At 62.8% G+C, this 57,671-nt stretch carries 48 protein-coding genes and 1 pseudogene (1 of these 49 running past the window's edge); 27 read left to right on the forward strand and 22 right to left on the reverse strand.

Annotation, left to right across the window (positions count from 1 at the left end):
* Nucleotides 1-203 precede the first annotated feature (203 nt).
* Entirely contained in the window at nucleotides 204-1,142 is a 939-nt protein-coding gene (locus E1B25_RS17115) for a p-hydroxyphenylacetate 3-hydroxylase reductase component (protein ID WP_206338575.1), read from the forward strand.
* A gap of 130 nt (nucleotides 1,143-1,272) precedes the next feature.
* On the opposite strand, the gene E1B25_RS17120 is transcribed toward E1B25_RS17115, so the two are convergent.
* Nucleotides 1,273-2,049, reverse strand: a complete 777-nt coding sequence (locus E1B25_RS17120; protein WP_206338576.1) for a beta-keto acid cleavage family enzyme — start codon at nucleotides 2,047-2,049, stop codon at nucleotides 1,273-1,275.
* Nucleotides 2,050-2,308: 259 nt separating this feature from the next.
* Here E1B25_RS17120 and E1B25_RS22590 point away from each other — a divergent pair.
* Nucleotides 2,309-2,431 (forward strand): annotated as a pseudogene (locus tag E1B25_RS22590) (thioredoxin-disulfide reductase); the annotation flags it as partial.
* 114 nt (nucleotides 2,432-2,545) lie between these two features.
* Here the strand turns inward: E1B25_RS22590 and E1B25_RS17130 are convergent.
* Nucleotides 2,546-3,259 carry a histidine utilization transcriptional repressor HutC gene (locus tag E1B25_RS17130; RefSeq protein WP_132830790.1) on the reverse strand — a complete coding sequence of 238 codons (714 nt, stop codon included), beginning with the start codon at nucleotides 3,257-3,259 and terminating at the stop codon, nucleotides 2,546-2,548.
* Nucleotides 3,256-4,620 carry a formimidoylglutamate deiminase gene (locus tag E1B25_RS17135; protein ID WP_132830792.1) on the reverse strand — a complete coding sequence of 455 codons (1,365 nt, stop codon included), beginning with the start codon at nucleotides 4,618-4,620 and terminating at the stop codon, nucleotides 3,256-3,258. The genes E1B25_RS17130 and E1B25_RS17135 overlap by 4 nt, the downstream gene beginning before the upstream one ends.
* 122 nt (nucleotides 4,621-4,742) lie before the next feature.
* On the opposite strand from E1B25_RS17135, the gene hutI reads away from it, so the two are divergent.
* The 11 genes from hutI to hisC all read left to right on the forward strand — a co-directional run bounded on the left by hutI (nucleotide 4,743) and on the right by hisC (nucleotide 16,417).
* Complete coding sequence (gene hutI / locus E1B25_RS17140) at nucleotides 4,743-5,945, forward strand: imidazolonepropionase (protein ID WP_132830794.1); 1,203 nt, start codon at nucleotides 4,743-4,745, stop codon at nucleotides 5,943-5,945.
* Complete coding sequence (gene hutH, locus E1B25_RS17145) at nucleotides 5,938-7,479, forward strand: histidine ammonia-lyase (protein WP_165937655.1); 1,542 nt, start codon at nucleotides 5,938-5,940, stop codon at nucleotides 7,477-7,479. The genes hutI and hutH overlap by 8 nt, the downstream gene beginning before the upstream one ends.
* On the forward strand, nucleotides 7,476-8,273 hold the full coding sequence (hutG, locus tag E1B25_RS17150) for an N-formylglutamate deformylase (protein WP_132830797.1): 798 nt from the start codon (nucleotides 7,476-7,478) through the stop codon (nucleotides 8,271-8,273). Before hutH ends, hutG begins: the two co-directional genes overlap by 4 nt.
* Nucleotides 8,270-9,421 (forward strand): CaiB/BaiF CoA transferase family protein, encoded by a 1,152-nt coding sequence (locus tag E1B25_RS17155; protein ID WP_132830798.1) that lies wholly within the window; start codon nucleotides 8,270-8,272, stop codon nucleotides 9,419-9,421. Before hutG ends, E1B25_RS17155 begins: the two co-directional genes overlap by 4 nt.
* Nucleotides 9,418-10,587: an acyl-CoA dehydrogenase family protein gene (locus E1B25_RS17160; protein ID WP_132830800.1), complete on the forward strand. Its 1,170-nt coding sequence runs from the start codon at nucleotides 9,418-9,420 to the stop codon at nucleotides 10,585-10,587. Before E1B25_RS17155 ends, E1B25_RS17160 begins: the two co-directional genes overlap by 4 nt.
* A 10-nt stretch (nucleotides 10,588-10,597) precedes the next feature.
* Entirely contained in the window at nucleotides 10,598-12,262 is a 1,665-nt protein-coding gene (gene hutU, locus E1B25_RS17165; RefSeq protein WP_132830801.1) for a urocanate hydratase, read from the forward strand.
* A 68-nt stretch (nucleotides 12,263-12,330) separates the two neighbouring features.
* Nucleotides 12,331-13,149: a transporter substrate-binding domain-containing protein gene (locus tag E1B25_RS17170; RefSeq protein WP_132830803.1), complete on the forward strand. Its 819-nt coding sequence runs from the start codon at nucleotides 12,331-12,333 to the stop codon at nucleotides 13,147-13,149.
* 56 nt (nucleotides 13,150-13,205) lie between these two features.
* Nucleotides 13,206-13,853, forward strand: a complete 648-nt coding sequence (locus tag E1B25_RS17175; protein ID WP_132830805.1) for an amino acid ABC transporter permease — start codon at nucleotides 13,206-13,208, stop codon at nucleotides 13,851-13,853.
* A complete protein-coding gene (locus E1B25_RS17180) occupies nucleotides 13,853-14,512 on the forward strand; it encodes an amino acid ABC transporter permease (RefSeq protein ID WP_245510749.1) in 660 nt (219 codons plus the stop codon). The genes E1B25_RS17175 and E1B25_RS17180 overlap by 1 nt, the downstream gene beginning before the upstream one ends.
* A 1-nt stretch (nucleotide 14,513) precedes the next feature.
* Entirely contained in the window at nucleotides 14,514-15,290 is a 777-nt protein-coding gene (locus E1B25_RS17185) for an amino acid ABC transporter ATP-binding protein (protein ID WP_132830808.1), read from the forward strand.
* Between the two features lie 17 nt (nucleotides 15,291-15,307).
* The gene (gene hisC / locus E1B25_RS17190; protein WP_132830809.1) at nucleotides 15,308-16,417 is read left to right on the forward strand and encodes a histidinol-phosphate transaminase; all 1,110 of its coding nucleotides are present in this window, start codon (nucleotides 15,308-15,310) and stop codon (nucleotides 16,415-16,417) included.
* On the opposite strand, the gene E1B25_RS17195 is transcribed toward hisC, so the two are convergent.
* From E1B25_RS17195 to E1B25_RS17220, 6 genes are read right to left on the reverse strand one after another with little or no spacing between them, the layout of a single operon-like run.
* The gene (locus tag E1B25_RS17195; RefSeq protein ID WP_206338577.1) at nucleotides 16,414-18,213 is read right to left on the reverse strand and encodes an AMP-dependent synthetase/ligase; all 1,800 of its coding nucleotides are present in this window, start codon (nucleotides 18,211-18,213) and stop codon (nucleotides 16,414-16,416) included. The genes hisC and E1B25_RS17195 overlap by 4 nt on opposite strands.
* 10 nt (nucleotides 18,214-18,223) lie before the next feature.
* Nucleotides 18,224-19,033: an ABC transporter ATP-binding protein gene (locus E1B25_RS17200; RefSeq protein WP_132830812.1), complete on the reverse strand. Its 810-nt coding sequence runs from the start codon at nucleotides 19,031-19,033 to the stop codon at nucleotides 18,224-18,226.
* 7 nt (nucleotides 19,034-19,040) lie between these two features.
* Nucleotides 19,041-20,210: an ABC transporter substrate-binding protein gene (locus E1B25_RS17205; protein WP_132830814.1), complete on the reverse strand. Its 1,170-nt coding sequence runs from the start codon at nucleotides 20,208-20,210 to the stop codon at nucleotides 19,041-19,043.
* Nucleotides 20,211-20,245: 35 nt separating this feature from the next.
* The gene (locus E1B25_RS17210; protein WP_132830815.1) at nucleotides 20,246-21,289 is read right to left on the reverse strand and encodes a branched-chain amino acid ABC transporter permease; all 1,044 of its coding nucleotides are present in this window, start codon (nucleotides 21,287-21,289) and stop codon (nucleotides 20,246-20,248) included.
* Complete coding sequence (locus E1B25_RS17215; RefSeq protein WP_132830817.1) at nucleotides 21,290-22,174, reverse strand: branched-chain amino acid ABC transporter permease; 885 nt, start codon at nucleotides 22,172-22,174, stop codon at nucleotides 21,290-21,292.
* Nucleotides 22,171-23,007 carry an ABC transporter ATP-binding protein gene (locus E1B25_RS17220; protein ID WP_132830896.1) on the reverse strand — a complete coding sequence of 279 codons (837 nt, stop codon included), beginning with the start codon at nucleotides 23,005-23,007 and terminating at the stop codon, nucleotides 22,171-22,173. Before E1B25_RS17220 ends, E1B25_RS17215 begins: the two co-directional genes overlap by 4 nt.
* Before the next feature lie 270 nt (nucleotides 23,008-23,277).
* On the opposite strand from E1B25_RS17220, the gene E1B25_RS17225 reads away from it, so the two are divergent.
* Nucleotides 23,278-23,916, forward strand: a complete 639-nt coding sequence (locus tag E1B25_RS17225; protein ID WP_132830819.1) for a TetR/AcrR family transcriptional regulator — start codon at nucleotides 23,278-23,280, stop codon at nucleotides 23,914-23,916.
* On the opposite strand, the gene rpoN is transcribed toward E1B25_RS17225, so the two are convergent.
* Complete coding sequence (gene rpoN / locus E1B25_RS17230; protein WP_132830820.1) at nucleotides 23,879-25,207, reverse strand: RNA polymerase factor sigma-54; 1,329 nt, start codon at nucleotides 25,205-25,207, stop codon at nucleotides 23,879-23,881. The two genes, E1B25_RS17225 and rpoN, sit on opposite strands and share 38 nt — an antisense overlap.
* Nucleotides 25,208-25,249: 42 nt before the next feature.
* On the reverse strand, nucleotides 25,250-26,530 hold the full coding sequence (locus tag E1B25_RS17235) for a CobW family GTP-binding protein (protein ID WP_206338578.1): 1,281 nt from the start codon (nucleotides 26,528-26,530) through the stop codon (nucleotides 25,250-25,252).
* 522 nt (nucleotides 26,531-27,052) lie between these two features.
* Between E1B25_RS17235 and E1B25_RS17240 the strand changes: the two genes are divergently transcribed.
* Nucleotides 27,053-28,975: a sigma-54-dependent Fis family transcriptional regulator gene (locus tag E1B25_RS17240; protein WP_245510750.1), complete on the forward strand. Its 1,923-nt coding sequence runs from the start codon at nucleotides 27,053-27,055 to the stop codon at nucleotides 28,973-28,975.
* A gap of 85 nt (nucleotides 28,976-29,060) precedes the next feature.
* Here the strand turns inward: E1B25_RS17240 and E1B25_RS17245 are convergent, their stop codons facing one another.
* The 5 genes from E1B25_RS17245 to E1B25_RS17265 all read right to left on the reverse strand — a co-directional run bounded on the left by E1B25_RS17245 (nucleotide 29,061) and on the right by E1B25_RS17265 (nucleotide 36,823).
* Nucleotides 29,061-29,891, reverse strand: coding sequence for a hypothetical protein (locus E1B25_RS17245; protein WP_132830823.1), 831 nt, complete (start codon nucleotides 29,889-29,891; stop codon nucleotides 29,061-29,063).
* Nucleotides 29,888-32,152 carry a hydantoinase B/oxoprolinase family protein gene (locus E1B25_RS17250; RefSeq protein WP_132830825.1) on the reverse strand — a complete coding sequence of 755 codons (2,265 nt, stop codon included), beginning with the start codon at nucleotides 32,150-32,152 and terminating at the stop codon, nucleotides 29,888-29,890. Before E1B25_RS17250 ends, E1B25_RS17245 begins: the two co-directional genes overlap by 4 nt.
* A 66-nt stretch (nucleotides 32,153-32,218) precedes the next feature.
* Nucleotides 32,219-34,375: a hydantoinase/oxoprolinase family protein gene (locus E1B25_RS17255; RefSeq protein ID WP_132830827.1), complete on the reverse strand. Its 2,157-nt coding sequence runs from the start codon at nucleotides 34,373-34,375 to the stop codon at nucleotides 32,219-32,221.
* Nucleotides 34,376-34,484: 109 nt separating this feature from the next.
* A complete protein-coding gene (locus tag E1B25_RS17260; RefSeq protein WP_206338579.1) occupies nucleotides 34,485-34,883 on the reverse strand; it encodes an acetone carboxylase subunit gamma in 399 nt (132 codons plus the stop codon).
* 5 nt (nucleotides 34,884-34,888) lie between these two features.
* A complete protein-coding gene (locus tag E1B25_RS17265) occupies nucleotides 34,889-36,823 on the reverse strand; it encodes a hydantoinase/oxoprolinase family protein (RefSeq protein WP_132830828.1) in 1,935 nt (644 codons plus the stop codon).
* A 384-nt stretch (nucleotides 36,824-37,207) separates the two neighbouring features.
* On the opposite strand from E1B25_RS17265, the gene E1B25_RS17270 reads away from it, so the two are divergent.
* Complete coding sequence (locus tag E1B25_RS17270; protein ID WP_165937656.1) at nucleotides 37,208-37,993, forward strand: IclR family transcriptional regulator; 786 nt, start codon at nucleotides 37,208-37,210, stop codon at nucleotides 37,991-37,993.
* Nucleotides 37,994-38,056: 63 nt separating this feature from the next.
* On the opposite strand, the gene E1B25_RS17275 is transcribed toward E1B25_RS17270, so the two are convergent.
* Complete coding sequence (locus tag E1B25_RS17275; RefSeq protein ID WP_132830830.1) at nucleotides 38,057-38,812, reverse strand: SDR family NAD(P)-dependent oxidoreductase; 756 nt, start codon at nucleotides 38,810-38,812, stop codon at nucleotides 38,057-38,059.
* A gap of 4 nt (nucleotides 38,813-38,816) precedes the next feature.
* The gene (locus E1B25_RS17280) at nucleotides 38,817-39,692 is read right to left on the reverse strand and encodes a beta-keto acid cleavage family enzyme (RefSeq protein ID WP_132830832.1); all 876 of its coding nucleotides are present in this window, start codon (nucleotides 39,690-39,692) and stop codon (nucleotides 38,817-38,819) included.
* Nucleotides 39,693-39,917: 225 nt separating this feature from the next.
* Between E1B25_RS17280 and E1B25_RS17285 the strand changes: the two genes are divergently transcribed.
* Genes E1B25_RS17285 through E1B25_RS17295 form a run of 3 tightly spaced genes read left to right on the forward strand, consistent with a single transcriptional unit; the run spans nucleotide 39,918 to nucleotide 43,992 of the window.
* A complete protein-coding gene (locus E1B25_RS17285; RefSeq protein WP_245510751.1) occupies nucleotides 39,918-41,078 on the forward strand; it encodes a TAXI family TRAP transporter solute-binding subunit in 1,161 nt (386 codons plus the stop codon).
* On the forward strand, nucleotides 41,075-43,072 hold the full coding sequence (locus E1B25_RS17290) for a TRAP transporter permease (RefSeq protein WP_132830834.1): 1,998 nt from the start codon (nucleotides 41,075-41,077) through the stop codon (nucleotides 43,070-43,072). Before E1B25_RS17285 ends, E1B25_RS17290 begins: the two co-directional genes overlap by 4 nt.
* Nucleotides 43,072-43,992 (forward strand): 3-hydroxyacyl-CoA dehydrogenase NAD-binding domain-containing protein, encoded by a 921-nt coding sequence (locus tag E1B25_RS17295; RefSeq protein ID WP_132830836.1) that lies wholly within the window; start codon nucleotides 43,072-43,074, stop codon nucleotides 43,990-43,992. Before E1B25_RS17290 ends, E1B25_RS17295 begins: the two co-directional genes overlap by 1 nt.
* Nucleotides 43,993-44,012: 20 nt before the next feature.
* On the opposite strand, the gene E1B25_RS17300 is transcribed toward E1B25_RS17295, so the two are convergent.
* The gene (locus E1B25_RS17300) at nucleotides 44,013-44,990 is read right to left on the reverse strand and encodes a GlxA family transcriptional regulator (protein WP_132830838.1); all 978 of its coding nucleotides are present in this window, start codon (nucleotides 44,988-44,990) and stop codon (nucleotides 44,013-44,015) included.
* Nucleotides 44,991-45,108: 118 nt separating this feature from the next.
* On the opposite strand from E1B25_RS17300, the gene E1B25_RS17305 reads away from it, so the two are divergent.
* From E1B25_RS17305 to E1B25_RS17320, 4 genes are read left to right on the forward strand one after another with little or no spacing between them, the layout of a single operon-like run.
* Entirely contained in the window at nucleotides 45,109-46,359 is a 1,251-nt protein-coding gene (locus tag E1B25_RS17305; protein WP_132830900.1) for a sarcosine oxidase subunit beta family protein, read from the forward strand.
* 9 nt (nucleotides 46,360-46,368) lie between these two features.
* Nucleotides 46,369-46,659, forward strand: a complete 291-nt coding sequence (locus tag E1B25_RS17310) for a sarcosine oxidase subunit delta (RefSeq protein ID WP_132830840.1) — start codon at nucleotides 46,369-46,371, stop codon at nucleotides 46,657-46,659.
* Nucleotides 46,656-49,589: a sarcosine oxidase subunit alpha family protein gene (locus E1B25_RS17315; RefSeq protein WP_132830842.1), complete on the forward strand. Its 2,934-nt coding sequence runs from the start codon at nucleotides 46,656-46,658 to the stop codon at nucleotides 49,587-49,589. Before E1B25_RS17310 ends, E1B25_RS17315 begins: the two co-directional genes overlap by 4 nt.
* Nucleotides 49,582-50,151 (forward strand): sarcosine oxidase subunit gamma, encoded by a 570-nt coding sequence (locus E1B25_RS17320; protein WP_132830844.1) that lies wholly within the window; start codon nucleotides 49,582-49,584, stop codon nucleotides 50,149-50,151. Before E1B25_RS17315 ends, E1B25_RS17320 begins: the two co-directional genes overlap by 8 nt.
* A gap of 57 nt (nucleotides 50,152-50,208) precedes the next feature.
* Here the strand turns inward: E1B25_RS17320 and E1B25_RS17325 are convergent, their stop codons facing one another.
* Nucleotides 50,209-50,562 (reverse strand): RidA family protein, encoded by a 354-nt coding sequence (locus E1B25_RS17325; RefSeq protein WP_132830845.1) that lies wholly within the window; start codon nucleotides 50,560-50,562, stop codon nucleotides 50,209-50,211.
* Nucleotides 50,563-50,684: 122 nt separating this feature from the next.
* Nucleotides 50,685-51,434 carry an IclR family transcriptional regulator gene (locus tag E1B25_RS17330; protein WP_165937657.1) on the reverse strand — a complete coding sequence of 250 codons (750 nt, stop codon included), beginning with the start codon at nucleotides 51,432-51,434 and terminating at the stop codon, nucleotides 50,685-50,687.
* Between the two features lie 250 nt (nucleotides 51,435-51,684).
* On the opposite strand from E1B25_RS17330, the gene E1B25_RS17335 reads away from it, so the two are divergent.
* The 3 genes from E1B25_RS17335 to E1B25_RS17345 are packed head-to-tail and all read left to right on the forward strand — an operon-like array spanning nucleotide 51,685 to nucleotide 55,372.
* Nucleotides 51,685-52,665, forward strand: a complete 981-nt coding sequence (locus E1B25_RS17335; protein ID WP_132830849.1) for a TAXI family TRAP transporter solute-binding subunit — start codon at nucleotides 51,685-51,687, stop codon at nucleotides 52,663-52,665.
* A gap of 32 nt (nucleotides 52,666-52,697) precedes the next feature.
* Nucleotides 52,698-53,156: a DUF1850 domain-containing protein gene (locus E1B25_RS17340; RefSeq protein ID WP_165937658.1), complete on the forward strand. Its 459-nt coding sequence runs from the start codon at nucleotides 52,698-52,700 to the stop codon at nucleotides 53,154-53,156.
* Nucleotides 53,153-55,372 carry a TRAP transporter permease gene (locus E1B25_RS17345; protein ID WP_132830853.1) on the forward strand — a complete coding sequence of 740 codons (2,220 nt, stop codon included), beginning with the start codon at nucleotides 53,153-53,155 and terminating at the stop codon, nucleotides 55,370-55,372. The genes E1B25_RS17340 and E1B25_RS17345 overlap by 4 nt, the downstream gene beginning before the upstream one ends.
* Nucleotides 55,373-55,488: 116 nt before the next feature.
* Here the strand turns inward: E1B25_RS17345 and E1B25_RS17350 are convergent, their stop codons facing one another.
* Nucleotides 55,489-56,367: an NAD(P)-dependent oxidoreductase gene (locus tag E1B25_RS17350; RefSeq protein ID WP_165937659.1), complete on the reverse strand. Its 879-nt coding sequence runs from the start codon at nucleotides 56,365-56,367 to the stop codon at nucleotides 55,489-55,491.
* Nucleotides 56,368-56,840: 473 nt separating this feature from the next.
* Here E1B25_RS17350 and E1B25_RS17355 point away from each other — a divergent pair, with 473 nt between their 5' ends.
* Nucleotides 56,841-57,671, forward strand: partial view of an ABC transporter permease gene (locus E1B25_RS17355; protein WP_132830856.1) — the 5' portion only. 177 nt of this gene lie beyond the right edge of the window; 831 of the gene's 1,008 nt are visible here — the first part of the coding sequence; the start codon lies at nucleotides 56,841-56,843; the stop codon falls past the right edge of the window.

The raw sequence follows: 57,671 nt of genomic DNA on the forward strand, positions 1-57,671 counted from the left end.
CGTTCAAACACCTAGTCTATGCCGGCCATGACTGGACCGACTATGACCTTGGTCGCAAGGGGATGATCCTGATGGCCGAAAAGGTGATGCCGATCCTGACCGAAGCGACCAAGGCGGAACCCGCCGCCACCGCCGTCGCCGCCTGAGGGCAACACGGGCGCGGCGCAAACCGCCGGCCCGTTCCAACCGGGAGGAGATGAGACATGACCGAAGTGATGAGCAAACCCGCGATCGACCCCAAGGCCTTTCGCCGGGCGCTTGGCAACTTTGCCACGGGGGTGACGATCATCACCGCCTGCGCGCCAGACGGTACCAAGGTGGGGGTGACCGCCAGCAGCTTCAATTCGCTCTCGATGGACCCGCCACTGATCCTGTGGAGCAGCATGAAGACCGCGAGAAGCTGTGCGGTGTTCGAGGCCGCAACGCATTTCGCGGTCAATATTCTGGCGTCGGATCAGATGGAGATGTCGAACCATTTCGCCCGCCAGCAAGAGGACAAGTTCGCCGGTGTCGCCCATGAGGACGGGCTTGGTGGCGCGCCGATCTTCCCCAATTGCGCCGGGCGGTTCCAGTGCGAAGCCTATGACCGGCTCGACGGCGGCGATCACTGGATCTTTGTCGGGCGCGTCATCGCCTTCGACGATTTCGGCAGATCCCCGCTGTGTTTCCATCGGGGATCCTATGCGATGGTCTTCAATCATCCCGACACCTATCCGAAGGCCGGACAAGACATATCGCAAGACGCGGATCAGGGTCGGATGGACAATCACTCGTTCTTTCTGATGCTGCGGGCTGTGCGCGCCTATCAAGACTGCTATCAACCCAAACTGGAGACGCTGGGCTTAAGCCTTATCGAAGCGCGTACCCTGCTGGTGCTGAATGATCTCCCGGGCGTGGACGCTGAAGATCTGGTCGTTCACCTGCATGCCCCGATCACCGAAGCCCGCGTTGCCCTAGACAACCTGAGTGACCGCGATCTGGTGACAGCAAAGGGCTCGGGATATGGATTGACCGTTGCGGGCCGGGCGAAAGCCGACCAGTGCTGGGATCTTGCAGAGGCCCATGCCAAGGAAACCTTTGAAGGCTTCAGCGCGGCAGAGGTCGATACGTTTAACACGGTTTTGCGTCATCTCATTGGTTAATCGTTTCCGGTTCCCTGAGCCGGGCTTTTCTCCCCGCTCCGCTCATACCCCCCAAAACCGGAAGCGTCCCGGCCCGAGTTTTTCTCGGGTCGGGTTTTTTGTCGTTTCGCCCGGGGAGCGGGCCAGCCGCTCAGTTTGGCGTCTGGTCTGCGGGGGCAAGCGCGCGGAGGGCGGCGTCAACTTCGCGCACACGTTCGGCGTTGTCCGCCGCCATGGTGCCATCCTTGTTCCAGAGCGAGTTCTCGAACCCGACCCGGGCGTTGCCGCCCAATTGTGCCGCACGCACCAGGCTGTCGGTCTCTGCCGCACCAAAGGCGCATGCCATCCAGTCGATGTCGATGCCGTCGGCCTGTGTCAGCGGCTGCAGGTAATCTTCAAGATCGATGCTGTCGCGGGAGCCGTTTGCATAGCTGCCCTGAACAAAAAGGATCAACTGGGACCGGCCGGGGATGAAGCCCTTGTCGCAGGCGTCGACAAAGCCGCGGACGTCATCCGGAGAGTAGAGAATGTGCTGGATTTCAACCCCGTTGTCGCAGGCCCAATGATAAAAATCACGCGCCAGTGGCCAGTCGTCGGGGTGGCGCACCATCTCGCGCAGACCGACAGAAACCTGAGCTGGCCGCAGGCTGCGCATCATCGCGCGCTGTTCCTCGGCGTCATAGCGTCCTGCGGTCTCGGACGTGACCTGCAGATACATGTCAGGCACCTGGTCGATCAATCGGTCAAGCAACGCCTGATATCGACCCGCATCCAGTAGATGTCGGCCGGCGGCGTCGCGGATATGCAGGTGGATGCCATCGGCACCGGCCTGCTGGCAAGCGCGCGCAGTATCGACAAGTTCGTCGTCGGTGATTGGCAGTGCCGGGTGTTCGGCCTTACCGCGGCGCGCGCCGTTGGGCGCTACCATCAGGCGGGGCAGGGGCCTCAATGGATTGGCCGTGTCAGGGTGCCGCAGGGGGGCGTGCAAGGCCCGTTCAAATCCTTCCGGGGGACGCCCCGATGCCAGGTTGCGGTCATCACATGCTCCTTCTTTCCTCGTAGTCCGAGTAGAAATATCGGATACTGACCCTTCATAACTACTAATAAGATCAGATATCAGCTACAAGAAAAACAGATGGCAAGATGAAGCGGCAACACCTGCGATACTTCACTGCTGTCTATGAACAGGTGTCTTTGCCGCAGGTGACCTGACAGACCATGTCCAACGTCGGGCCGTCGCATCCGCTGGCATGGGCTTCATGGCCGTGCTCGAGGCCGAGAAGTGTCCTGCCGACCGCGGCGGGGCTGAAGATGCAGCGGTGGATTCAAAGGTTTTTGCCCACATGAGACCAGATCAATCTGATCTTCTGCCTCTTCTCCATAATCCGGTCGCAAAACGTATCGTCTTACCAGCGCCGCCGCGCTTAGGTCGTTGCCGCCATCGTATAGCCGGGATGAAAGGCTAGCCGCACGGTGGTGATCGGGCCGACATCGTTCCATGTCGTGCGGTTGAGGATCAGCAGCGCCTGTTCCGGTTTGGTGTCCAGAAGCGGCGCATCATGCTCTCCGGCGTTGCAGGCTGAAAAATTCAGGTCGGCGCGTAGATAGGGGGCGTTGCGGACCAGCCATTCGTTGGCGTTGAGGTGGTGAAAATCCACGTCTTCGATGCCGGGCACGGCGCGCGGGTTGATCCAGCGATCCTCCAGCTGAAAGGGCTGGCGGTCACCGTAATGAACCGCGCGCAGATGGATCAGAATGTCGCCCGTCGACAAGCCAAGCCGCTCGGCGTGCTGGGCGGGTAGCGGGCTGCGGCTTTGTGAAATCAGCCGATGGCTATAGCTCAGGCCTGCCGCTTCGATCTGTTCGCGCACGATCGGGATCGAGAAGGTCGCTTTGCGCACCGGGTTGATCGCCACGCGGGTGCCGGCGCGGCGGCGGCGGTCAAGCAGCCCCTCTTCGGCCAGAAGCTGCAACGCCTTGTTCACTGTGGCCCGCGCGACGCCGAATTCAGTGGCCAGTTCCGTCTCGTCGGGGATGCGGTCGCCCTGACGCCATTCCTTTTCGATGATTCGGCGGCGCACCTCTTCGGCGATATAGGTGGCTTTGCCGCCGGCCGGAATGGCGTCGCGCTCTGTCACAACCGCTCCTGCAATTTGCCGATACAGGTCAGATAATCGGACACGATACGGTCGCGGTCCATGTGGCGCCCCTCCTGCACGACATGACGGCCAGCGGCCCAGACATCGTTGATCTGCCCGTCGCCGCCTGCGAATATCAAGCTGTCGAGCAGCGTGTCCCCGTCGCGTCCGCACAGCACCGGCGTGGCGCAGGACACCGCGCAGAGATCGGCCCAATTGCCTTCGGCGATTGCCCCGGTGTCGCGCCCGGCGGCGGTTGCGCCCCCGTCCAGCGCGGCCTCATACAGCACCCGTCCGGTCGAGCGTTCTGGCGTGGCATAGATCGCGCGGGCGTGTTCGCGCAGGCGTTGGCTGTATTCCAGCGTGCGCAGCTCTTCGAACAACGCGATGCGGACATTGCTGTCCGAGCCACAGCCGATCCGCCCGCCGGCCTGTTGCCATGTGACGCCGTTGAAGATGCCGTCGCCAAGGCTCGATTCCGTGATCGGGCAAAGCCCGGCCAGCGCCCCGGTTGCTGCCAGATTGCGGGTCTCGTCCTCGGTCATGTGGGTCAGGTGGATCAGCGTCCAGCGTTGATCCGGCGAGAAGTTTTCCAACAGCCATTCGACCGGGCGATGCCCATAGGCGGCCTGCACCTCTTCGATTTCGGGGATCTGTTCGGCCAGATGCAGATGCAATGGGCGATCCGGGCGCAATTCTGTACAAAGTTTCAGCGCCTCGGGCGAGACGGCGCGCAGCGAATGCGGCGCGACGCCGATCCCGGCATCAGCGGGCAGCCCGGCAAGCGCGGCCTCCGCCCCGTCGAGCAGCCGCGCAAAATCCTCGGGGGTGGTGCCGAAACGTTGTTGGCCGGGCCCGAGCGGTCGGTGATCGCAACCACCGTACTGATAGTGCACTGGCAACAGCGTCAGGCCAATTCCGCTGCGCGCGGCGGCGGCGGCGATACGCTGCGACATCTCGGCGGGGTTGGCATAGGGGGTGCCGTCCGGTTGGTGATGCAGATAGTGGAACTCGACATTGGTGGCATAGCCGGCCTCCAGCATCTCCATCTGCACCAGCGCGGCGATCACCTCGATATCGTCCGGTGTCAGATGATCGAGGAAACGATACATCAGCTGACGCCATGTCCAGAAGGTGTCACGCGGATGCGGCCCACGCGCCTCGGACAGACCGGCCATCGCACGTTGGAAAATATGTGAATGCACGTTCGCCACCGCCGGCAAAACCAGGTCGAGTCGCTGCCCTTCTGGCGCCGCGTCCGGGGTGACGTCAGCGATGCGTCCGGCGGAATCCAGCCCGATCCGGACATTTTTTGCCCAACCCGTGGGCAACAGCGCCCGTTCTGCCCAAAGCACCGTCATTTTTTCGTTCTCCTGGTTCCCGGCCCGCCGATTTTACCTTCGAGGGCAAAAATAAGTTTAGACATGGGTTATCTATAAGACTAGACATATTAGCGAAAAAAGCAATCCGGAGATGACGCCCCATGCAGATTTTCAGCAATGTCACCGTTGCAAGGATGGACGACAAATCCGAGGGTTACGGCCTTGTCGAGGCGGCAGCTCTGGTGATCGACAAGGATCGAATCGCTTGGGTCGGGCCTGAAGCGGATGTTCCCGAGCTTTACGCAGCGGTCCCGCGTCAGGACCTTGGCGGGCGGCTAGTGACGCCTGGGCTGATCGACTGTCATACACATGTGGTCTTTGGCGGCGATCGGGCGCGCGAGTTCGAAATGCGGCTCGAAGGGGCCGGTTATGAGGAGATCGCGCGCGCCGGGGGTGGCATCCTGTCGACCGTGCGCGCCACCCGCGCGGCAAGCGAGGATGAACTGGTCGCGACTGCGCTGCCCCGGGTCGATGCGCTGCTGGCCGAAGGGGTCACCACGCTTGAAATCAAGTCCGGCTATGGGCTGGAACTGGAAACCGAACTGAGGATGCTGCGCGCGGCGCGCCGGATCGGGCGCGAGCGCAAGGTGAGTGTCGTGACCTCATGGCTCGCCGCCCATGCGCTGCCGCCGGAATACGCCGAGGATCGCGCTGGCTATCTGCATGATGTGGTGATCGCGGGAATGGAGCGCGCCCATGACGAAGGGCTGATTGATGCGGTCGACGGGTTCTGTGAGGGCATCGCCTTCAGCCCGGAGGAGATGGCGCAGATCTTTGATCGTGCCGCCGCGCTTGGCCTGCCGGTGAAGCTCCATGCCGAACAGCTCTCCGATCTGGGCGGCGCGGCGATGGCGGCGCGCCACCACGCGCTGTCGGTGGACCATCTGGAATATCTGGGCGCGGGCGGGATCGCGGCGATGGCGGCCTCGGGGACGGTGGCGGTGGTGCTGCCGGGGGCCTTTTATACCCTGCGCGAAACCCAATCGCCGCCCATTGCGGCGTTGCGCGCGGCCGGGGTGCCGATTGCGCTGGCGACCGACTGCAATCCCGGAACCTCGCCGCTAACCTCACTGCTGCTGACGCTGAACATGGGTGCAACCCTGTTTCGGATGACGCCGTCGGACTGTCTGAGCGGCATAACTCGCAACGCCGCCCGCGCGCTGGGTCTGGCGGATCGCGGTGTGATCGCACCGGGCTTGCGCGCCGATCTGGCCATCTGGGATGTCGCCCACCCGGCCGAGCTGTCCTATCGCATTGGCTTCAACCCCCTTCACGCCCGCATCTATGGAGGCGAAATTGTCTGAACTCGTACTGATCCCCGGCCAGTGTACTCTGGCTGACCTCGAACAGATCTGGCGCGAGGGGCTCGCCGTGCGTCTCGACGACAGCGCTCGTCCCGCCATCATCGAGGCCGCCGCGCGCATTGCCGCCGCGGCCCAGGGCGAGGCGCCGGTCTATGGCGTCAATACCGGCTTTGGCAAACTGGCCTCGATCAAGATCCGCCCCGAGGACACCGCCACGCTGCAACGCAACCTGATCCTGTCGCATTGCTGCGGCGTTGGTGAACCGATCGAGCCCGAGACCGTGCGCCTGATCATGGCGCTGAAACTTCTGTCGCTGGGGCGCGGGGCGTCGGGTGTGCGCCCAGAGGTCGTCGCGCTGCTGGAAGGCATGCTGGCCAAAGGCGTGATGCCGGTGATCCCCGCGCAGGGGTCTGTCGGAGCCTCGGGCGATCTTGCGCCGCTTGCCCATATGGCGGCGGTGATGCTGGGGGAAAGCCGGGCGCTGTTTCAGGGTCAAGAGATGGCCGGAGCCGCCGCGTTGGCGGCAGCTGGGCTGGCGCCGATCAGCCTCACCGCGAAAGAGGGGCTGGCGCTGATCAACGGTACGCAGGTGTCCACCGCCTTTGCGCTAACAGGGTTGTTCGATGCCTTCCGTCTGGCGCGCAATGCGCTGGTGACCTCGGCACTGGCCACTGATGCGATCATGGGTTCTACTGCGCCCTTCCTCGACGAGGTGCATCAGTTGCGCGGCCATCGCGGCCAGATCGTCGCGGCGCGCGCGATCCGCAGGTTGATGGAGGGCTCTGCGATCCGCGAAAGCCACCTTGAGGGTGACCTGCGGGTACAGGACCCTTATTGCATCCGCTGCCAGCCGCAGGTGACCGGTGCCTGTATCGACCTGTTGACGCAGGCGGCGCACACGTTGGAGATCGAAGCCAACGCTGCGACCGACAACCCGCTGGTTCTGATCGACGCGAACCTGATCGTCTCGGGTGGGAATTTCCATGCCGAACCGGTCGCCTTTGCCGCTGATCAGATCGCCTTGGCCATTGCCGAGATCGGCGCAATCGGGCAACGGCGCATCGCGCTGATGGTCGATCCGACCATGAACTATGATTTGCCGGCCTTCCTCACGCCGGCGCCGGGGCTCAACAGCGGGTTGATGATTGCCGAGGTCACCTCGGCTGCGCTGATGAGCGAGAACAAGCATCTCGCCAACCCCTGTTCCACCGATTCCACGCCGACCTCGGCCAATCAGGAAGATCACGTCTCGATGGCGGCGCATGGGGCGCGGCGGCTCAAACGGATGAATGCGAACCTGACCCATATTCTTGGGATCGAGGCGCTTTGCGCCAGTGCCGGGGTCGAGTTTCGCGCGCCGCTGAAAACCTCCGCGCCGCTGGCGGCGGTGATTGAACGGCTGCGCCAATCGGTGCCTCCGTTGGATCAGGACCGCTTCCTTGCCCCGGATCTGGAGCAGGCGGCAGAGCTGGTCCGCTCCGGTGCCTTGCTTGACGCGTTGCCCGAGGCGCTGCTTGAAGAGGTGCGGTCATGACCCCGGTTACCGTCAGTCAGGGCGACAGCCCGGTTATCCTTGGCCTGCCCCATACCGGCACCTTTGTCCCCGACGAGATCTTTGCCCGGCTGACCCCACGCGGGCAGACCCTTGCTGATACCGACTGGCATGTGGAGCGGCTGTATGACGGGTTGCTGCCGGGAGCGACCACGGTGCGTGCGATGTTTCATCGCTATGTGATCGACGCCAACCGGGGGCCGGAGAACAAAAGCCTGTACCCCGGTCAGAACACCACCGGGCTTGTCCCGATGACCGATTTCGACGGCGAGCCGCTTTGGGCCACGGCGCCCGATGACGTCGAGATCGCGCAGCGTCTGGCCGATTGGCACACGCCCTATCACGCGGCGCTGGCCGCCGAGATCGCCCGGGTCAAGGCGATCCACGGGGTTGCGATCCTGTATGATTGCCATTCGATCCGCAGCCATATTCCTTTTCTGTTCGAAGGAACGCTGCCCGATTTCAACATCGGCACCAATATGGGCGTCACCTGTGATCCGCGCCTCGAGGCTGCCGCGCAGAAGGTTTGCGCAGGCACCGGGCGGACGATGGCGGTAAACGGGCGGTTCAAAGGCGGCTGGACCACGCGCCATTATGGTCAGCCGGGCGACGGCGTGCATGCGATCCAGATGGAGCTTGCGCAATCAACCCATCTGGGGGCCGAGGCGCTGCCGTTCGCCTATGACCCGGCCAAGGCCGAGACGTTGCGCCCCCCGCTTGCCGCGATCCTGCACGCGCTGGCCGATCTGGCGCCGGAGTTGAGGGCGGCGGCATGAGCAAACCTCTTGACGGGATCCGGGTGCTTGACCTGACACGGGTGCTTTCCGGTCCCTATTGTACAGCCCTTTTGGCCGATCTCGGTGCGGACGTTATCAAGTTGGAATCGCCAGCCGGGGACGAATACCGCCATATCGGCCCGTTCAAACAGGGCGAGAGCGCGCTGTTCACGCTGAACAACCGCGGCAAGCGGTCGATGACGCTGGATCTAAAGGTGCCCGCCGATCTGGCACTGGCGCAGACCATCGCAGGCCGCGTTGATGTTGTGGTGGAGAATTTCCGCCCCGGCGTGGCTGAGCGGCTGGGACTGGGGGCTGCGGCACTGCGCGCGAAAAATCCGCGGCTGATCTATTGCTCGATTTCGGGCTTTGGTCAGGAGGGACCGTTCCGCGATCTGCCCGCCTATGATGTCGTGGTTCAGGCGATGTCCGGGCTGATGGCAGCCACCGGGGAAGAGGGCGGCGCACCGCTCCAGACCGGGGAAGCCTTGGGCGATCTGATCGCCGGGCTGTTCGCGAGTTGGTCGATCATGGCCGCGCTGGTGCAGCGCGATCGGACCGGGCAGGGCGCGGCGCTGGATGTAGCGATGTATGACGCGCTGTTCTCGATGCTGACCACCAGCCACGCGCTGAATCTCTATGCCGGGGTCTTGCCCGAACGGGTCGGCAATCGGCATCCGCTGTCGACCCCGTTCGGCTGTTTCGCAACCCGCGACGGGCAGGTGGTGATCGCGGTGCTCAACAACAAGCAATTCGCCCGACTCGCTGACCTGATCGGACATCCCGAGGCGGTCAATGACCCACGCTTCGCCAGCGACGAGATCCGCACCGAACATGAACCCGCCGTGCGCGCCTTGGTCGAGGGCTGGTCGAGCCAGTTGAGCACGCAAGAGGCGGTCGCGGCGCTGAGTGCGGTGAACCTGCCGACCGCCCCGATCTGGGACATCGCACAGGCCCGAACCAGTGAACACGCCATTGCGCGCGGTCTGGTCAGCGAATTGCCGCATCCGGTTCTTGGCCGCGCGCCGGTGGTGGGCCAACCGGTGCGCTTCGATGGCGAAAAACCCCTCGCCGCGACCTCTGCCCCGCGTCTGGGCGGCGATCTGGAAGCGATCCTTGAAGACTTCGGACTGGAGAAGACAGAATGAGCGCGCTCGATAATCCTTGGCACATGCTTTCAGAAGAGGAATCCCTGTTCTGCGACGTGTTGGAGCGGCTGTGCGCCGACAAGATCGCGCCGCTGGCCGCGCGCACCGATGCCGAGGGAACATTTGCCCATGCCCAGCTTGCTACGCTGGCCGAGGCGGGGATGATGGGGGCCAACCTGCCCGAGGAATACGACGGCAGCGGCGTGTCCGCGCCGGGGTTGTTGCGGGCGGTGTCGATCGTGGCGGGGGCCTGCGGCTCGACCGCCTCGGCGTTGACGGCGCATTATCTCGCCACCGACTCGATCCTGTTGGGCGGCACCGAGACACAGAAACGCGCGTGGCTGCCCAAGGCCGCAAGTGGCGCCGCCCTTGGCGCCTTTGCCCTGACCGAACCGACTGCAGGCTCTGACCCGGCCGATATGAAAACCCGCGCCCGGCGCACCGATACGGGTTGGCATATCAAGGGCACGAAATGTTTCATCTCGAACGGTGGTGTGGCTGATTTCGTCGTTCTTTATGCCGTCACCGACCCTGACAAGGGCCATCGTGGGATCTCGGCGTTTCTGCTGCCGAAAGGTACCGCCGGGTTTGAGGCTGGCCCGCCAGAACGCACGATGGGATTGCGGGGCGGCCATGTCTTTACCCTCAATATCGACGTCGATCTGCCCGAAGATGCCCTGTTGGGCACTGAAGGGACCGGTTTCAAAACGGCGATGCAGGTGCTCGACAATGGCCGTATCGAGGTGGCCGCGCAATGCCTCGGGCTGGCCGACGCGGCGATGAAGGCCGCGATCGCCTATGCCAAGGACCGCGTCATTGGGGGCGAGGCCCTGACCGAACGGCAGGGCATCCGCTGGATGATTGCCGATATGGGGGTGGCGTGGCGCTCTGCACTGTTGCTGTCGCTTGATGCCGCCCGCCAGCGCGACATTGCCCATGCCACTGGCGGGCGGTTCTCGCTTGCTGCGGCGACGGCCAAGCTTGTCGCCTCTGAAGCCGCCGGCAAGATCGCCGATACCGCCCTGCAACTGCACGGCGGCTATGGCTATACCGCCGACTTCCCCGTCGAGCGGATCACCCGCGATCTGCGCATCATGCGCATTTACGAGGGCTCCAGCGAAGTTCAACGCATCATCATTTCCGGCCAGATGCTGGCCAGTGCATAGGGAGAAACACATGACCAATCCCCGTCATAACACCCGCGACATTTTTCCGCCGACCGGCACCGAGCTGAACGCCAAGAGCTGGCTGACCGAGGCGCCGCTGCGGATGTTGATGAACAACCTGCACCCGGACGTGGCCGAAAACCCGCATGAGCTGGTCGTCTATGGCGGCATCGGGCGCGCGGCGCGGACCTGGAAGGATTTCGACCTGATCGTCGAGACCCTGAAAAATCTTGAAGACACCGAAACCCTGCTGGTTCAGTCGGGCAAACCCGTGGGGGTGTTCCGCACCCACAAGGATGCCCCGCGCGTGCTGATCGCGAACTCGAACCTTGTGCCGCACTGGGCCAACTGGGATCATTTCAACGAGCTCGATAAAAAGGGTCTGATGATGTACGGCCAGATGACCGCTGGCTCGTGGATCTATATCGGCGCGCAGGGCATCGTGCAGGGCACCTATGAAACCTTCGTCGAGGCCGCGCGCCAGCATTACGGCGGTAGCCTCAAGGGAAAGTGGATCCTGACCGGCGGTCTGGGCGGGATGGGCGGCGCGCAGCCGCTGGCCGCCGTGATGGCCGGGGCCTGCTGCCTGGCGGTTGAGTGCGACGAGACCCGCGTCGATTTCCGCATTCGCACCCGCTATTGCGACGAGAAGACCCACGATCTCGACGAGGCGCTGGCGATGATCGAGCGGTGGACTGCTGCTGGCGAGGCGAAATCGGTGGCGCTGATCGCCAACGCCGCCGACGTGTTCCCCGAGCTGCTCAAACGTGGGGCAAAGCCCGATATCGTGACCGACCAGACCTCGGCGCATGATCCGGTGCATGGCTATCTTCCGCAGGGCTGGAGCGTGGCCGAGTGGCGCGCCCGGCAAGAGACCGAGCCCAAGGTCGTCGAAGCGGCGGCGCGCAAATCCATGCGCACGCATGTCGAGGCGATGGTCGGGTTCCACGATGCCGGTATCCCGACGCTCGATTACGGCAACAACATTCGCCAGATGGCGCTGGAAGAGGGGCTGGAGCGCGCCTTTTCCTTCCCCGGCTTTGTGCCCGCCTGTATCCGGCCGCTGTTCTGCCGCGGGGTCGGGCCGTTCCGCTGGGTCGCGCTTTCGGGCGATCCCGAGGATATCTACAAGACCGACCAGAAGGTGAAAGAGCTGATCGACGATCCGCATCTGCACAACTGGCTCGACATGGCGCGCGAGCGGATCGCGTTTCAGGGCTTGCCGTCGCGGATCTGCTGGGTGGGGCTGGGACAGCGCGACAAGCTGGGCCTCGCCTTTAACGAGATGGTGCGCAATGGTGAGTTGAAAGCGCCGGTCGTGATCGGCCGCGATCACCTTGATTCCGGCTCTGTTGCCTCGCCCAACCGCGAAACGGAATCCATGCGCGACGGATCTGACGCCGTATCTGACTGGCCACTGCTGAACGCGCTGCTTAATACGGCATCGGGCGCGACCTGGGTGTCGCTTCATCACGGTGGTGGCGTCGGTATGGGCTTTTCGCAGCATGCGGGGATGGTAATTTGCTGCGATGGCACCGAAGAGGCTGATGCGCGCATTGCTCGGGTGCTGTGGAACGACCCCGCCACCGGTGTGATGCGTCATGCCGATGCGGGTTACGATATCGCGATCGACTGTGCGAAGGAGCACAATCTGAACCTGCCCGCGATCCTGTAAGTGAAATCCGCGCGCTGCTCCGGGGACGGCGCGCGGTCTGCAACCCCGGACCCAACAAGGAGAACCGCATGACTATTAAAAACACGCTGAAAGCCGCCCTGTTCGGCCTTACCGCCCTCGGGATTTCGGCACCGGCCTTTGCTGACCAGCTTGCCGACATCAAGGCCGCGGGCAAGATCGTGACCGCGACCGATATGCACTATTCCCCGTTCGACATGATCATCGACGGCACCTATCAGGGGATCACCAAGGACATCTTTGACGAGGTCTCGAAAGAACTGGGCGTCGAGCCGCTGTATCAGGACATTCCGTGGACGGCAGAGCTGCCCGGACTCGAAGTCAAGAAATTCGACATCATCATCGCGCCGGTGACGATCACGCCCGAGCGGCTGGAACGCTATGCCTTCAGCCTGCCGATCGCCGACGCGACCGTTGGCCTGATCCGCAGCGCCAATGACACCGAGACCAAAGCGCCCGAAGACATCAAGGGCAAAGCCGTCGGTGTTCAGCAAGGCACCGCCCAGGCGGCCCAGCTTCAGATGTTCGGCGACAAGATCGGCGGCATTACGATGAAGGAATACGGCACCACCGACGAAGCCTATGCCGATCTGGCAACCGGGCGTCTTCAGGCTGTGGCCGGCTCGCTGCCCAACCTTGCTTATCTGGTCAAGGCGCGGAGCGAAACCTTTGCCCTGCTTGAGCCCACCACCTTTGGCGAGCCGAAGTACTTTGCTTGGGCGATGCGCAAGGATGCCGACAGCGCGTCTTTCGTTGAAGCCATCAACACGGCCTTGCTGAAAATGACCGATGACGGCCGCATGAAGGCGATCCAGGAAAAATGGCTGGGCGTCAATCCCGTCCTGCCGCGCGAAGTTCCGCAAGATTGATCCTGACTGCGGGCCGAGAGTGATCTTGGCCCGCACCACCAAAAACGGGGGCTGCCGTGTTTTCCTGGACCACCTTTTGGGAGAGTTTCATTCCGCTGCTCTGGGCCGCGCGCTTTACGGTGCTGGTCTCGGGCCTAGGGATCGTATTGGGGCTGGGGATCGGTGCGCTGATCTGCGCCGGCGCCCTTTCGCCGTGGAAACCCATGCGCATCTTTGCCGCGCTTTGGGTCAGTTTCCTGCGCGGTGTGCCGTTGCTGGTGCAATTGCTGCTGGTTTATTTCCTGCTGCCGGTGATCGGCATCAACGTGCCCGCGCTGGTGGCCGCCGTGGGCACTGTCGCGATCTGCGCAAGCGCCTATATCTCGGAAATCTGGCGCGGCGCGATCAATGCGCTGCCGAGGGGTCAGACCGAGGCGGCGAAGGCCATTGGCATGGCGCCGCTGTCACAATGGACGCGCATCATCCTGCCGCAGGCGATCACGATGTCGCTTCCGGCGCTGATCAACGAGCTGATCCTGCTGGTCAAGGCGTCATCGCTGGTTTCGGTGGTGGGCATTTTGGAAATCACCCGCGCCTCGCAGGCGCAGGCGGCGACCACGTTTCGCCCGCTTGAGGTCTATCTGGCGGCGGCCTGCATCTATCTGGCGATCAACCTCTGCCTCGCCGGGGTGGGACGCTGGCTTGAACACAGGATGGCAGTCTGATGAACGATTTGCTTGCTCACTACGGCCCGTTCCTGCTGCGTGGCTTTGGCATGACGGTGCTGTGCTGGCTGCTCGGCACAGTGGGGGGAATGGCGCTTGGCCTCGCGATCGCGCTGATCCAGCGCTATAGTATCGCGCCGGTCCGCTGGGTTCTGCGCATCTATATCGAGGCAATCCGGGGCACGCCCTTTCTCGCCCAGCTGTTCCTGCTGTATTATGGCGGGCCAATGTTCGGGCTGCGGCTTGATCCGATCCCGGCAGGACTTTTGGGGCTGTCGGTCTATAGCAGCCCCTATTTTGCTGAAATCTTTCGCTCGGCCTTTGGGGCGGTTCCGATTGGCCAGATCGAGGCCGCGCGCGCCATCGGCATGAGCGAACCGTCCATCGTGCGCCGGATCCTGCTACCGCTCGGGTTGGTATCGGCGCTGCCGGCCATGGTCAATTTTTCGATCGTGCTGACCAAGGAAACGGTGATCCTGTCTATCATTACCGTGCCGGAACTGATGTATCAGGTTCAGCGCATGTCGGCGGAAACCTTCCGTTATGTCGAGGCCAATCTGGCCCTCGCCCTGTTCTTCTGGGGGCTCGTCGAGCTCATCTCGCGCCTCGGACGCCGGTTCGAGACCCGCATCACCAAACATCTGATCGAAAGGACGTGACATGGTCCGGGCTTCTTCCGTCGAGATCCGCAAGGTCAACAAATTCTACGGGCCATTTCACGCGCTCAAGGACATCGACATGTCCATCGCGCCGGGCAAGGTCACCTGCCTGATCGGCCCCTCGGGGTCGGGCAAATCCACCCTGTTGCGCTGTGTCAATTTCCTTGAGGAATACAACTCGGGCGAGGTTCTGATCGACGGCGAGTTGATTGGCTACGAAACCGCTGGCGGTAAAAAGATGTCGTCGCGCCGGTTGCGCGAGATGCGCCGCACCATCGGGATGGTGTTTCAGCAGTTCAATCTTTGGCCGCATATGACAGCGTTGCAGAACGTGGCCGAAGGGTTGATCCGCGTGCGCGGCATGGCCAAATCCGAGGCCGAGGCGCGCGCCGCGGACGCCTTGGAAAAGGTCGGGTTGGGCGACCGGATGAGCAATCACCCGTCCCGTCTGTCCGGTGGGCAGCAACAGCGGGTAGCGATCGCCCGCGCCATCGCGATGGAGCCCCGACTGATGCTGTTTGACGAGCCGACCTCGGCGCTTGATCCGGAGCTGGTGGGCGAGGTGCTGAGCGTGATGAAAGCGCTGGCCGCCGAGGGGATGACGATGGTCGTGGTCACGCATGAAATGGGCTTTGCCGCCCATGTCGCGGATAAGGTCGCCTTTATGGAACAGGGCGAACTGGTGGCGATGGACGAGCCGGCTAACATTCTTCACCATCCTGAAGACCCGCGCATCCAGTCCTTCCTGCGCACCTATCACGAGCGCAACAGCTTCTGAGCGAAAAGAGAGTTTCGATGTCCGACCATGCCCCCCTTGCCCTGCGCCCGGAGCTGTCCGCGCTTGCCCCTTATAATTCCGGTCTGACGCTGGCAGAGGTTGCCGCGCGCCCCGGTGTGACGCGGATCGCCAAGCTGGGGTCGAATGAAAACCCCTATGGCGCGGCCCCCGGCGTGACAGCTGCCGTGGCCGCGGCGGCCAGCCAGTTGCATCTGTATCCCGATCCGTCGGGGCATGATCTGTGTGCGGCGGTGGCGGCACTGGCAAGCGTGACGCCGGATCAAGTGGTGCTGGGCGACGGGTCAGAGGATTTGCTTAACGTGTTGGCGCGGGCGCTGCTGCGGCCGGGCGACCGGGTGATCACGCTGTATCCTTCGTTTCCGCTGCATGAGGATTATGCCCTGATGATGGGGGCCGAGGTTGAGCGGATCGACCTGACGCCCGAAGGCGAAATCGACCTGTCGGCGCTGTTGGCGGCGGTGGCACGCCCGGCGCGGCTGATCTTGCTGTCGAACCCGATGAACCCGGCCGGGCTTTGGCTTGATCCGGCGGCGCTGGACCATCTGATGGAGGCGCAACATCCTGAAACGCTGCTGTGCATCGACGAGGCCTATGTCGAATACAGCGATCCCGCCCGCTATGTTTCGGCGCTGGAGCGGATGGCCGGACACGACAAACCGCTCCTGGTGCTGCGCACCTTTTCCAAGGCATGGGGGCTTGCGGCCCTGCGGATCGGCTATGGCGTGACCAACGATACCGAGCTGCGGCGCGGGCTTGATCTGGTGCGGACACCGTTCAACGCCAACCATCTGGCACAGGTGGCCGCATTGGCCGCGTTGGAAGATCCCGGGACTATGGCGGCGGCGGCGGCGCGTATCGTGGCCGAGCGCGACCGTGTGGCCGAAGCGCTGCGCGACGCGGGGTTGCGGGTGCTGCCCTCGATGGGGAATTTCCTGTTCTTTGACGCGGGCCAGCCCTCGGTCGATCTGGCCGAGGCCCTGCTGGATCACGGGGTGATCGTGAAGCCGTGGAAACAGCCCGGCTATGAAAGCTGGGTGCGCGTCTCGATCGGGCTGCCCGCCGAGAACGATCAGTTCCTGCAGGCGCTCGCCGCCGCGCGAGGTTAGGCGTAAAGCGCCTCGATCTCCCCGGCGTATTTCTCTGATATGGCGGAGCGGCGCACCTTCATGGTGGCAGTGACCTCTCCGTCGTCATGGTCCAGCTCTTTGGTCAAAAGGTGGATTTTTCGGATTCGCGCGACATTGGCAAGCGTTGCATTGGCGCGGGCGACCTCGGCCTCGACCAGCTCGCGCACGGCGGCGTTTTCGGTCAGGTTGCGGAAATTGGTATAGGCGATGCCCTGTTCCTCGGCCCATTTGGCCGTGGTGTCGAACTCCACCTGAATCAGAGCCGAGACAAACTTGCGTCGCTCGCCGATGACGATGCATTCCTTGATATAGGGGCTGGATTTCATCGTGTTCTCGATCTCGGACGGCGACAGGTTCTTGCCGCCCGCCGTGATCATGATGTCCTTCAGTCGGTCAACGATGCGGTATTGTCCATCCGTGACCTCGGCCACGTCGCCGGTATGCAGCCAGCCGTCAAGGATCGTGCTGCGGGTTGCCTCGTCATTCTTATAATAGCCGGCAAACACGCTGTCGCTGCGGATCAGCAATTCACCGGCCTCACCAAGGCGCATTTCGGCGTTCACAATCGGCTCGCCGACCATGCCGGGATCAAGCCGCGACAACCGTTGACCCAGCACCACGCCGCTGGTTTCGGTCGCGCCATAGACCTCGAGCAGGGGCACGCCAAGGGTGCGGAAATATTGCACGATTGCGGGTGAAATCGGCGCCGCCCCGGTCATCGCCATGCGCGCATGGCGCAGCCCAATAAAGTTCTGCAAGGCGCGGAACACCAGCCAGTACCAGAATTGAAACCTCAGCTTCTGTGCGAGGCCGCGCTGGTTCGGCGGGGTGCTTGCAAACCCGTCGCAGGCGGCAAGCGCGCGCTCGTACAGCACCTTGCGATAGCCCCCCGCTTCGAGCATGCCGATATGGATCGCGGCGTGCAGCTTTTCCCAGATCCGGGGCACCCCGAGGAAATAGGTCGGGGCAACCTCGCGCAGGTCTTCCTGCACGGTTCTGAGGCTTTCGCCGAAATTGATCTGTGCGCCGTGATAGAGCGGGCCGAAGACGGTCATCGTCTGTTCGGCCACATGGCACAGCGGCAGATAGCTGAGGTAGCGATCGGCCGAGGTCAGGCCCAACAGATCCCCCAGCCCGAGGGCCTGAGCGCGGATATTGCGATAGCTGAGCATCGCGCCCTTGGGTTTGCCGGTGGAGCCCGAGGTATAGATCATCAGCCCGATGTCATCGGGTCCAAGCTGGTCGAGTATGGCGTCGGTCATCCCGGGGTTGGCCAGACGGTCGGCGCGCCCCTCGGCCTCCATCTGGGCAAAGCTGATGACCTGACCTTCGGGATAGGCGCGCATGCCCTTGGTTTCCATCACTACGATCCGGGCGAGTTTGGGCAGCATGTCGCGGATCTCGAACACCTTGTCGACCTGTTCCTGATCTTCGCAGATCACGACCGTGCTGTCGGAATGCTCCAGCACATATCCGACTTCGGGGGCCGGGCTGGTGGAATAGACGCCAACGGTGATCGCCCCGGCGCATCCTGCGCCCAGCTGGGCCAACACCCATTCGATCCGGTTTTCGGACAGGATCGCCAGATGTCCGCGCGCATCCAAGCCCAGAAGCTGCAGCCCATGGGCGACGTCGCGGGCGCGGTCGAAATACTGCGCCCAAGTGGTCGGCTGCCAGATGCCGAAATCCTTTTGACGGATGGCAATCGCGGCTCCGCGGCTGCGGGCCTGTTCGCGCAACATGGCGGGCAGGATGAGATCGGGAAAGTCGGTCATCAATAGGCCCTCAGGACAGCCACCGTTTGCGGCGTTTGTAATGTTTGATATCACGGAAGGATCGGTTTTCGGCACCGCCGGACTGGCCCAGATAAAACTCGCGCACATCATCGTCGGCCATCAGCCGTTCGGTCGGCCCGTCGAGCTGGATCCGGCCGTTTTCCATGATGTAGCCGAATTGCGAAATCGCCAGCGCCACAGCGGCGTTCTGTTCCACCAGTAGCATGGAAACCCCGGTTTCACGGTTGATATGGGCGATGATGGTAAAGATCTCCTCGACCAGCAACGGTGACAGGCCCAGCGATGGTTCGTCCAACAGGATCAGCGACGGGCGGGCCACCAGCGCGCGGCCAATCGCCAACATTTGCTGCTCGCCCCCTGACAGGTATCCGGCGCGGTTGTGGCGGCGCTCCTTCAGACGGGGAAAATAATCATAGACCTGTTCAAAGTCAGCGGGGGCGCCGCCACGGCCCGTGAGGGCATATGTGGCGGCGACGAGGTTTTCCTCGACCGTGAGATCTTCAAAGATGCGGCGTCCTTCCATGACGTGGAACAGCCCGCTGCGCACCAGCGCATGTGGGGACAGGCCCGCCGTGTCTTTGCCGTTGAACCGGATCCGGCCTGCGGTCAGTTCGCCGTTTTCCAGCGACAACAGATTTGAAACCGCCTTCAAGGTCGAGGATTTTCCAGCGCCGTTCGATCCCAAAAGGGCCACGATCTGGCCTTTTGGCACCTTGAGCGACAGACCGCGAAGCGCCTGAATCGACCCTTTATAGGTCAGCTCGATATTCTCGATCTCCAGGATCGTTTCCGCGGTCATGTTCTGTTTACTCCACGTTGATCCAGTCCGACACGGGTAGCATTTTGCCCTCTGCCGCCGAGAACTGGTAAACACGTCCGACCGGAATGGAGTTGCCCGGCATCGAGATCGGCAGACCCATGATGCCGCCGGTGTCGAAATCCTTGATCGTGTTCATTGCCGCCTTCAGGTTGGCGCCGTTCATCTCCTTACCTTCGGCCAGTACGCGTTTGGCGCTTTCGACCATCAGCATGGCGGACAGGAACCCCTGCATATAGCCGGTGGATTGGTACTCGGGCCGCATTTCGCGGATCTTGTCGAGCATCGGGGCATTGTCGGCGTCATCATAGTAATAGCGGTAGGGCATGACGCCCATGTAGCCGTCCGCCGTCTCGCCAACCGTTTTCCAGAGCGAGGAGTCCATCGACCAGAACGTGCCCATGAACTTGGTTTCCAGCCCCAGCGCCTTGGCCTGGCTCATGAATTCCGGTTGCGGCGCCAGAATGTAGCCGTGCGAGATCGCATAGTCGGGCCGCGCGCGGCGCAGTTTCAGCACTTCAGTCGAGACATCGACCGAGCCGGGAGGTGTGATGATTTCGAGCACCACATCTAGGCCCAGCTCAGCGGCGCGGGCCTTCGCTGCGGCGATCGGATCGCGCCCGAATTCGGTGTCGGAGTTGATCAGCGCGATCGAGGCGCCCGGCTTTTCCTTGGCGATGTATTCCAGCAGGATGTTCACCATCTCGGTGTAATCCGGGCCGGGAATAAAGGCATAGGGGTAGGCTTCGGGATTGTTCAGTTCAGAGGCAAAAGACGCCCCGCCCATGATCATGGACCCCTTGCGCACAAGCTCTGGCGCGATGGTCTTGGCGAACCCGGTGCTGTCGCCGTAATAGAGGTGAATTTCTTCCTGGCTGGTCAGCTTGTTGAAGACGGCGACCGATTGGTCGACCTTGTAGCCGGTGTCTTCATAGGCGAGGCGCACCATCTTGCCGTCGATCCCGCCCGCGTCGTTCACCAGTTTGATATAGTCGGACATGCCGGCCTCGATCGAGATACCGGCAAAGGCAAAGACCCCGGTCATTGGCAGTGACCCGCCAATGACGATGTCCTCCTGCGCCTGTGCGGCGCCCATGCTCAGGCCAAGACTGGCGGCCCCGGCAAGCAGGCCCATGGCCATACGTCGTGTTGTTTTCATGTCTCTTCTCCCTGTTGATCTTGTTTTGGGGTCTGCTACGTCCTGAACGGCCAGAGCCGGAAATACCGGCGTATCCTCTGGATGATCTCGGCCAGACCCTGTGGTTCAAAAATAAGAAACCCGACAATCAGCGCCCCGAACACCACGGTGCGGACCGGCGACAACAGCGCCCCCGCATTGGGCACCAAGGGGCTGATCCATTCCATGCCAAAGCGCAACAATTCCGGCGCCAGCGTCATGAAGATCGCCCCGGCGATGCCGCCGATGATCGCCCCCATGCCACCGACGATGATCGCCGCCAGCAAGAAGATCGAGGTCAGCAACGGGAAGCTTTCTGGCGTCACGACCCGAAAGAAATAGGCCCAGAGCCCGCCCGCCATGCCGGCGTAGAACGAGGCGATAGAAAAGCTCATCAGTTTGTAGCGCAACAGCGGGATGCCAAGCACTTCGGCGGAAATATCCCGGTCGCGGATCGCGATAAAGGCGCGCCCGATCCGGGTTCGGAACAGGTTGGCCGCGCCAAGCACCATCACGGCGGTGATCGGCATGATGACCCAGTACAGCCGGAAGTAGGTCGCCAGTTCGATCCCGAAGATGCTGAGCGGGGGCACATTGATGCCCGTCGCCCCGCCGGTGATCCCGTCAAAATGGATAAAGCAGAAATGCAGGATGAACGAGGCCGCGATGGTCGCAATCGCGAGGTACAGCCCCTTGACCCGCAGGCTGGGCAACCCGACGAGTATGCCAAAGGCGGCCGCCACCAGCCCGCCCGCGATCAGGTTGATAAAGAACGGCGTGCCAAGCCGTGTTTCCGCCCAGGCCACGGTATAGGCCCCCACCGCCATAAAGGCGGCATGCCCAAGCGAGACCAGCCCGGTGAACCCGGTTAGGATGTTCAGTCCGGTCGCGGCAGTCACGTTGATCGCAACGAGACAGGCGAGGTAAAGCCAGTAATCGTTCAACGCGAAGGGCAGCGCCACCAGAGCGGCCAGAAAGATCGCCATCCAGACGCGTTGCGGCTGCGTCGTCAGCAGGGCCTCGTCAGCGCGATAGGATTCTTTTGCGGTGCCAATGATCATTCAGAGTCTCTCGATCTCATGGGTGCCGAACAGGCCGTAGGGGCGGATCATCATGGCGACGATCAACAGGCCAAAGGTCACGACGCTGGTATATTCACCGCCAAGATAAGTGCTTGCCCAGGACTGGATTAGACCAAGCGCTAGCCCACCGATCAGCGCCCCAAGGATACTGTCCAGCCCGCCGACGATCACCACCACCAGCGCGGACAGGCCAAAGACCCCCATGGTGGTGGAAATGCCGCCGATCGCCCCCAGCAATACGCCCGCGCCCGCCGCCGTGGCGCAGCCGACGATCCAGGCCACCGAAAACACGCCGGGTACGTTAATACCGCAGGAATAGGCCGCCGCCTGATCGGTCGCGGTGGCGCGCAGGGCAACGCCTCCGCGCCAGAACCGGAACAGGGCCAGAAATACGCTTATGGTCACCCCCGCCACGACAAAGGCTACGGCGATCTTGCGCGATACGTAGGCTTCGCCCAGAAACAGCGGCGTGGTCGAAATAAAGGCCGGAAGGGACTTGGGTTCCGCGCCCCAGATCAGTTCCGCCATCCCGACCAAGATCGAGCCCAACCCGACCGTCACCATGAAGACCGAGATCGGGTTCTCCCCCAGCATCGGGCGGATCACCCCCCGCTCGACAATGCCGCCAAGGAGACCGCCGCCAAGGATCGACAGCGGCAGCGCCACCCAGGCTGATAGGCCCAAACCCGCCGCAAAGGCAAAGAACAGATAGCCGCCGAGCATCAGCACTTCGCTGACCGCCAGATTCACCACCCGCGTCGCCTTGTAGATCAGCACAAAGGCCAGCGCCGTCAGCGCCAGCAAGGCGCCCGATCCCAGACCGGCAAGCGAGATTTCGATAAAAAACAGAAGGTCACCGCTCATGTCGCGCCCTCTGCCGCCAAGCGTTTCATCAAGGCCGCGGGATCGCCGCTGCCCAGATAGGCCGCCGCCACCTGTGGATCGGCCTGCACCTCGGCCGGTTTGCCCGAGGCAATGACCTGACCAAAGTTCAGCACGGTCACATGGTCGGAAATATCCATCACCAACCCCATGTCATGTTCGACCATCAAAATTGTCACGCCCCATTCCTCTTTCACATCAAGGATAAAACGGGCCATGTCCTCGGTCTCTTCCCGGTTCATGCCGGCGACGGGTTCATCCAGCAGCAGGATCCGGGGCCGCATCGCCAGCGCACGGGCCAGTTCCACGCGCTTTTGCAGTCCGTAGGACAGCACCGAGACCGGCATGTTCCGGATATGGTCGATTTCGAGAAAGTCGATGATCCGCTCTTCGACTTCGCGGCGCAGCGCCTCTTCTTCGCGGGCGGCCGGTCCGGCATAAAAGAACGCCTGAAGCAGGTTGGTCTTCATGTGCCCGTGACGGCCCAGCTTGATATTGTCGAGCACGGTCATGCCGCGAAACAGCGCGATGTTCTGGAACGAGCGCGCCATGCCAAGGGTGGCGCGGCGCGGCGGGCGCAATCTTGTGACGTCCTGCCCATCCAGCATGATCCGTCCCGAACTGGGGCGATAAAATCCGGAAATACAGTTGAAGACCGATGTTTTGCCGGCGCCATTGGGCCCGATTACCGCCGTGATCGACCCCGGCTGCGCCGAGAACGTCACACCGCTCAATGCCTTGATGCCGCCGAACCGAAGCGTGACATCTTCGACGCTCAGCCCCGCAGGCGCATCCCAAGTGTCCTGCGCCGACACGAGGTGCGGCGAAGGCGTGGTGCTTTTTGGCACAGATCTCCTCCCTTCAACGAGGTCTATATCGCTCGTCTTCCGGTGACGTTACTGCACAGTAAGCAAAATACGCAACGGTAATTTTTGCTATCTTCTGCCGTAGCGTGCAGGCCCTGCCGGATCGGATCAGCGGGCGAGTTTATCTTCGCTAAGGTCACTGCCCGGCAAGTGTTTGACCTTAGGTTACTTGCGAGTATACAAATCACTCAAGTCAGTGCAGTCGAACGGAGCGAGATCATGAGGCAAGCCGGCAGCACATCCTCGCCTTGGGTTTCACGGCGCGACCGTGCAGCAGAGCGGCAAAGCAAGCGGGACGCGGTGCTGTGCACGGCTGTCCGGTTTTTCAATGCACAGGGGTTTCACGCTACATCGTTGGATGATGTCGCCAAAGCGTTGAGCGTCACCAAGCCGACGATCTATCACTATTTTTCCAACAAGGACGAAATCCTGTTCGAATGTGTCCGGCTGGGGCTGGAAACGATCCGGGATGCAACCGAGGCTGCGCATTCAGATGGTGGACCGGCGCGGGACCGGCTTGAAACCTTCATGCGGGAATATGCGCTGGTGATGACGCGGGATTTCGGGATCTGCGTGACCCGGACCTCGGACGATCAACTGGGAGAGGAAAGCCGCGCCAAGTTCCGGGCGCTGAAGCGTGAGATCAACGAGGGCCTGCAATCGCTGGTCGAAGAGGGCATGCGCGACGGATCGCTAGCGCATGGCAATGCGCAGGTGGTGGCCTTTACCGTGGCGGGCGCGCTGAACTGGATCGCGCGCTGGTATCGCCCCGACGGGGGGATGAGCGCGCAACAGGTGGCAGACCATACCGTGGCCACACTTATTCATGGTTTGATTCCGCGCGCCCCGGCATCGTGACCGTGTCGTCCGGGTGTTGCCGCGCACGGCGCTTGGCCGCCGCAGGATGGCCGGCATCCCGTCGTCGGTTTGCCACCGTGCGTCTGGACACCGCGAGTCCGCGCCCGGCCAGCTGCTGCGAAATCTCGCTGTCGGTCAGCGGCGCGGTCTTGTTCTCGCCCTGAATCAGCGCGGCGATCATCGCGGAGAGCGCCGCGGCGGGCACCTGCGATCCGTCGCCCTGTTTGGTGCCGCCCCGCGCAAAGAACGCCCGCAACGGCACTGTCTTACTCGGGGTTTGAACCAACAGGCCGCTGCGCACCCGGCCAATGGTGGTTTCATGCAGCCCAAGGTCTTCGGCGACATCGGCGCAGCTCAGCGGGCGCAGATGCGTGGCACCGTGGTCCAGAAAATCCCGCTGCGCCGACAGAACATGGGCGGCAACCCGCAGAACCAGCGCGTTGCGCCGCGACAGCGTCCGGTCGATCCAGCGCGCCTCGGCCCGGGCCGCGCGATAGTCCGCCCCTGACAGCGGGTCTACCGTGATCTTTGCGGTGGTCTCGGCGTTCAGCGTCACCTGCCACTTTCCCTGTGTATCACGCTCGGCGATCAGATCGGGGGGGCGGCGCAGCTCGGGGGCCGCGTCGAACCGGATTCCCGGCTTGGGATCAAGCTGGCGCAGGCGGGTGACCAGTGCCGCAAGAGTCTCTGCGTCGACCTCACAATGCGCCATCAGCGCCGCCGTGTCGCCCTGCGCCAGCAACGGCAGCGCCTGCAACAACCGCGCCATCGCCGGGCTGAGCGCGTCCTGATCGAGAAGTTGCAGCCGCAAGCATTCGGCCAAAGACCGGGCAAAAAGACCAGCCGGCTCCATCTGGTGCAGCCGTTCAAGGATCTCTTCCGCCTTGCGGGGGGAACAGGCGGCCTGCTGCGCAATCTCATCGACCGGGCTGCCCAGCCAGCCACTTGGCTCTAGCGCCTCGGCGAAAATCGTGGCGATGTGGGTATCCTCGGCGCTTCGGAACAGCAGCCCGATCTGGCGCTGCACATGCGCATAAAGCCCGTCCGCCTGCGCCGCCAACCGGTCAACTTCTTCGCCGCTGCCCAGAAGCGCCAAGCGCCACGGGCGTGGCACGCTGCGAGGGGGTGGGGCAGGGACCGGAAGCGTGACCTGCAAACAGGGGTTCTCCGCCGCCTGTGCGATCAGGTAGCCGGCCAGATCCGCGTGATCCATTTGCAGCAGTCCCATGGCCTGCTGCATCATCTGAGTCATGCGCTGCGACGTGCTTTGTTGCAGGCGAAGCCCGATCATTCCCGGCCCCTTCTGCGTGGCAGGGGCGATCGCCCGTCCGGTTCAGCCATGGGTGCGCGCCTCGCCCAGAAAACGCGGCTGGATCACGAACGCTTCTGATGCCAACCCGGCGCTGGGGCTTAACGGCAACCGCTCCGCCAGCCAGCCACGGGTTGCAAGATCACGCCGCGCCGCCGCTTGGCGCAGCGCCGCACGGTCGCCGGGTATATTGGCCAGCCGGGTTCGGATGCCTGCCTCGTCCCCGGCGGTGAGATCCTCGCCGATAAATACCAGCAGCCCGCGCCGATCTGCCAGCGGCCCGGACTTGGGCCAGCCCTCCAGCCGGACCGGGGCATAGGCGGTCTCCTCGACGCATTGCACTGCCATCGGCACCTCGAGACCGGGCAACGCCACCAGCCCTTTGACGCGCAAAAGTTTGCCGGCCCAGTCCGACAGGATCTCTCCCAGAGCGACGGAAAAGCCGCGCCATCCGGGGGCCGCATCAAAGGTGACGACGAAACTGCGGACCCGGCCGCTGTGCGGCGTTGCAGGGGTGCCGGTCCCGCCTGCGGACATTGCCGGAAGCGCTGCAGTTCCATGGCCGTCTTTCGCGGAAGTGACCCCGCCTTTCCACAATGTTCCACCCAGCCAACTGTTCAGATCGCGCGGGCTGTCTTCAGTCGCGTAAAGCCCGCTTGCGAACAGATCCTGTGGATCCGCGGCCCCATGATCCAACACGACCCGCGGCGCGGTCGGGTTCAGCACAGCAAGCGCCCGGTCCACCGCGTCGCGCTCCACCTGTCCGGCCAGATCGCACTTCGACAACAACAACCGATCTGCCATGCTGATCTGCACAACGGCCTCGCGGTGGCGGTCGATCTGATCGCGCACGCGGGTTGTATCGACCACGGTGAGGATCCCGTCGCAGCGATAGCGCGCCGAGACCAGACGATCCTCCATCAGCGCCCGCAGCACGGGCCCCGGATCGGCCAGCCCGGTGGTCTCGATCAGCACCCGGCTTACCGGGGGGATTTCACGGCGCGCCATACGGTCGTGCAGACGCATCAATGCCGCCATCAGATCCCCCTGCACGGTGCAACACAGGCAGCCCGAATCAAGAATCACCAGCGCATCATCGATTCGTTCGACAAGGTGATGATCGATGCCGATATCGCCCAGTTCGTTGATGAAAACGGCGACACCGGCCATATCTGGCCGGCTGACGAGGCCGTTTAAAAGCGTGGTTTTTCCGGCCCCCAGAAACCCCGTCAGGACCGTGACCGGCACCCGACCGCTGCCCTGCGGGCGGATCATTTCGCCCAGGGTAAAGTTGTTCCCACCCATGTTTTTTCTCCTTCTCCTCCTCTAGGGGAAGCAGGTTTCTTACCGTTGCGCTGCGGCGTCCGCAGTTCAAGCGGTTTGTCGCGCCTGCGACACTAACATCCTCCGCGCAGCGACCGAGTATCGGACGGTGGCGTCCGGAAATCGAACGCGGTGGCGCGGGCCGCGTCTTTGTCTTGGGGCACCTGAAAATGGGGTGCGGCACTTTGCGGGATCCACCCGATCTTGACCTTACGGCAAGTTCTGCGCAGCGTTCCTGTGCACGCCGCGACACCACGGATGGCACGCGGCGTCAGGCTTTGGTGACCAGTATGTTTTGTCCAATTCTGAATTGGTGTTAGGGTAGCCCGAGCAAACGATACGCGTTTAGGAAACGGGGTGGCGGATGCATCGTGCAATGTTCCGGAGGGGGGGCACCTTGCGCAGCAGGACCAGCATTCGCCACGCTGATAAGGGAGGAAATACCGGATGCCCGGCACGGCTTTGCGCCAAAGACTTTCACGTCCTGAAAACGACCATCAGATTATGTCGTCCTGGGAAAGGTTCATGGACGGGCAGGATGCCGGTTCGGACGCATTGCGTCGATTGATCGACGATTCCTGGCGCCGCTGCCATGGAGCGGTGGATCCGGGTCGGGACGGCGCCCCACCGCCGGCGGCGGGGGACGCGCTGTATGATTTGCTGACAGACAATGAGGAACTGGTACAGGCCAGCAGCGCGATTACTGCCTCGGCCCGTGATTTTCTGTTTGAAAGCGGCACGGTGATGGTTCTGACCGACGCGACCGGTTCGGTGCTGAACGTCGAGGGAGACGACTCCCTGCGCGACCCGACCGAGGCCATCCACCTAATGCCCGGCGCGAACTGGAGCGAGCAGACCACTGGCACCAATGCCATCGGCACCGCGCTGGAAATTGGCCAGCCGATCCAGATCCATTCGGCCGAGCACTATTGCTCGGGTATCCAACGCTGGTCCTGTGCCGCCAGTGTGATCCGCGAACCCTCCAGCGGCGCGATTATCGGCGCCCTCGACCTGTCTGGTCTGAACGAAAGCTACAGTCGTCATACCCTGTCGCTGGCGATCACCGCCGCCGGGCGGATCGAAAACCGTCTGGCGCAGCGCGATCTCAAACTCCGCTACCGTCTGCTCGACCTGTGTTTTGACCGGTTGCGGATGCCGGGGCGTGACGGCGTCATCGTATTTGACCGCACCGGCACGCCGATCAAGACCAACGAGCGCGCCGCCGCCTTGATGACGGAACTGGCAAAAGACCACGACGGTCGGGACATGGCGATCCGGGATCTGACGATGCCTTGGCGCAAGGGGCGGGTCGCCCCGGAGAATATGCCCGAATGGGTCGACCGCGACTGGATCGAGCCGATTACGATCGACGGGCAACGACTGGGCGCTGTGCTGGTGTTGCCTGACCGCTCTGCCGTGGTGCGGCGCGCACCCTGCCGGGAGGTTTCGCAGGGCAGCCCGAAGGTTGATCCGTTTGCGCGGCTGAGCGGGCAGGCCCCGGCCTATTGCGAGGCGGTGCGCCGCGCGCGCTTGCTGGCCAAAAGCCCGGCACCGGTGTTGCTGCTGGGCGAAACCGGGGTCGGAAAGGATGCGTTCGCCCAAGCCTTGCACGAGAGCGGGCCAAAGGCGGACGGCGCCTTCGTCGCGGTCAACTGTGGCGGTTTCTCACGCGAGCTTTTGACCAGCGAACTGTTTGGCTATGCTGAGGGGGCCTTTACCGGCGCTCGGCGTGGCGGCATGATCGGCAAGATCGAGGCGGCGGACGGGGGCGTTCTGTTTCTGGATGAAATCGGGGAAATGCCGCTTGACCTGCAACCGCATCTGCTGCGGGTTCTGGAAACCGGAGAAGTCTATCGCATCGGCGAGAATGAGCCGCGCAAGGTGAATCTGCGCCTGATCGCGGCCACCAACCGGGATCTCAAGACCGCGGCGGCGGACGGCACCTTTCGTCTTGATCTGTTTTACCGGATCGCGGTGACGACGCTGGATCTGCCGCCGTTGCGGGCGCGGGTCGGGGATCTGCCGGTGCTTGCCGCGCATCTTCTCACGCAGATCGGCAAACGCTATGAAAGCCCCCCGCCAGAGATTGATCCGGCGCTTCTGACCTCGCTTGCAGCGCACGACTGGCCGGGCAATATCCGCGAGCTGCGCAATGTGCTCGAAGGCATGTTTCTGGAAAGCGGTGGCGACAGGCTGACGCCCCGGCATTTGCCGCAGGATCTGCGACAGGCGAAAGCACAGGCCGACGCGGTGCAGGGGATGTCGCCACTGCAACTGGCCGAGCGCGACGCGATCCTCGCCGCAATTGAACACAACCGGGGCAATCTGACCTCGGCCGCGCGCGATCTCGGGATCGCCAAAAGCACCCTTTATGTTCGGCTCGACAAGCTGGGGCTGAAGGACGGGGTGGAACAGCTGCGCCGATAATAACGACAGCCGATAAAACGAGAAACGGCACCCCGAATCCGGGATGCCGTTCTGCCATAGGGGGTAGTCCTGACGGGGAGAGGGGTCAGGCCGGAATCCCCTGTAGCTGCGCGACCGCATCCAGAACGGACTCGGGCGGGTGATCGACGGGAATTTGCGCATAAAGGAACTGCGCCGGCCCCGCCTTGGGCAGATCGCCGCCAGCGAAAAGCGCGGCGCTGACATCCCGGCCCTGTGGGGCATCGCCCTCGCCGATCACCGCATCAAAGCGCGCGGCGTCTTCGGGGGCCACACCGCGCCCGACCACCGCCCAACGATAATGCCGCGCGGCGTTCAGCAGCGGCGCATAGCGATCCGCCGACCCCGGCGTCTCACCTTCTTCGATCAAGAGCCCGCCAACAGGGCGTTGCGCCACGCAGCGGATGAAATCGGCGACATACATCGCCGCGTCCTCGGTCGTGTCCGCGTCGACCGAGGGTGCGCGTCCGGCGACCTGCTGCGCCTCGGCCAGCCAGGCCCCGGGGGCGGGCATCGACAGCACCAGCGGCACCTGCCCCTGAAGATGGGCGCCGACGGCCTCGGCCACCTCGTCCAGCAGGGCACGCGGGCCGTCCTCCTCCAGCATCCGCCGCAACGGATAGGTGGCGCGCCGTTTTGAGCCCATCTCGGCGGCCAACTCCGGGTGGCGTGCCTGCCACGAGCGGAACAGATCGCCGACATTCACAACCGCTACGTCCGAACGCAGCAACCCGCGGGCCTGGGTGAAGAACGACAGGTACTTTGCCGCGCCCTCGGCCCATGGATCGCCCTGCGCGCCCAGCAGAAGCCGGCGGGCATAGCCCGACGACTCCAGCCAGACCCGCAGCGCCTTCGTGCCCGTGGCGTCGGGCAGATCATCTGCGAGATGTTGGCTCATTGCTTTTCGTCTCCCGCAACCCCGGCGGCGGTCAGGCGCGCTTCAAGCTCGGCAATGCGCACATCCTTGGGGTGCATCATGTAGTTGGGCCGGGGTTCATCCGCGCGGCGGGTGATATCGGGCGCGCCCATATAAAGCGTGTCGATGTCATCCCCCCAGCAGCCGAAATAGGGCAGATGCGCCGGCGGCTTGGGCTGGTTCCAGCCCTTGATGAACTCGGCATAGGGCGTCGAGCGTGCGATGCGGGCCTTGCGTTCCTCGTCGCGCGCCTGTTCAGTTGCCTCAAAGTCGATGGCAAGAGTTTTGGGGTCAAAGACCACCTTGTAAAGCCGCGCGGCCACTTCGGCCGACATCAGCCCTTCTTCGATATCCTTCACCACGTTCACCGGGTCACGTTCCAGCAGATCGCCATAGCCTGCGCCAGCGCCCTGACTGATCATGAACAATTCACCGCGCTTCGAGATTTCGAACCCCATACCCATGTGATGGGTGCTGTATTTCGCGTCCTCGAAGGGCTGCTCGTTCATGATTTCTTCGATCGAGTGGCGGAATTTCTCCGGCTCGTTCATCAGGACATCGTAGACGTCCACATCCTTGACCTTGCACAGCGGATAGGTGCCGCAGGCATAGCCACCGAACAGACCCTGCAACGGCGGGATCTTGGCGCCCTCAGCGGTGGTCATGAAGCCCCACTGTTCCGAGTCCTTGGTCGACACCATCATCGAATAGCCTTGGCCGCCGCGATACTTGCCCGGTGCGATGGCGTCGCGTGTCATCTTCTTGGACACCAGTTGCAGGAAGGGAACTTCTTCTTCGTTCAATTCCTGTTCGCCAATATCGGCCATGGTGGCAAAGATCGGGGCCAGTGCATGTTCGCCATCCCGGTCCGATGTGGCACCTGCCCCCATGCCGTTGAGATCGGCGCAGAGGTTGCCCAAGGTCTCGCCATGCTGGCTGACACCGCCCCAGATGAAGGTGTTGATCATGTTGAAGGTCGGCGCATGCACCTTGGTGAACTTCTCCGGGCAGGAGTAGAGGAACTTTGCCACCGCATGTTGCCCGGCGGTGAAGCCGGTGAAGATCGACATCAGCGATTGCGAGTTCGGCGCGTCATAGGAACAATCCACGATCGAATGCGGATCGGTGATTACCTCGATCGGCGCAAACGCCGCCTGTCCACGCGGCAGGTCGGGCCAGACGTAGCACAGGAACACCTGTGACAGCATGCCCTTGAGACCGGCAACGATGGTGTTGGTCGCCCGGTTGGTGAATTCCGGGCTGGAGCCGCGGAAATCAAAGATCAGCCGGTCGCCGGTTTTGGTGAGCTTGCAGTTGATCTTGACCACGCAGTTTTCGCGCAATGTCGAATCCTGAATGATATAGCTGCGCACGGTCATGTCCGGCCATTCGGAAATGCGGCGTTTCACCTCGGCGCGCACGTCCTCCATGGTCAGGCGCAGGGTCGAAACCAGCGCGTCCGGGCCATCGGATTTCAGCGTTTCTTCGATGCGCTGCTTGATCCGCAGGCAGGCGAAAAGTTTTACCTTCATGTCCTCGTATTGCAATTTCGGTTCGCGTACCGAGTTCTGCAGGAAGGTCAGCACATCGCGCTTGATCTGATAGTTTTCGACCACCTTGAACGGCGACATCTTCAGCCCTTCGTCGCTGGGGCTTTCGGCCATCGAGGGCATGCCGCCCGGCTCAATGGCGCCGTTCTCGCCTTCATGCACTGTCGAGGCGACCCAGCACAGCAGCTTGCTGTCATGGAAGATCGGCAGGATCATCGACTGGTCGGTGTTGTGGACGTTGCCGTAACGGCTGTCGTTGTGGATAAAGCCGTCGCCGTCCTTCACCCCGACGGTGGGCTCGTTGATCCAGTTCTTGATGATGAACTTGATCGGGTGGTGGACCAGGGCCGAAAAGATCAACACCCCGCCCGCCGAGGCGATGGCGAGATCGCCGCTGGCCGAATAGACGCCGGTGATCACGTCACCCCATTTGGCGCCTGGGGCCGCCCCCATCTGTTCGACCATTTCAAAGCCTTCGTCGCAGCCCGACTGTAGCCGGTCGCGGATCTTGGCAACGATATGATTGTCGGACACCTTGGCGATTGCTGCGTCTTCGTCTTGGGTGCGCGGCATCAGGTCGTGGTTTTGCATGATCTCGGGATCGGGGCCGAGAAACAGCGTGGTGTCATCAAGGAACTTCTTGATGAGGTTCATTTCTTCCAGCGACGGGGCCGTTGTGTTCATATCTTTCATGTCTGTCTCCTCCTGTCGGATTACGGGTATGCTCCGGCGCCCCTCCTGGCGCCGGAGCTGACCGGTTCAGTGGCGGATAGCCGGGGTTTCATTGCGCAGGAACCAGGTTGCGCCCTGTTTCGCCGCCACCAATGTCCAGCCTGGGTTGACCAGAAAGGTCGTGACCTCCGAGGTGACGATGGCCGGTCCTTCGATCTCGACCCCCGGGTTCAGCGCTGCACGGGTCCAGACCGGAGTGTCGATCGCCCCGTCCTGCCCGACGAAATGGCAGGTGCGGTGGCTGGCCGGGGCCGGTGCGGCGGTGCGCTCCGCCTTGGGCAGCGGTTTGATATCCTCGAACTTGACCGTTTCGTGCCGGGCATAGGTCGCCACGCGGATGGTATTGATCCGGATGCCCGCCTCTGGCGCCTGTGAGCCTTCGCCAAAGCGTTTGCCGTAGTCGGTCGAGAACTGCGAGATCATCGCCAGCACATCGGCCGGGCCGTGCAGTTCGTGAGTGGGAACCACCGCCGTGGTCTGTACCAACTGGTTGCCATAGCGCATGTCCAGCTCAAGATCGTGGCTGATATCCTCGGCCGCTACGCCCTGGCGCAATAGATCCTGCCGCCCCTTTTCCTTCAATTCGGCGACGATGGCATTGAAGCGGGTGTAGTCGTCAAAGATGTGGCGGGTGTTGCTGTCGTACAGCACCAGATAAAGCGACTGCTCGTGGATGTGGAGTTGGTGCATATTGCCCGCCCCCACCGCCGAAAAGACCGAGGACAGCGGCGGCGCGAGGATCTTGTCGATGCTGAGGTTCTGCGCAATGCCGCAACAATGCAGCGGGCCGTTGCCGCCATAGGCCAGCATGGTGAAGTCCTTGGGGTCATATCCCCGTGCACGCAGTTCGGTGAACAGCCCGTTGGCCATGTTGTCGTCGACCTTTTCGCGGATTAGTTTGGCCGCGTCGATCACCTCGCAATCGAGGTCGTCACAGATCGTGTCCTCAATTACTGCCTTGGCCCGGCGTGGGTTCAACGGGATCGAGCCACCGGCGTAGTTTTCCGGGTCGAGATAGCCCAGCAACAGGTCGGCGTCGGTCACCGTGGGTTTCATGCCGCCCCGGTCATAGCAGGCCGGGCCGGGATCGGATCCGGCACTTTCGGGGCCGCATTGTACAGTCTTGTACATCCGGTCATAGGAGGCGACCGAACCGCCCCCGGCCCCCAGCGTCACCAGATGCACCATCGGAACCGACACCAGCCAGCGGTCGATCACCGGGTTGAAGTCATAGTGCTTCACTCCGCCTTCGACGACGATGCCGATATCATAGCTGGTGCCGCCCATGTCGGTGGCGATCACATTGCCCAGTTCGGCCTGCAACGACAGATGCTCTGACGCGCCGATGCCTGACACCGGGCCAGAGTGGATGGTCTGCAGGGCGTCGGTGGAGTTGAGCTGCGCCATGCCGCCGGAGTTGTGGATCACCAGCATCGGTTTGTCATAGGTGTGTGCGCGCAGGTTCTGCTCCAGCTGCGACAGCGCGTGATACATGGTGGAGTGCAGATAGCCATCGACGATGGCCGAGGTGGAGCGCACGTATTCGCCCTTCCGACCGGCTACCTGATGCGACAGGATCACCGGAATCGCGCCCAACAGGTGCGAGGGGTATTCTTCCAGCAGGATTTCCTCGATGCGCTGCTCGTTCACCGGGTTCACCACCGAGTTGACCAGTGCAACAACGATGATTTGCGCGCCACGGTCGACTAGTTCGCGCAACTGACGCCGCACGTCTTCTTCATCCAGCGGCATCACCGTGTTGCCCTGAAAATCCAGACGTTCGCGCACGCCGCGGATCATATGCGGCTCGACCAGCGGGTTGGGGCGCTGCGCGTTTGGCATGTCTTGCTGTCCGAGGGTGTCCAACCCTTCGCCATAGCCACGGGCGCGGCTCAGCGGCACAGTGGCCTCATAGCCAGCGGTGACCAGCATCCCGAGCTTGGGGCCCTTGTGCTCGATCAGCGCGTTGGTGCCCAGCGTGGTGGCATAGCGCACGCTGTCCACCTCGGTCAGGACGTGTTCCAGATCCACGTCCAGAACGTCGCAGGCTTTGCCAAGGGCTTCGTTGAAGCCCATGGCCAGATTGTGGTGCGTGGTCAGTGCCTTGGTTTCGATATACTGCTCGCCCCAGACGACGAAACAGTCGGTGAAGGTGCCACCGATATCAACGGATACGCGTTTCATTCTCGCTCCCTATGTCTACCCGGGGGGCCGTCCTCCTCGACGGTCTCACCCGGTGGTGTCCGCCCGCCTGCGCCGCAAAGGGCACCGGCGGACATGTCATGTGAAATGCTCAGTGGGTGTGGGCCCGGCCCGCCACCACGGAAGGGCCGGCATCGGGCAGCATCGCGGGACCGCGCGCCGCCCATTGCGCTTTGAGCGCGGCAACATCGACCTGCATGTCCCAAAGCGGCGGATGGCCGGGGATGGCATATTCCGTTTCAACCTGCGTGCCGCAGGAGGGGCAGCAGAATTCCAGAATACGCACCCACTCCGGGTCAGGGCTGAAGGTGAACTTGTACTTGTCCGGGTCAATCACCGGCGGGTGGATTTCGCGCGGGTCGCGGTTGTGGACCAGCAGCCCTTCCTTGTAGTTTCCTTCTGCTGGCGCGATCTCGTGATCGCAGACGCGGCATTCCCACTTTTCGGTTTCAAGGTTGATGCGCAGATATTCGGTCATCGGTATTTTCATCGGTCTTACTCCTCCCGGTCCAGAATGACGTCGCCGGCGTCCGAGACGACGAGCGTCCAACCCGCAGGCACGCGGGCAGTGAAATAATCCTCCTCAAGGATGGCGGGCCCCTGCGCGTAATCGCCCGGGGTCATCGCGTTCAGGTGATAGACCGGCAGGTCGATCCGGCCCTGTTCGGGGACCAGCACCTTGCGGGTATCGGCAGGTTTTGCCTTGGTCCCGCGCTTGACCGAGACCGCATCGCCACTGGCGTGACGCAGGCTTTTGACTGCGTTCAGTTCCAGTTCCACCGCGGTGGCCGAGGCCAGGGCCGAGGGGAACTCTGCCATCTCGTCGAGATCATGCACCACATCGCCCTCGGGGGTTTCGGCGACAAGACGGGCGGTGACGGTATAGCTGCCCTCGTCAAAACCTTCGGCGAACATGTCGCGAGCGGCCTTCTTCGTCAGCGTGTCGATTGCGGCGCGCAAGGTCTTGGTGTCGTGCGCCTCCAGCCCCACGACATAGCGTTGCGACACGTCGCAGGTGCCGATGCCATAGGCCGAGAACACCGCCGCCATCGCCGGGATTGCCACCCGTTTGATCCCCGCCTTTTCGGCCACGCCGCAGGCGTTGAGCGGACCCGCGCCGCCAAAGGCCATCAGCACCGTGTCGGGCGCGATTTTGGTGAAGCGGTGCAATTCGCCCGCGATCTTGGTTTCAAAGGCAGCCGACATCGCCAACACGGCCGCGTCCAGATCAAGGCCCAGCGGCTCGGCTACATTGGCCATGACCGCCGCTTCGGCGCGGGTCGCATCCAACCCCATGCCGCCGCCGAAATAGGAGGCCGGATCAAGCAGACCCGCCAACAGGCTGGCATCGGTGATCGTCGCCTCTTTGCCGCCGCGCCCGAAACAGGCCGGGCCGGGCAGGGCGCCGACGCTTTCAGGGCCGATGGCAATGGCGCCGTCCGCTGCTTTGAACACCGAACTTCCGCCCGCCCCGGCGCTGGAGATCTCGCACAGGGGGAAGGACACGCTGATGCCCTCGACGTTGCCGCGCCGGATATCCGCGACCTTGCCGTCGGTGCATTGGCCGATATCGGTGGTGGTGCCGCCCACATCAATCGAGACGGCATCGCGGAAGCCATAAAGACCGGAGAAGGTCTTGAGCCCCTCCATCCCGCCACGCGGGCCAGAGCTGTAGGTCTTGATCGCAACCGTTTTCGCCACGCGCGAGGCGTCGCCGTCATTGCGGAAAATCAACAGCGGGTTCTTGGTGCGATACTCCCGCAACCGGTTTTCGGCTTGGAAAAGAAACGCCTCCATCGAGGTGTGCAGGAAAGAGTTGATCAGCGCCGACCATGCGCGGCGTTCGGCGTCGCGATCCACCGTCAGGTCAGATGCATAAAGCACCGGCACCGCGCCCAGCAGGTGACGTGGATATTTGCGCAGCACGATCTTTTTCACCAGATCCTCGGCGGCATGGAAATCCGATCCGCCGAAACAGATCACAAGCCGGTTCGCACCCTTGGCCGTGAGTTGGTTGATGGTCTTGACGATTTCGACCTCGGCCTCGGTCGTGTCGAGCACGGTGGTGTCGACAAAGGCCACACGATCACCGACCAGTGCGTCATAGACATCCGGATCATGGGTGCGCAGCGCTTGCGGCAGATCGCCAGAGGAGGCGTCCAGCACGAGCCCCAGTTTCGGCCCCTTGCGTTCACAGATCGCATTGGTGCCCTGCGTCGTCGAATAGCGGATCAACTCTACCTCTTCGAGCAGCCGCTTGACATCCTCGGCGCCATAGAGGGTTTCAGATGCTTTCTGCAGCCCTTCGAAGAAACACTTCGACAGGTCGTAGGGCGTGGTCAGAACCTTGGTCTTTTTCACGCCGTCATCCGACATGATGCAGACGTCGGTCAGAGTGCCGCCGTTATCAATATTGATCTGAAATGCCATTGTGCATTTCTCCTCCCGTTCCTGTTGCGCAGGCCAACTGGCCCCGACGGCGCAGCCTGTGCGCCGGGTCCGGTCCTTGGGCGAACGGGTCTCCTGTCCCGTCCTGCCCGCTGACCGAGCCTGCCAAAGGAGAAGCAGGAAGCGTTCCACCATCGCGGGATGCGAGGAAGAAAAACGACAAGGCTTTGAAATCTAGTGATTTAAAAAAGTGCAGGACTTTCCCTCGCGCATCTGTCCTTTTCTTGGCGTTCGGATTCCAGACGGTTTCAGGACACCTCCGTCCGGAGGTGGCAGGATCTTCCCAGGGTGGAAATTCGGTTTCCTCTTGCCGGGTCGGGCTTTAGGATGGCGCTCTGATCAATGCGAATGAACCGAGGGCTGCGCTTGAAAAAGGAAACTTCCCTGAACAGCCTGCGGCGCGGGTTTCTTATTCTCGAAACCTTCGGGATCGGAGAGGACAGCCTCAGCAATGCCGAAATCTCGGCGCGCACCGAGTTGCCGAAATCGACGGTATCACGGCTGACCTCGGTGCTGTGCAATCTGGGCTATTTGTTGCCAGCGTCCGCCGCTGGGGGGTTTCGGATCGGCCCTCGGGCGCTGCGGCTGGGTTATTCCGCGCTGGCCAGCCTGAATATCCGCCAGCGCGCCCGCCAGCCGATGCAGGCGTTGGCGAGCCGGGCCTCGGTCTCGGTCTCGCTGGGGATTCGGCAGGGGATTGATATGCTTTATGTCGAACAGACGCGCGGTGCGGCGTCGCTGTCCACCCGCTTGACGGTGGGGGACCGGCTGCCGATCGCGGTTTCGGCCATTGGACAGGCCTATCTGTCGATCTGCAACGACGACGAGATCGCTGAAATCGCGGCGCAGTTGTCAGCAACCGAACCGCAGCTGGCTGCCGATCTGGCCAAAACGGCGGCAGAGGCGCGTAAGCAAGTCGCCACGCAAGGTTATTGCCTGTCGATGAACAGTTGGGTGAGCGGGGTCCATGCGGTGGCGGCCCCGGTGCTGGATCTCGACACCAAGACGCGGATGGCGATCAACTGCGGTGGGGTTGCGGCGCTGCTGCCCGAAACCCGGATGCGGGAAGAGATCGGCCCGGCGCTGGAGACTCTTGCGAGCCAGATCTCGGCGCTGCCCCCGCGCGAATTGATCGCGCGGTTCGGGCAATAGGGCTGTCTCGAAACCGCCCCAGAACCGGACGGTCAGGGCGGTTCGAGACGAGCTTGAACCGCTTTAGAACAGCCGCCCGCCGTCGATTGTGATCGTCTGGCCGGTCATCGCCGGGTTACATGCCAGAAACACGATCCCCTGCGCCACATCCTCGGGCTCGACCCAACGTTTCAGCGCGGTAGAGGCCAGTGAGTGTTCGGTGCGGCTTTCCGGCCAGGTGCCGGTCCAGGGGGTGCGGGTCAGTCCCGGCGCGACCGCGTTGACGCGGATATCGGGCCCCAACCCACGGGCGAGGTTGATCGTCATGTTGATCAGCGCCGCTTTGCTGGCCGCATAGGCCATGGAACTGGCGCCGCCGCCCAGACCGGCGATACTGGCGGTATTGACGATGGCGCCACCCTTGCGCAGATGCGGCGCAGCCGCACGCGAACACCAGAACGGCCCCATCAGGTTGGTGTCCAGAATGGTGGACCAAAAGTCATCATCCAGACGATCCAGATCCGACATCGCGATCGGCTCTTTGGTGGCGGAGGTTCCGGCATTGTTGACCAAAACGTCAAGCCCGCCCAGATCGGTGATCGCGGCGGCGATCATCGCCTCGGCGGCGTCCCGCTGCGAGACATTGCCGGGGGCGGATCGGGCGCGACCCTGACCATAGGTTTCATTCAGCTGCGCGATTTGCGCCACTGCGGCGGGATCGCCCGGCAGGTGGTTGACCGCGACCAATGCGCCAGCGGCCAGAAACGCTTTGACGGTGGCCAGACCGATGCCAGAGGCACCGCCGGTGACCAGAACGCGGGTATCTGTGGTGATGTCCATCCGTTCAGCCCAAGTCCAGCATCGCGCGTGCTTCGGCGGCGGTGGCGGTTTCTTTACCTAGACCCTCAATAATCTGAACCGCGCGGCGCACAAGCGACGCATTGTCGGGGGCCAGTTGGCCGCGCGCAAGATAGAGGTTGTCTTCCAGCCCGACGCGGACATGTCCGCCACACAGTGCCGAGAGCGCCACGATGTCAAATTCCGACCGGCCGATTCCAAAGGCCGCCCAGTTCGCGTCGTCGGGCAGTTGCGATTGCAGGTGCAGGTGGTTCTGCGGTGTGGCGTCGGTCCCATATGGGATGCCAAGGCAGATCTGGAACAACGGCCGACCGGTCAGAACGCCCTCGGCGATCAGCTTGCGGGCCAGAACGATGTGGCCGATGTCAAAGACTTCAAGTTCGGGCTTGGTGCCGACCTCTTGCACCAGCTTTGCCATGAGGCGCAGATGGTCGGGCAGGTTCAGAAAGGCGTGTTCGCCGAAGTTCATCGTGCCCACGTCCAGTGTGCAGATCTCGGGTTTCAGCTCCAGCACATGGGCGACGCGCTCCTCGGGTGCGCACAGCGTGGTGCCGGGGCCGCCCATCTGCATGTTTTCGGGCGATGGGATATAGCGCGCCCCGGCGCCAGTGGTCAGGTTCAGCACGATATCGACATCGGACTCGCGGATGCGCTCGACCACCTCGCGATAGAGCGCGAGATCCATCGACGGTGCGGCGGTCTCGGGGTCGCGTACATGGATATGGGCAACCGCCGCGCCGGCGCGCGCCGCGTCGATCGCCTGATCGGCGATCTGCTTGGGGGTGACGGGGACAGCGGCGCTTTTGCTGGGGGTGTCGAATGACCCCGTGAGCGCGCAGGTAAGGATTACTTTGTCAGCCATGCTTGTTGTTCTCCGGCGTTCCGCATTCTTGGGCGGCCCTGCATCCTGTGAAAACAGGCAGGGCCGCGCGACCGTCATAGCTCTGCCACAGGCGCATCAGTTCCGCAACACGGAACACTGTGCCATTTTGGACTTTTACATGCCGGAAATATGTGCGATCTGCGTCTCAGGGGCGCGAATCCAACCTGCGTCAGGGACATTCGCCAGCTTTGAGGAGAGAGAAACTTGTACCGATTCACGCAGATCACCGTTGCCGCGGCCGCTGTAGCCGCCACCATTCTGGGCACCGCGCCTGTTGTCGCGCAGGAGCTTCCGAAGACCATCGCATGGACGGCCTATGGGGTCGGCGGGGCCAGCTATAATCAGGCCGTTGCTATCGGTAAGGCGATGAAAGAGGAACTGGGTGTCAACCTTCGTATCCTGCCCGGCAAGAACGATATCGCCCGCACCATCCCGGCGCGCGCGGGGCAGGTGCATGCCATCGCCGGCGGTGTCGCCAGCTATTTCGCGCAGGAAGGCGTGTTCGATTTCGCCGCAGCCGACTGGGGGCCGCAGCCGATCCGTATCGTGCTGACCTCGATTGGGGATACCAACCTGGGGCTGGGCGTCGCCAATGACATTGGCGTCAAGACGCTGGCCGATCTCAAGGGCAAGCGCGTCGCTCATATCAAGGCCGCCGCTGCGCTGAACTATAACACCGAGGCGCTGCTGGCTTCGGCCGGGCTGACCTGGGACGATGTCGAAGTCGTGGAGTTCTCCGGGTTCGGAGATTCCTGGGACGGTATCATTTCGGGCAAGGTGGATGCCGCTTTCGCCCTGATGGCGACCGGGCGGGCCTATCAGTTGGCCGCGTCTCCGCGCGGATTGATCTGGCCGGAACTCCCGCAGGACGACACCGAAGCCTGGGCCGCACTCAAGGCCAAGGCCCCCTATTACGTCTATAGCACCGGCACCGAAGGTGCTGGCGTCAGCCCGGAAAAGCCGCATCACGGTGCGCTGTATCCGATGCCGCAGTTGATGGTTTATGAAAATCAGGACACTGATCTTGTCTATGCCATGACCAAGGCAATGGTGGATCTGTTCCCGTACTACAAAGACGGCGCGCCGGGGGCCTCGGGCTGGGCCTTGGAGCGGCAGAATTTCACCTGGGCGGTGCCTTATCACGACGGCGCGATTCGTCTGTTCAAGGAAAAGGGTGTCTGGACTGACGAGATGCAGGCGCACAACGACAAGCTGATCGAACGTCAGCAGGTGTTGGCCAAGGCTTGGGCCGATTTCAAGGCCACTCCGGCGGCCGATCAGGGCCGCGATGCGTTTGGTGCCGCTTGGCTTGAGGCCCGTGCGACGGCGCTGACCGCCGCCGGACTGGAACCCGTCTTTAAATGACCATCGGGGGCGTCGATGTGCCCTCGACCGAGGACCTGGCAGATCCGGTAGCGGAGTCTCTCCGCTACCGGTCTCTGACCGGAACTTGGCGCATCCTTCTGGTTCTTGCCGCGATCGCCGCCATTGGTGTGGTGATCAATCAGTTGTTCAATTTGAAATTTTTCGTCGGCTTCACGCTGGTGGGACCGTCGTTCCTGTACCTTCTGGCCCTTTTTATCCTACCGTTCATTTTCATTCTCGCTCCGGCGACACCGGGCGCAGCACGCGATCGGGTGCCGCTGTATGACGTGGCGCTGGCGCTGCTGACGGCGGGCGTTCTGCTGTTCTTCAACCTCAACAGCGAAACCATCGTGATGGCGGGCTGGGAATATGTTGCGCCGCTGCCTGCGCAGATCGTTGCCGGCCTGTTCTGGCTGCTGCTGATCGAGGCCAGTCGCCGCGCCGGTGGCACCGCGTTGGGCATTATCGTGGCGATCTTTTCGGTGTATCCGCTGGTGGCCGATATGGTGCCCGGCCCGATTCAAGGCTTTCCACAGTCCGCGACGACCACCGCCGGTTTCTATGCCTTTTCCAGCGACAGCGCCTTTGGCATTCCGATGCAGGCGTTTGGATCGCTGGTCGTGGGCTTCATCATCTTTGGGGCCGCCCTGCAGGCGACCGGCGCCGGCAAGGTGTTCATGGATCTTTCCTTTGCGATCCTCGGCACCGTGCGCGGCGGGGCCGCCAAGGTTTCGATCTTTTCCAGTGGTCTGCTGGGGTCGATGAGCGGCAGCGTGATCACCAATGTGCTGACCACCGGGGCGATGTCGATCCCGGCGATGCGGCGCACCGGGTTTGACCGCGAACATGCCGCCGGGGTTGAGGCCTGCGCCTCGACCGGGGCGGTGCTGATGCCGCCGGTGATGGGGGCGACCGCCTTCATCATGGCCTCCTTCCTGCAGATTCCCTATTCCGATGTGGTGGTTGCGGCGATCATCCCCTCGGTGCTGTATTATCTGGCGCTGTTTTTGCAGATCGACGCCTATTCGGCGCGCCGCGGCCTGAAGGGCATCCCACGCAAGGAATTGCCGACCGTCGGTCAGGCCCTGCGAGAGGGATGGCACCATATTTTCGCCTTTGCGCTGTTGATGTGGATGTTGCTGGGTCTCAAGCAGGAGGCGGCGGCCCCCTTCTATGCCACCGCTGTCTTGCTGGTGGTGAATCAGATCTTTGGCGACCGGTTGAGCCTGAAGGGCGCGATCAATCTGATCTATGACATCGGTCGCACATTGGTTGAACTGACCGCGATCCTGGTTGCGATCGGGCTGATCGTGGGGGCCTTGGTGCTGACGGGTCTGGCCGGCACTCTGGCCACTGATCTGATCGTTCTGGCTGGGGGCAACGCGATTTTGATGCTGCTGATGGGGGCCATCACCAGTTTCCTGCTGGGGATGGGGATGACCGTTACCGCCGCCTATGTGTTCTTGGCAATCATTTTGGCGCCGGGGCTGGTTTCGGCCGGTCTTGATCCGCTGGCGGTACACCTTTTCATTCTCTACTGGGGTATGCTGTCGTTTATCACCCCGCCGGTGGCGCTGGGGTCGTTCACCGCCGCCAGCCTTGCCGGAGCAAGCCCGATGCGAACCGGTCTTACCTCGATGCGGCTGGGCAGTATCATCTATTTCGTCCCGTTCTTCTTTGTGTTGAATCCGGCGCTGATCCTCAAGGGCTCCCTGTCCGAGATCCTGTTCACGCTCAGCACGGCGGTGATCGGCGTGTTGTTCATCTCGGCCGGGACACAGCGTTACCTGATCGGGTTCGGCTCGCTGGCCGCGGGACTTGCAGGCGCGATTGCCCAACTCCTGATGCTGGCCTCGGGATTGCTGCTGCTTTACCCGGGCGGGATCGGCGGTTTGTCCAGCCAGATGGTGCTGTTGATTGCGGTTGTCGCGGCGGCGGCGGCTCTGGCGCTGTCTTGGAGGGATAGAAAAGCCCACATGGAAAGGACGGCGTGATGCGAAACGCGCAACAGATTGCAACGGTTGCTGTCGTCGGGCTGGGCACCATTGGCACTGGCTGGGTGGCGCAATTCGCGGCCGCTGGCCTGACGGTGCGGGCCTTTGATCCAGATGCAGAGCAACGCGCCGCCCTTGAGGCGACGGTGTGCGACATGCTGGTCCGCAACGGCCAACCAGAGGCCGCCGAGCATCTGCGACTCAGCCTGCATGATACGCTGGAGGCGGCGGTCGAGGGCGCGGACTTTGTGCAGGAAAACGTGCCGGAGCGGCAGGCGATCAAGGCAGATGTGCTGGGTCGGCTCGACCGGGCGCTGCCCGGCAACGTGATCATCGCTACCAGCACCTCGGGGCTGATGCTGAGCGATTTTCAGGACGCGCTTACCGCACCCGCGCGTTTGGTGGTCGGCCACCCGTTTCACCCGGTGCAGCTTATGCCGTTGGTCGAGGTGGTGCCGGGCCGCCGCACGGCAGTTGAAACGGTGACGATTGCCGAGGCGTTTTATACCCGCATCGGCAAGGTGGCCGTGCGGCTGGAGAAAGAGGCCCCCGGCCATCTGGTCAACCGATTGCAGGCGGCGCTTTGGCGCGAGGCGGTGGCCTGTGTCGAGGACGGGATCGCTTCGGTCGCGCAGGTTGATGCCGCTGTAGTCAACTGCCTTGGACCGCGCTGGTCGGTGGTGGGGCCGCATATGGCCTTTCATCTGGGCGGCGGCAAGGGCGGGCTGCGGCATTTTATCGACCAGCTCGGCCCCGGCATTCAGACCCGTTGGGAGGGCTTCCGCACCCCTGATCTGGCGGCGATGACCGAAGCCCTTGTGTGCGGCGTCGAAGATGAGGCCGCTGGCCGCGACATCGACACGCTGCAACAAGAGCGCGATCGCAAGCTGGCGGCGCTGCTGGCACACCGGGCGGGGTAGCCCTCCCCGGCGGGGCACTCTTATATTGACCCCGGCGTTGCACTCGCCTCTTTACGCCGCGCATCGCTCGGCGAGATGCCATAGGCCTGCCGGAAAGCGCGGGAGAAATAGGCGTTGTTGGGAAAGCCCGTCGCCAGCCCCACCTCGATGATGGGCAGCGCGGTCTGGCGCAGCAAATCCGCCGCCTTGGCCAGCCGCAAGTGGCGATAGAACTGCATCGCCGATTGCCCCAGATGCCCCCGGCACAGCCGTTCAAGTTGTCGCGCGCCGATGCCGGACAATCGCGCCAACTGCGCCAGCGTCATCGGGTCAGCGATATGCGCCTCCATCAGCCCGATCATCGCCACCAGCGCCGGGTGATGCACATCATACCGCGCGGTGGCATCCAGCCGCTGCGGGTCTTCGGCCGGGCGCAGGCCGGTATGAATGAACCAATCGCTGATCTCACGCGCCAAGGCCGCGCCCTGTTCTGCCGCGATCAGCGCATGCATCATGTCAAGCGGGGCCGAGCCACCGGCGCAGGTGAACCGGTCCCGGTCGATGACGAACAACCGACGCTCCATCATGGCCTCGGGCGCGCGGGCCTGAAGCGCATCAAAATGCTGCCAGTGAACGGTAAAGCGGCGGTTCTCCAACACCCCGGCTTCTTGCAGGATCGCCGCGCCGCCAGAGATCCCGCCCAGCGGCACCCCGCGCGCCGCCAGCCGGTGCAGAAATCCGCGCACCCCGACATCGCAAAATGCCAGCGGATCGCCCCCGGCGACAACGAAGACCATGTCGAAATCGGTGCCGGCCTCGCTGAGCGGCACGGTGTCAAAGGCACAGCCGACCGAGGCCCGCGCCTGGGTCGCGCCAGTGGAGAGAAACACCAGTTCATAAAGCGCACGACCGGCGAGCAGATTCGCCGCGCGCAACGGCTCGACCGCAGCGGCGGCAGACATGAGCGCATAGCCTTCGATCAGCAGGAAAGCGATGCGTTTGGGGCGACTGCGGGGCATGGTGATTCCGTGCGGGATGTCCGGTAATGTATAACTTATGTCCTGATCAGGAAATCACCATCCCACCAGTTCATGGCATCTTCCTCCCAAAGGAACCGGCCAGATGAAAGGGGTGCTGATGCGCTTTTCCGGCTTTCGCGTCTTTAAAGAGGCCCTGAGCGGCCACAAGGGCTGGGCGCCGTTATGGCGCAACCCTGATCCGCAGCCCGAGTATGATTATGTCATCGTGGGCGGCGGCGGTCATGGGCTGGCCACTGCCTATTATCTGGCGACCACCTTTCGCAAATCGCGGATCGCGCTGCTGGAGCGTGGCTGGCTGGGCCAAGGTAATATCGGGCGCAACACCACGATCATCCGCTCGAACTATCTGCTGCCGGGCAACGAGCCTTTTTATGAGTTTTCGATGAAACTGTGGGAGGGGATGGAACAGGCCTTCAATTTCAACGCGATGGTCAGCCAGCGTGGCATTTTGAACCTGATCCATACGGACGGACAGCGCGATGCCTATCGGCGGCGCGGCAATGCCATGCTGCTGGCCGGGGCGGACGCGGAACTGCTGGATGTGGCGCAGGTGCGCGAGATGGCGCCGTTCCTGAACTTCGACAACGCGCGCTTTCCGATCAAGGGCGGATTGATGCAGCGCCGGGCCGGGACCGCACGGCATGATGGCGTTGCTTGGGGCTATGCCCGTGGTGCCGATCTGGCCGGCGTCGACCTGATCCAGAACTGCGAGGTCACCGGTTTTCGCATCGAGGAGGGTCGAGTCCGGGGGGTCGAGACCTCGCGCGGGTCTATCGGCGCGCAGAAGGTGGGTGTGGCCGTCGCGGGCAATTCCAGTCGGGTTATGGCGCTGGCGGGGATGCGCCTGCCCATTGAGAGCCATGCGTTGCAGGCCTTTGTTTCCGAGGGGCTGAAGCCCACGATTCCGGGCGTCATTACCTTTGGGGCCGGGCATTTCTATGTCAGCCAATCCGACAAGGGCGGGCTGGTCTTCGGTGGGGATATCGAGGGCTATAATTCCTATGCGCAGCGCGGCAACCTGCCTACGGTCGAGGACGTGGCCGAGGGCGGCATGGCCCTGATGCCGATGATCGGACGGGCGCGGCTGCTGCGCTCGTGGGGCGGCCTGATGGACATGTCGATGGATGGTTCTCCGATCATCGACAAGACCCCGATCGAGGGGCTGATGCTGAACGCCGGCTGGTGCTATGGCGGATTCAAGGCGACGCCGGCTTCGGGCTATTGCTTTGCCCATCTTCTGGCCACCGATACCCCGCATCCGACCGCCCGTGCGCTGCGGCTTGACCGCTTTGCCCGGGGGTATGTCATCGATGAAAAGGGTGTCGGCGCGACACCTAACCTGCACTGAGGCTTTGATATGCTGATCCCGCATCCCCTTCTTGGCCTGCGCGACGCGCAGGAATTCGTCTATCTCGGCGACGCATCGCTTTTGAACCGGCCCGACGGCATGGCCGAGGGGGCCGCTGAGGCTTTTGGCGACTATGTTTACTTGCGCGACAACCCGGCGGGCGTACATCGCGAATTGTGGTTCCACGAACAGGGCGACCGCTCTTGGTTGGTCGTGACACGTGACACCACCACCCATGAAATCCTCGGGGCGGAATTGGCCCGTGATGTGGCGCTGGCCGCGAAAGGGGGCGCAGCATGACCCGGTTGAACGGCGGTCTGATCGACCGCAGCCAGACACTGTCCTTCAGCTTTGACGGCAAAAGCTATCGCGGCCATCCGGGCGATACGCTGGCCTCGGCGCTATTGGCGAATGATCAGCGATTGGTCGGGCGCAGCTTCAAGTACCACCGCCCGCGCGGGGTGATCTCGGCCGGGTCCGAAGAACCCAACGCGCTGGTCGAACTACGCAATGGAGCACGGCAAGAGCCCAACACCCGCGCCACGGTGACTGAGCTGTTTGAGGGGCTGGTGGCCAACAGCCAGAACCACATGGGGCGGCTTGAGTTCGATCTTCTGGCGGTCAATGACTGGCTTGCGCCGTTCTTTGCCGCAGGCTTTTACTACAAGACCTTCATGTGGCCGAAAGCTTTTTGGGAAAAGCTGTATGAGCCGGCGATCCGGCGCGCGGCGGGGCTGGGCAGCCTGTCTCTGCAGCCGGACCCGGACGCCTATGACAAGGGGTTCCTGCATTGTGACCTGTTGGTGATCGGGGGCGGGGCCGCCGGTCTGGCAGCGGCCCTGACGGCGGCCCGTTCGGGGGCACAGGTTATTCTGGTGGATGAAGATTTTCGCCTTGGCGGACGGCTTCTGGCGGAAAGCCATGCCCTGAACGATGCCCCCGCCGTTGGCTGGATCGCGGGCGTCGAGGCGGAATTCGCCACTCTGCCCAATCTGCGCGTGATGCGGCGCACCACCGTTTTCGGTGCCTATGATCATGGAATCTTTGGTGCGGTGGAGCGGGTCAGCGACCATCTTGCCACCCCCGGCAAGCGGGTGCGCCAGACACTGTGGCGGATCACCACGAAACACAGCATTTTGGCGGCGGGCGCGACCGAGCGGCACATTCCCTTTGCCAACAATGATCGCCCCGGCGTGATGCTGGCGGGCGCGATGCGTGCTTATGCCAACCGCTGGGCGGTGAGCGCGGCGCAGCGCGTGGCGATCTTTACCAACAATAACGACGGCCACCGCACCGCCTGCGACTTGGTCGCAAAGGGCGTCGATATCGCAGGCGTGATAGACACCCGCAGCGATGCAAAAAGCCTTGGCGCCTACCCGCTTTATGCTGGGGCGGTGGTGAGCAATTCGCGGGGCCGGCTTGGCCTGCGCAAGATCGAGGTAACCCGCAACGGCCAGACCCAGTGGCTCAGCTGCGGCGCGCTGGGGGTGTCGGGCGGCTGGAACCCGAATGTGCATCTGTCGTCGCACCATCGTGGTCGCCCGGTGTGGAGTGAGGCATTGCAGGCCTTCGTGCCCGGCATTGGCGGCCCTCCGGGGTTGAGCGTGGCGGGGGCCGCTTTGGGACAGGGCAGTACGCAGGCCGCGTTGATCTCTGGCGCCGAAGCCGCGCGTGACGCGCTGGTGGACCTTGGCATCCCCGCGACACTGCCCGTGCTGCCACATGCAGAGGACGCGCCGCAGACCCTGCAATCCTATTGGCATGTACCAGGTAAACCCCGCGCCTGGGTCGATTTCCAGAACGACGTGACCGTCAAGGACATCACGCTGGCGCATCAGGAAAACATGCGGCCGGTGGAGCATCTGAAACGCTGGACCACGCTGGGCATGGCCACGGATCAGGGCAAGACCGCCAATGTCACCGCGCTGGCGGTGATGGCCGAGCTGACCGGCAAGTCCATCCCCGAGACCGGCACCACAATGTTCCGTCCGCCCTACACCGGCGTGTCTCTGTCCGTTCTGGGCGGCGGCGACAGCGGTGAAGATTTCCGTCCGCGCCGGTTGACCCCAACCCATGACTGGGCAGCGGCGCAGGGTGCGGTCTTTGTCGAGGCCGGTCCGTGGATGCGGGCACAATACTATCCACGGGCGGGTGAAACCCACTGGCGCCAAAGCGTTGATCGCGAGGTTCTGGCGACCCGTGCCGGCGTGGGCCTGTGTGATGTGACTACCTTAGGCAAGGTCGATGTGCAGGGGGCGGATGCGGGAGAATTCCTCAACCGCATCTATGCCAACGGCATGAAAACGCTGCAGGTCGGCCGGGTGCGCTATGGGCTGATGCTGCGTGAGGATGGCTTTGCCTATGATGACGGCACCTGCGCGCGGCTGGGGGAGGATCATTATGTGGTGACCACAACCACCGCGCAGGCCGGAGCGATTTATCGCCATTTGGAGTTCGCGCGGCAATGCCTTTGGCCCGAGCTGGAGGTGCATCTGATCTCCACCACCGACGCCTGGGCGCAGATCGCGGTGGCCGGGCCAAAATCGCGGGCCCTGTTGGAGCAGGTGGTGGACGATTTCGATCTGTCAAACGCGGGTTTTCCCTTTATGGCCTGTGCCGGGCTGACCGTCTGCAACGGGCTTCGTGCAAGGCTGTTCCGGATCTCCTTTTCCGGGGAACTGGCCTATGAAATCGCGGTCCCGGCACGCTATGGCACTGCGCTGATGGCGCGGCTGGTCGCGCTTGGCAAAGATCTGGGCGCGACCCCCTACGGGACCGAGGCGCTCGGCGTGCTCAGGATCGAAAAGGGCCACGCGGCGGGCAATGAGCTGAACGGCCAGACCACGGCGCAGATGCTGGGAATGGGGCGCATGGTGTCGACCAAGAAGGATTCAGTCGGCGCGGTGATGTCGCGGCGCGAAGGGCTGGTGGGCGAGACCCGGGTGCTGGTAGGCTTGCAACCGCTGGACCCCAGTCTGCCGGTGGTGGCGGGCGCGCATCTTTTTGCCGAAGGGGCGGCGCCAAAGACCGAAACCGATCAGGGCTGGATCACCTCTGCCTGTTTCTCGCCGCATGTCGGCTCTGCCATCGGTCTGGGATTTCTTGCCGATGGCGCCGCCCGGATCGGAGAGGTGGTGGTTGCCGCCAATCCGCTGGAACGCCAGAGCGTGAAACTGCGGGTGGTACCGCCCCATTTCGTCGATCCCGAAGGAGGACGTCTGCGTGTCTGACCTGAAACCGATCACCGCCTTGGGCGGTGCCGTGTCTCGTGCGCAAAGCTTTGGCGCGCTGAGCATTGTGGAAAATAGCGGGCTGGCTCTGGCCTCTCTGGCGCTGCGTGACGGTATGACGCCGCCAATACCGATGGGTTTGACCCTGCCCGGACCGGGCGGTTGGACAACCGGCGGTGACGTCGCCGCGTTCTGGACCGGCCCCGGTCAGTGGATGATCGAGGCGGAGGGGAAAGCGGAAGAGGATTTTGCGGCGGCCCTCGCGGCGCAGGTGCCGGGCGGTTTCGTCACCGAACAAACCGACGGCTGGGTCGCTTTTGAAATCTCTTCTGCCGCTGGCGAGGGGCCAATCCGGCGGCTGATGGAAAAGGTCGTCAATGTGGATGTGGCAGGGTTTGCTCCCGGATGCGCGACCCGGACCGGTCTTGAACACATGAGCGTGTTCCTGATCCGCCGGGCCGAAGATCGCCTTGCGATTATCGGAATGCGTACGCTGGCAGCGTCGCTCTGGCATGCGCTCGAAACCGCCGCGACGCGTTTGCAGGATCATCCGGCAGCCTGACCGATGCCGATGGCCCGCTTCCGGGGCGGATGAAAACCGCCCGCCCCGGCGAGGAGATCAGCGCGCGGCGATCACCTGAATCTCGACGGCGAAATCGGGGCTGGCCAGACGCGCCTCGACGCAGGCGCGGCAGGGCGTGTGCCCCTCGGGCACCCAGGCATCCCAGACCGCATTCATCTCGGCAAAGCCGGCCATGTCGGTCAGATATATGGTTGCGCTCAGGATCCGGGTCTTGTCGCTTCCTGCCGCGGCGAGCAGCGTGTCGATCTGGCCAAGAATATCCTGCGTCTGTTCCGCAACCGAGCCGCCCGGCGCGCCTTGGGCGACCTGACCGGCAGTATAGATGGTGTCGCCGTGGACGACCATCTGGCTCATCCGGGCACCAACTTCGTGACGTTTGATTTCCGACATTTGAAACCTCCTTTTCGGGAATGGGGCCGTGTGCTGTCACGGCGGGTCAATCAGAGCCCGATCCCTCTGATCCCGGTCTCGATAGCGACAGGTCGGGCATAATTCCATGGTGAAGATGACCCTCAGAGCATTTGCGATATGTCTCGGGCCGTCTGGCAAACCCGCGCGATCAGGTCGGGGTCCGGCTTCAGTTGCAGCTCATGGCCAGAGAGGTTGATTGCAGCGATTACATCCCCATGTCGCGACAGGATCGGGGCCGCGATGGAAAAGGTGCCGGTGGCCAAATGCGATCGCTGGGCCACGTAGCCACGCGCGCGGTCCTTGACCAGCAGCGCCTTGAGCTGCGACAGCGAGGCCGGGGCCGCCGCGATCAGCGGGGCAAAGACATATCCGGCAAAGCGCCGCTCCAGATCCTCGGCGCTGAGCCCGCTCAGCAACACCCGGCCCATGGTGGTGGAAAAGGCCGGCAGCCGCGAGCCCACGGGCACATTGGACACCATCGTGCGATCAGAAATCGCGCGATAAACATAGACGACTTCGACGCCATCCAGAACCGAGACATGGACGGTAAAGCCGGTATCGTTGCGCAGCTGGTCGGCGGGCTGTCGCGCGATGTCATAGACATCAAGCGAGCGGACATAGCGATACCCCATATCCATGACCCGAGGCGCCAACCGATAGCTGTTGTCGTGTCGGGCCAGATAGCCCTCCTGCTCCAGCGTGATGACGAACCGATAGGCGGCAGAGCTGGTAACGCCGATCGCGGCGGCGATCTCGCTCAGTGTCATCTCCGGGTGGCGATGGTCGAAACATTCAAGAATGCGCAGGCCACGCACCAGGGAATTTGACCGGTAACCGGGGTCTTTTGCCATTCGGCTCCTCTTTCTGCTCCTTGGGCTGCGTGGGTCGCGCGCGGCGCAGACGGCACGTTCAACAGCTGCGGAGTCTTGCCTGAACTTCAATCGAACAGGGGGCAATCGCTGAACCCCGTCACATAACATTTTTTGCATTTAAAAACTAATATTGACATGCAAAAACGGAGCGTCAAGATATCTTGCATCCGACCCTTTGCCCGACGCGTTCCGGGCCGGGGGCGTTAACTGTGGATAAGGAGTAGCATTTATGACCATTTCTCGGCGCCATTTTCTGGGCACCACCGCTGCGGCGGCACTGGCCGGGCTGGCCTCTGCGCCCGCCTTCGCGGCCAGCCGCACCTTCTTCGGGATCGCGACCGGCGGTACCGGCGGCACCTATTACCCGCTGGGCGGCATGCTGGCACAGCTGATCTCCAATACTGCCGAACTGCCCGACACCAAGGTTTCGGCGACGGCAGAGACCGGAAACGCATCGGTCGCCAACGCACAGTTGCTGGGCCGGGGCGAGATCGAATCCGCCTTTGTCGCCGCTGACATTCTGGATGCCGCTTATCACGGCAAGAACCAGTTTGACGGCAAAGGGCTGAGCAACCTGCGCGCCATTGGTGCGCTGTACCCCGAAACCGTGCAGCTGGTCGTTCGCGCCAACAGCGGCATCAAGGAATTCACCGATCTGAAGGGCATGTCGATCTCGTCTGGCTCTCCGGGGTCGGGCCAGTGGCAGCTGCTGGGCGATCTGCTCGAAGCCCACGGCATGACCCGCGAGGATGTCTCCGAGGATTACTCCTCCTTCGCGCAATCGGTCGACAAGATCAAAGACGGCAACCTCGATGCTTCGTTGATTACTGCCGGTCTGCCGACCTCATCGGTCACCGATTTGGCCAATGGTCACGACATTGCCATTGTGCCGTTGCAAGGTCCGGCGATCGCCAAGCTGCAGGAAGCGCAGCCCTATTACGCCAACGCCGTGATTGCGGCGGGCAGCTACAAGGGGCTCGAGTCTGATGTGAACACCTTGGCTGTGCGGGCGATCTGGGCAACCCAGGCCGATGTGTCGGACGAGCTTATCTATGCGGTGACCAAGGCGCTTTACGAAAACACCGAGACGCTGGGCAAGGTCCACCCGATGGGCAAGCGTATCTCGCTGGACACGGCACTTGAAAGCGTGTCGATCCCGCTGCATTCGGGCGCGGCGAAATACTATGCTGAAAAGGGCATCTCCAAGTAATGCCCTGTCGCAGGCAACTGCGTTTGTGCGGGATGGCAGCCTTGGTTGCTGTCCCGTTTCTCGCCTCTCCGGCCCGCGCCGGGGAGGTTTGGCTGTGTCTCACCGAAACGCGCGGTGACGGGCATGAGGTAACGCGGCTGCCGGCGGGGAGCGACGGCGCCTTCTCCCTCAGCTTTATCCATTCGGTTTCGCGCACGCCGGTAACGGATTATTACCATGTTGCCGACGGACAGATCGTGCAGACCTCCGAAGTGTTTCGGGCGCATGGTGCCGGGCTGCCCTCCATCGCAAACGACATGGACGCCACCGGCTGGCGCCACGAGGACGGCCATTTCATCCTCGACATGCATCGCCTGACCGGTCCGATCCCGTTGCGCATTCAGGCGCAGTTCAAAAATACCCTGCATACGGCCGATACCGACTTGCCCTTGGCGGGGCTGGGTTATAACGCCCTGACCCTTGCCCCCTGTGACGAGGAGACATCCCCTTGACGGATACCCCCCCCCGCGGCCATACCGCCGCCGAGCCCGATCACGAATACTCCGCCGATGAGTTGGAGGCGCTGGTCCGGGAATATGACTCTGAGTCAAATTTCCGCCGTCTGGTTGGGCCGACCGCGATTCTGGTAACGGTCGCTTCGGTCATCCTGTCGCTGTTCCACGTCTATACGGCGGGCTTCGGCCTGCTGAACGAGGTGATGCACCGCACCGTCCACCTGTCCTTCGTGATGGGGCTGATCTTTCTGGTCTTTCCGCGCAAACGTGCCCATCCGACACCGCGACTCTGGGCGGAATCACTGCTTTTTGCAGGGTTTTACCTTTATATCCTTTACGATCTGGTGCTGTCGCTGCCCCCCAGCGGATTGAAGACCGGTTTCACCGTCATGATGCTGGTCCTGATCGCGCTGACGCTGCCCTTCAACCGGCAGGGCGCCGATCCTGATAAAGTGGCGCTGCGCGATTGGATCTTTGCCGCTGTCGGCGCAGGCTTCTCGGCCTATCTGGCGGTGTTCTTCAAGCATATCTTCATCGACAACGTCGGCAGCCCGTCCGAGCCGGTCTATATGATGGGTCTGGTCGCCATCGTCATGACACTGGAAGCAACGCGGCGCACCATGGGGGCGACGCTGGCCTATATCGGCATCGGCTGTCTGATCTATGCGCTGGTAGGGCCCTATCTGCCGGGGATTCTGGCGCACCGGGGCTATTCGATCACCCGGATCGTCAATCACCTTTTCGTCGGCACCGAGGGCATCTATGGCGTCGCCGTCGGGGTTGTGGCGACCTATGTGTTCCACTTCGTCCTGTTCGGCATCCTCGCACAGATGAGTGGTCTGGGTCAGCTTTTCATCGATCTGGCAACGATCATCGCCGGGCGCGCTGCTGGCGGGTCGGCCAAGGTTTCGGTGGTGTCCTCCGGGTTCTTCGGGATGATCTCAGGCTCGCCCATCGCCAATACGGTGACCACCGGGGCGTTTACCATTCCGCTGATGAAAAAGTCAGGCTTTTCAGGGCGGTTCGCCGGGGCGGTCGAGGCCTCGGCCTCCTGCGGGGGACAGGTGACGCCACCGATCATGGGCGCTTCGGCCTTCGTCATGACCGAGATGCTGGGCATCCCGTATAACGAGCTGATCCTGATCGCGATCGTCCCGGCGGCCTTCCATTATATCGCCATCCTGCTGATGGTGCATCTGGAGGCCAAACGGCTGGGGCTGAAAGGGTTGTCGAAAGACAAGATTCCGCAGTTCGGCGTGGTTCTGAAAAAATCATGGCACCTGTTCATCCCGCTGGGCGTGATGGTGGCCATGCTTTTGATGCAGTACACGCCGTTCCTCGCCGCGTTCTGGGGCATCATCCTGACCATCGTGTTTTCCTATGTGCCGCTGATCATGCGACTCCTTGGCAATACCACGATGGATACCAGCACCGCGCTGACGCCGCCGCGTCTGGTGCAGGGATTCGAGGATGGCGCGAAATTCGCGCTGGCCATTGGCGCGGCCTGTGCCTGTGTCGGCTTCCTGCTGGGGATGACTACGCTAACCGGGCTGGGGTTCAAGTTCTCTGCCGCCGTGGTGCAACTGGCCCATGATGTGGCGACCTTCGTCGTCGGGATGGATTTCACAGGGCTGCTGTCGGAAAATGGTCTGGCGTTGTTCTTTGGGCTGATCTTTGTCGCCATCGCCTGCATTGTAATGGGGGCGGGGATCCCGACCACGCCAACCTATATCATCCTTGCCTCGATTGCCGCGCCGGCGCTGATGGAGTTCGGCGTCCCGCTGATCGCCACTCACTTCTTTGTCTTCTACTTCGGCGTGCTGGCGGATGTGACGCCACCGGTGGCGCTGGCGGCCTATGCGGCGGCGGGGCTGGCGCGCAGCGAACCGATGACCACGGGCACCACGGCGTTCCGGCTGTCGATGGGTAAGGCGCTGGTGCCGTTCATGTTCATCTATGCGCCCAGCCTGCTTTTCGTCGATTTCTCGGCGCTGGAGTTCATCACCGCGCTGTTGTCTGGGTTGATGGGAATTCTGGCTCTGTCCGCGGCCTATATCGGTTGGTTCCGCCACGATCTCGTGTTGGTAGAAAAGCTGGCGCTGACCATTGGCGGGCTGTTCCTGATCTCGACCCACTGGGCCGCGATTACCATCGGGGCGCTGCTGGTTCTGGGGGTGCTGATGCGCCCGACGCGCAGCGCAACCATGGCCTGACGGAGGCCTGAACGCGACATGACGGCACCAAGGATGCCGTCATGCGCTTTCCTGACGAAATGGGGCCACGACGATAGCCGGTCGGCGGTATTGGCCAGCACTCGTCGTGGCGCGGATCAGTCTGCGTTGCTGCGGAAAATGCGGACCAGTTCGGGCACATAGGCCTGGCCTTGGCCAGCATCCACCGCAGAGGAGAGCGCATTGGCCACGCCATCGGCGATGATCTTCTGCGCCCCGGCGGCATCGGACATGGCGCGGTAATAGTTGATGTCTTTCTGCGCGTTGCTGACAAAGAACGGCAGCCCTTCGCGGTCGCCTTCGGTGATGAACGGCGCCAGACGCTGAAGCGCGGCGCTGGCCCCGCCGCCATTGGCCAGAACGTCAACAAAGACCTTGGGATCAATCCCCGCATCTGCGGATTGCGCGGCGGCCTCGGCCAGCAGGGTCATGAACCCGACCGACACATAATTGTGCAGCAGCTTGAGCCGGTGACCATCACCGAGCGCACCGACGTGATCCACGGTTTCGGTGAACGAGGCCAGCACCGGGCGAACCCTTTCTAGCACGGCGGCATCCCCGCCCACCAACAAGTTCAGCGTTCCCTCATGGGCGTGTTTGGCGGTGCGGGTCATCGGCGCGTCAAGATACTCGCCGCCGACTGCTTTGATCGCCGCGCCCATGCGCACAGTGGAGTCAGGCAGCGCGGTCGAGCAATCGACGATCACTGTGCCCGGTTTCAATCCCGAAACGACACCGTTTTCGCCAGTGACGATCGCTTCAACCTGGGGAGAGCCGGTGACGCAAAGGATCACCACATCCGAGGCCGCGGCCACCTCGGCAGGGGTGGCGCAGGCTTGGGCGCCAAGACCGACAATCTCGTCCACTGGCTGGTTTCCCGGATGGTCCAGAAAGCTGAGCGTGAAACCGCCCCGAGCCAAGACGTTCCGGGCAATCCCGTGGCCCATAAGGCCGACTCCGATAATTCCGACGTTCATAGTGTTCTCCTCATCGACCTTCCCGGCCCCTCGGCGTTGCGTGCCAATGCCTCTGGCGGGATTTACATCTCCCCACGGGTTAACCGACAGCGGCGCGGTGGGAAAGAACCCGCAAGGGGCGGAGGCTGTCATTTTCTGAATCCCTGTTCTGCTTTCTTGACTGCCGGAGGTGGGCCAACTCCGACGGTCGGGGTAAAATTGATCCAATATTTGAGCGCAGAGCATTGATTTAAGTGGTAAACATGTTTTCTGCACAGCTCGTCAGAAAATCAGATTTGCGGTAATAGCAGCTCCTCGTCATGTTTGCCCGACACCGGCTTTGCTGCGTCAGCGGCGGTTGCGTGTTCCCGTAAGGAGACGGGACGGCCCGGGATCGGGCTTTTTGGAGGATTTTGCGTCTGTCATCAACGAGCGGCCCCGGAACCATCCGTCCGGGGGCTGTCTCTCTGTGGCCGTCGCGAAGGGGAGGCTGCATGGTTTCGACAGAACAGAACGCGGAACAAAGCCGCAAACGCGGTGCATTCAAGGTGACTCAGGAAGGGGTCGTAACCGCGATTGCGGTGGTCCTTTTCATCGTCTTTTCCGTGGTATTGGACAGGTTTCTGACCCAGGGCAACATTCTGGCATTGCTGAAAAACGTTGCAATTCTGGGGATGCTGGCCGTGGGCATGGGGTTTGTCGTGGTGGGCCGCGGCATCGACCTGACCATGGTGGCGGTGATGGTCGTGGGAGTCGCCTTTGCGATCTGGATGTCGACACAGGGCTTTGGCTTCGGCGAGGCGATTGCCATCGGCGCGGTTCTGGTCGCGCTGTGTGGTCTGGTGACGGGCGTTCTGATCGCCGTGGCCGAGGTGCCGCCGATCTTTGCCACGCTTGCCATGGCCTCGGTGGTCTATGGCGGCGGCCGCGTCGCGTTCACGTCTGATGTTCTTTATGCCCCGGCCGGGATCGAATGGCTGACCTATATCGGGTCGGGAAATCTGTTCGGCATTCCGGTCTCGGTTCTCATCTTTGCGCTGGTGGCGGCGCTGATCGCGCTGTTCCTGAAGTTCACCCGCTTTGGGCGCTTTGTCTACGCGACAGGCGACAATCCGGCGGCGGCACGAACATCGGGACTGCCGTCGCGGCCAGTCGTGATTACCCAATACGTGATCTCGGCCTTGATCGCCTATGGCGCCGGTATCCTGCTGACGGGCCTCGTGTCGGGCATCAATACCCGGTTGTACAATTCAACACTGATTTATGACGTTTTGCTGGTCGTCGTCTTGGGCGGCATCAGCCTGTCGGGCGGGCAGGGCGGCGTG

Source organism: Antarcticimicrobium sediminis, from assembly GCF_004348975.1.
Classification (GTDB): Bacteria; Pseudomonadota; Alphaproteobacteria; order Rhodobacterales; family Rhodobacteraceae; genus Antarcticimicrobium; species Antarcticimicrobium sediminis.

Coding starts and splice junctions, on each gene's coding strand:
- hutG (WP_132830797.1), top strand. CDS start 7,476: ATGACCCCGGTTACCGTCAGTCAGGGCGACAGCCCGGTTATCCTTGGC.
- E1B25_RS17200 (WP_132830812.1), bottom strand. CDS start 19,033: ATGACCGCGGAAACGATCCTGGAGATCGAGAATATCGAGCTGACCTAT.
- hutI (WP_132830794.1), top strand. CDS start 4,743: ATGCAGATTTTCAGCAATGTCACCGTTGCAAGGATGGACGACAAATCC.
- E1B25_RS17185 (WP_132830808.1), top strand. CDS start 14,514: ATGGTCCGGGCTTCTTCCGTCGAGATCCGCAAGGTCAACAAATTCTAC.
- hutU (WP_132830801.1), top strand. CDS start 10,598: ATGACCAATCCCCGTCATAACACCCGCGACATTTTTCCGCCGACCGGC.
- E1B25_RS17330 (WP_165937657.1), bottom strand. CDS start 51,434: ATGGCAAAAGACCCCGGTTACCGGTCAAATTCCCTGGTGCGTGGCCTG.
- E1B25_RS17315 (WP_132830842.1), top strand. CDS start 46,656: ATGACCCGGTTGAACGGCGGTCTGATCGACCGCAGCCAGACACTGTCC.
- E1B25_RS17265 (WP_132830828.1), bottom strand. CDS start 36,823: ATGGCATTTCAGATCAATATTGATAACGGCGGCACTCTGACCGACGTC.
- E1B25_RS17325 (WP_132830845.1), bottom strand. CDS start 50,562: ATGTCGGAAATCAAACGTCACGAAGTTGGTGCCCGGATGAGCCAGATG.
- E1B25_RS17295 (WP_132830836.1), top strand. CDS start 43,072: ATGCGAAACGCGCAACAGATTGCAACGGTTGCTGTCGTCGGGCTGGGC.
- E1B25_RS17350 (WP_165937659.1), bottom strand. CDS start 56,367: ATGAACGTCGGAATTATCGGAGTCGGCCTTATGGGCCACGGGATTGCC.
- E1B25_RS17180 (WP_245510749.1), top strand. CDS start 13,853: ATGAACGATTTGCTTGCTCACTACGGCCCGTTCCTGCTGCGTGGCTTT.
- E1B25_RS17120 (WP_206338576.1), bottom strand. CDS start 2,049: ATGGTAGCGCCCAACGGCGCGCGCCGCGGTAAGGCCGAACACCCGGCA.
- E1B25_RS17160 (WP_132830800.1), top strand. CDS start 9,418: ATGAGCGCGCTCGATAATCCTTGGCACATGCTTTCAGAAGAGGAATCC.
- rpoN (WP_132830820.1), bottom strand. CDS start 25,207: ATGATCGGGCTTCGCCTGCAACAAAGCACGTCGCAGCGCATGACTCAG.
- E1B25_RS17135 (WP_132830792.1), bottom strand. CDS start 4,620: ATGACGGTGCTTTGGGCAGAACGGGCGCTGTTGCCCACGGGTTGGGCA.
- E1B25_RS17155 (WP_132830798.1), top strand. CDS start 8,270: ATGAGCAAACCTCTTGACGGGATCCGGGTGCTTGACCTGACACGGGTG.
- E1B25_RS17170 (WP_132830803.1), top strand. CDS start 12,331: ATGACTATTAAAAACACGCTGAAAGCCGCCCTGTTCGGCCTTACCGCC.
- E1B25_RS17205 (WP_132830814.1), bottom strand. CDS start 20,210: ATGAAAACAACACGACGTATGGCCATGGGCCTGCTTGCCGGGGCCGCC.
- hisC (WP_132830809.1), top strand. CDS start 15,308: ATGTCCGACCATGCCCCCCTTGCCCTGCGCCCGGAGCTGTCCGCGCTT.
- E1B25_RS17115 (WP_206338575.1), top strand. CDS start 204: ATGACCGAAGTGATGAGCAAACCCGCGATCGACCCCAAGGCCTTTCGC.
- E1B25_RS17195 (WP_206338577.1), bottom strand. CDS start 18,213: ATGACCGACTTTCCCGATCTCATCCTGCCCGCCATGTTGCGCGAACAG.
- E1B25_RS17210 (WP_132830815.1), bottom strand. CDS start 21,289: ATGATCATTGGCACCGCAAAAGAATCCTATCGCGCTGACGAGGCCCTG.
- E1B25_RS17215 (WP_132830817.1), bottom strand. CDS start 22,174: ATGAGCGGTGACCTTCTGTTTTTTATCGAAATCTCGCTTGCCGGTCTG.
- E1B25_RS17290 (WP_132830834.1), top strand. CDS start 41,075: ATGACCATCGGGGGCGTCGATGTGCCCTCGACCGAGGACCTGGCAGAT.
- E1B25_RS17275 (WP_132830830.1), bottom strand. CDS start 38,812: ATGGACATCACCACAGATACCCGCGTTCTGGTCACCGGCGGTGCCTCT.
- E1B25_RS17240 (WP_245510750.1), top strand. CDS start 27,053: ATGTCGTCCTGGGAAAGGTTCATGGACGGGCAGGATGCCGGTTCGGAC.
- E1B25_RS17250 (WP_132830825.1), bottom strand. CDS start 32,152: ATGAAAGATATGAACACAACGGCCCCGTCGCTGGAAGAAATGAACCTC.
- E1B25_RS17305 (WP_132830900.1), top strand. CDS start 45,109: ATGCGCTTTTCCGGCTTTCGCGTCTTTAAAGAGGCCCTGAGCGGCCAC.
- E1B25_RS17300 (WP_132830838.1), bottom strand. CDS start 44,990: ATGCCCCGCAGTCGCCCCAAACGCATCGCTTTCCTGCTGATCGAAGGC.
- E1B25_RS17310 (WP_132830840.1), top strand. CDS start 46,369: ATGCTGATCCCGCATCCCCTTCTTGGCCTGCGCGACGCGCAGGAATTC.
- E1B25_RS17280 (WP_132830832.1), bottom strand. CDS start 39,692: ATGGCTGACAAAGTAATCCTTACCTGCGCGCTCACGGGGTCATTCGAC.
- E1B25_RS17335 (WP_132830849.1), top strand. CDS start 51,685: ATGACCATTTCTCGGCGCCATTTTCTGGGCACCACCGCTGCGGCGGCA.
- E1B25_RS17255 (WP_132830827.1), bottom strand. CDS start 34,375: ATGAAACGCGTATCCGTTGATATCGGTGGCACCTTCACCGACTGTTTC.
- E1B25_RS17235 (WP_206338578.1), bottom strand. CDS start 26,530: ATGGGTGGGAACAACTTTACCCTGGGCGAAATGATCCGCCCGCAGGGC.
- E1B25_RS17245 (WP_132830823.1), bottom strand. CDS start 29,891: ATGAGCCAACATCTCGCAGATGATCTGCCCGACGCCACGGGCACGAAG.
- E1B25_RS17225 (WP_132830819.1), top strand. CDS start 23,278: ATGAGGCAAGCCGGCAGCACATCCTCGCCTTGGGTTTCACGGCGCGAC.
- E1B25_RS17260 (WP_206338579.1), bottom strand. CDS start 34,883: ATGAAAATACCGATGACCGAATATCTGCGCATCAACCTTGAAACCGAA.
- E1B25_RS17340 (WP_165937658.1), top strand. CDS start 52,698: ATGGCAGCCTTGGTTGCTGTCCCGTTTCTCGCCTCTCCGGCCCGCGCC.